This window comes from Nitrosopumilus sp. (assembly GCF_025699255.1).
GTDB lineage: Archaea > Thermoproteota > Nitrososphaeria > Nitrososphaerales > Nitrosopumilaceae > Nitrosopumilus.
On sequence record NZ_JAILWA010000001.1, the window covers coordinates 109,172 to 164,684 of the forward strand.

Below are 55,513 nucleotides of genomic sequence, written 5' to 3' on the forward strand. Positions count from 1 at the left end.
AAAATCAAGTCAAGACAAACGTAAAAGAAATTTTTGAATTAAATGAAAATTTTGTTAGTATGGGAGAAAAAGTAGAAAAAACGATTAACCTGCAAAATGAATATGTACAAAAATTAAAAGATATGGATAGAAAAAAACTAGAGTTTTCATCAATGGTATCTCATGAATTAAAAACACCAATAGTTCCAATTTTAGGATATGTCCAGATGTTACAAAAGAAAAATTTTTTGGGAGAGTTGAATGAAAAACAGACTGATGCAGTAAATGAAATTTATTCATCAACAGTAAAACTGCAAAGATTAGTAGGAGATATACTCACCACACAAAAATTAGATTTAGGTAAACTAGATTTTAATGAAGAAGAACTTGATATTTCAGAACTATTGAATGTAGTGATAAAAGAATTCAAACCAGTTGCAGATACGAAAAACATACAATTGATATCAGATTATAAAGGAAATGAGCATATTTTTACAGATAAAGACAGGATAAATCAAGTGTTTTCAAATTTAGTAAAAAATGCAATAGATTTTGTTTCTGAAAATTCGGGAAAAGTCATAATTGGTGCAAGAAACAACCCAACAAATACAGAATTTTTTGTGCAAGACAATGGACCAGGAATTTCTGCTGAGAATCAAAACGAAGTTTTCAAAAAATTTTATCAAATTGATACATCCACAAGTAGGAAAAGAAGTGGTAGCGGCTTAGGTTTAGCAATATGTAAAGGAATCATTGAAGCATTGGGAGGAAAAATTTGGGTAAACAGTGAAGAAAATATTGAAACTACTTTTTATTTCCAAGTTCCAAAAAACCATTAAAAGTTTCGACACAAAGCCAATCTGAAGCAGAAACCTAAAATTTGCATTTATCTTTTACGTATAAAAAATCTGAATGAATACTACGTGTATCTTAAATGAAAAAATACCCAAAAGATCTTGTTGAGCAGAAGAAGGTATGGGATCTATACTCTTGGTATGTTTGTACTGTTAGGAATGTTTACAAATAATGTATTTGCAGAAGTTGTGGACATTCAAGTAAATAATAAAATATTTGAAATGGGAGACAAAATCGAATTTTCAGGAAAAGTTGAAGAAAAATCTACAGGAATAGTAACAATTGTAATTAGAGATTTTAATGAACAATTTGTTTTACTTTCTCAAGCAACAATAAATTATGATAATACTTTTGAAAAAAGTATGGTTATAGGAAATGAGTTTATAGAATATGACACCTATACAGCTACTGGATTTATTTTAAATATGTCAAAAGGAGTTACGACAGAATTCAAAATTACAGAAGACAATTTACAAGATTATCATCATGAAGATTCAGTTATTATTGAAAACAATGTAGATTCAGAAAATCAAAAAATAATTAATAAGATTATACATGAACCAAAATCAGAAAAACTGGATTTTGTGGATCCTAGCAAAGACCCTATCCATTATATTGAAAGATATTATTCAGAGCCTACGTACAAAAGTTGGTTTAATAGAAATTATCCAGGATGGACTATTGAGGAAGCGGTAGGATACACAGACAATAATCTAGAGATAAAGGAAATCTCAAAAGAAATTACAGATAACAGCATAATTCCAAATGCACAAGCATCATCAATTCTTGAACCCAATCAAGAAATTACAGATAATTCAGACATTGCACAAATTTCATTAGCTGTTGCAGGATTAGGGATATTATTTGGGGCAGTATATGGGATAAAAAGACAAGTGGATGATAATTCAAGGCAAATTTCACTCAACAAAAACACCATCAGAAAAAAATTAATCCGTTCCATAATAGGTTCTAATCCAAAGGAAATTTTGGAAACAAGATTGGCAAAAGGAGAAATATCTTTAGATGAATTTGAGTTGTTGAAATCAAAATTAACTTGATGTAATCATAGAACTTTTTTTGCTATCAAAGTTAGATAAAGTATCTTTTTTTAATTTGTCAAAGAAATCTGCAATCATATCTATTCCTGCAACAACTTTAGGGGCATTCATTTTTACAAATTCTAATTTTTCAGCATTAGATTGAGGTTTGTTTTCAAGGTAATTTTTGTATGTACTAGCACCATCATAATCAACATATGCAATTCTTGCACTAAAATCAGTTCGTTCTAAAACCAAACTATCTCCACCAACAATGGCAGTATGATAAGGATGAACGATAAGGGATTCAGATAATTTTTGGGAAGTAGAAATTCTGGCTTTTTGTAGATCAGTTGCAAACGCGTTAAAATCTGCAAGGAGGTAAAATGTCGCATCAGGTTTTGTAGCCTTTACGCCATCTATTGCACTTAGTGCATGATAAGTATAATCGCCCATAATTTGATGAATATTTCTAGTCGTGACAAAATATTCGTCCATTTCTTTGCTGATTTCAAATCCAGCTACGGCAGCATGTTGAATTGGGGTAGATACTGCAGTATATTCAGTGGCAAGGATTTTTTTGAATTGTGTTTTGAGATCTGCTGCATGTTGAGGAAAAATTACATATCCTAATCTATATCCTCCAGCTGCATGAGATTTGGACAAACCATTTGTGACAAAAGTCCCTTCAGGGTAAATTTTTCCCATACTAGTAAATTTTGAAAAGTCATATGTAGTGAGTGCATAAATTTCATCAGAAATCACAGTGATGTTTTGTTCTCTGCAAACATCTGCAATTTCTTCTAATTCTAATTGATCATATAGTAATCCAGTAGGATTATTGGGATTATTCAAAATCAATATTTTTTGTCGGTCTTGCAATCTTAGTGCAAGACGTCGAAGATCACTAGGAGAAATTTTTTTGTTTGCACGAGTAGGCAACATGTGATAATTTTTTTTCAAAAATCTTATTTGTGGAAGATATCCCAACCATGCAGGAGTTGGCAATATTACAGTTCCATGTAGGATTTCTAAAAGATTGAAAATCAACTCTTTAGTTCCCGGACCTACATAGATTCGTTCAGGAGCTACATCCATCTTGAAATAATATTTGTTATATTTTGAAATTGCATTTCTTAATTCAGGAATTCCAGAAATTGGAGCGTAGGCTCCTTTCTCAACATTTTTGATTAAGGTATTTTGAATTAATTGTGGTACTGGAAATGGGGATTGTCCAAAAGCAAATCCATAGAAACCAAAACTGCATTCAGGATGAGGGCAATTAGAATGAAATTCTTGTAAAAATGTATTTAATTTGAGATTTTCAGGCATCTCAATGTCTTCTACTTGTTGATCAACTACAAATTTCAACTAGTATTGGTAACAAGATTGAAATTATAAGTTAAGCGTAAAATAGTAAATAACAAAAGGTTAGAATAATTCAACTCAATTTTTGAATTTCATCCAAAATAGAAGGATCCTCAAGAGAAGACAAATCTCCCAATTCATTCCCTAGTAATTTTGATTTTAACAATCTGCGCATTATCTTGCCAGTACGTGTTTTAGGAAGATCAGATATCTGAAAAATATATTTGGGTTTTGCCAATTTACCAATTTTTTCTGAAAGATAATTTGATATTTCAGATTTGTTGATTTTTTCAGATTTGTTTTCAGAAACAAAAAAAACTACAATTGCCTCACCTGTAAGATAATCAGGAATAGCAATTGATGCAGCATCAGATATTTTATCATGAGAAATAATAGTTTGTTCTATCTCAGCAGTGCTCATCCTATGACCAGATACATTGATGACATCATCTGTCCTTCCACGCATATACCAAAGATTATCTTTGTCAACGTAAACGTAATCACCATGAAACCAAATATTTTCAAATCTTGACCAGTATGTATCAAAATATTTTTGAGCATCATGTAGTAATCCTCGAGTCATTGCAGGCCAAGGGGATTTGATTACTAAAAACCCATTTTGTTCTCGTACAGAATTTTCATCATCATCAAATACATCTAAGTTCATTCCAGGAACAGGAATACCCACAGTGGATGGTTTTAATTTCATTCCAGGAAAAACAGAAAGCATTGCACCTCCAATCTCAGTTCCACCAGACAGATTCATGATAGGGATTTTTTTGTTTCCGACTTTTTCAAATAGCCACCACCATGAATCTTCATCAAGAGGTTCTCCAGTAGTGGGAATATTTTTGATATTGTTTAGTGAAAATGATTTTAAAGGTTCAATGTTATGTTTTTTAAATAAGCGAACAGCCGTTGGAGATATACCAAAGATGGTTGCCTTATAATCAGATAACATTTTCCAGATTCTATCAGATGTAGGAAAATCCAATCCACCATCATAAATCACTGCGCTTGCTCCCATCATCAATAATCCATAAACATTCCATACTAGTCCTGTAATCCATCCAATATCTGCAGGCCAAAACAAAGTATCCTGTGCCTGAATATCAACAAGATATGCTGCCTGATGACCGGCAAAAACAGAAAATCCACCATGTACATGCACTACGCCTTTAGGTTTTCCAGTAGTTCCAGAGGTATACAAAATAAACAAAGGATCCTCTGAATCCATCACCTCAGTTTTACAAATTTCATTGTGAGACGATACAAGATCATTATAAAAAAGGAATTGTTCAGATTTTTCATATTTGTCAATTCCTTTATAATTAACAACAATAATTTTTTCTACTTGTGTATTCTGTATTGCAGTTTCAACAGATTGTTTTTGTGATACAGGTTTTCCTTTTCTTTGAAACCCATCAGAAATTAAAAGAATTTTTGCATTACAATCTTTTAATCTAATATGTAATGACTCAGAACTATAGCCAGAAAAAATTACAGTTTGAATTGCACCAATTTTAGCAGCTGCTAAAATTGATATTATTGCTTCTTCAATCATCGGCAAATATATTGCAATAACATCGCCTTTTTTCACTCCAAGAGATTTCAAACCATTTGCAAGTTTAGAAACTTTGGAGTTTAATTCCATGTAAGAAATTTGTGATTTTACGCCATCTTCAGATTCAAAATAATAAGCAGTTTTATGAGGAGTCTTACTGGCAAATTTTTCAACAGAAGATTTGTAGATATTTGTTTTTCCATCAACAAACCATTTACTCCAAGGAATTCCTTTTGATATATCCATTATTTTTGAATAGGGGGCATCCCATTCAATACCTATATCTTCGTCTACAGATTTCCAAAACCATTCTAAATTATTTTTTGCTTTTTCAGATAATTCTTCTATTGTAGTTATGTTATGTTTATTCATAAATTTGTAAATATTAGAATCTAGAATTTGACTTCTAGTAGGAACAAATTCAAAAGGAGTCAACAGATGATTTTGTCAATTGGTCAACAGTAAAAAGATTTTTGTCATGAAATATCTAGCCCCAATCTTCTAGCACAGGCTATGGCGGATTTTCCTGTATCTTCATCTATTCCAACATCTAATAATTTTTGAGTCCAACCAGTCTGTAACCCCATTGTGTGTTCCCTGTAATATTCTCGTAAAATTGTGCCTATTTCATCATTTAATTTGCTTCTAGTAGCATCATTCATTCCCGCTTGTAAAATTGTTGCATCAGATGTGGCTAAAATTTTGATAAATTCGATATTTTCAAGAGATAGACGAGTCATCATAATCCAATTTGTTTTTTCAGTAATTCTAATGTTAAAACAGGATCTGCCTTTCCTTTTGTTTTTTGCATCACTTTTCCAACCAAATAATTAATTGTCTGGGGGTTAGATTTTGCTTGCTCTACAGCTTGTGATTCTTCTGTAATAATATTAGATATAATTTCTGATAATTCAGATTCATCAGAAACATTTCCAAGGTCTAGTTCAGAAATTACAGTAGATACAGATTTTCCTGTTTTTAAAATTTCATGTAATGCATTCTTTGATGAATTTCTTGAAACCTTTCCAGATTGTATCGAATCAGCTAATTCCTTTAAATGAGTTGCAGTGAATTTAGAGGATTCACGTTTTTCTCTAGTATCAACTAGCCCCATCAATTCGGTGGTAATGATATTTGCAACCTCTTTTGCATTTGATTCAATATGAGATTCTTCAAATAAATCCGAATAGTATTTGTCAGCAGATAATACTTCAGCAACTTGTGGAGGAATATTATATTTTGAAATATATCTTTCTTTTTTTGAACTAATACTTTCAGGCATTTCAGATTCAAGTTTTTTGTGAATTTCAGAATCCATCTTTATCCAAGGGATATCACCTTCAAGGAAATAACGATAGTCAAGTTCTTCTTCTTTTGAACGAGATGAAACTGTAATTTTTCTCCTATCATCCCAATGCCGAGTCTCCTGAATAATTTCTATTCCTCTTGAATGCAAACTTTCTTGTCTTGTAATTTCAAAATGAGTTGCTTTTTCTAGATCATGAAAAGAGCCAATATTTTTGATTTCAACTTTTTTGCCACCTTCAATTGAAACATTAGCGTCTGCTCTCATTGCCCCTTCTAAACTAGGATCCGCAACTCCAAGATTTGTGAGAATATCAGATAATATGTTGAGAAAATCACGAACTTCTTTAGGGGTTTCAAAGTCAGGCTCTGTAACAATTTCTACCAAAGGAGTGCCTGCACGGTTGTAATCTACAAGAGTAATTTGATTTTTTGATGAATTTCCTTCATAGATTAACCTTCCAGGATCCTCCTCTAATTGAATTCGGGTGATTCGAATTTTTTTATTCCCAATCATTACTGAGCCTTGTCCACCAACACTGGTGTCTCCATAGATATTCAATTGAGTGATTTGAAAATTTTTTGGAGAGTCAGGATAAAAATAATTTTTTCTAAAAAATGCAATTTTTTCCGGTGTTGAGCAATTTAGAGCCATAGCAATTATAGTTGCTTTTTTTACTGCCTCTTGATTTAATCTTGGCAAACTTCCAGGCAATCCCATGCAAATGGGACAAATGTTTTCATTAATTTCAAATTCTCTATAGTTTGCCTTGCATGAACAAAATAATTTGCTGTTTAGGTTAGTTAGCTGGCAGTGAATTTCTAATCCTATCATCGTCATAGCGGAACCTCTGGTAATTGAACAGTTTGTTCTAATGCATATGCTGTTTGCAATAGTAGTTTATCATTCATTGAGTCAGCCATCAATTGAATTCCAATTGGCAACCCATTTGAAATCGAGTATGGAATTGAAATGGCAGGTTTTCCAGTAAGATTTGCAGTAACGGTATTGATATCTACTAAGAACAAGGAGACAGGATCATTAATTTTTTCTCCTATCTTAAATGGAGGCAAAGGAACAGTAGGTGCAATAAGTAAATCAAATCTTTTGAATGCCTCATTGATTTCTTTGGTAAGTTTACTTTTTACTTTTAGTGCTTTTAAGAAATATTTTCCGGCATGGCCTGCTGAAGGAACAAAGCCTCCAATAATCATTCTACGTGTGACTTCAGGTCCAAAATTGCGTCTAGCTTTTGAAATATATGAATTAAACTCATATCCCTCTACTGGGAATTCATAACCATATCTAAGATTATCATATCTTGCAAGATTGCTTCCAGCTTCAGTGGCAGTAATTGTATAATATGCCGCAACAGAATATTTCACCATATCAAGGGAAATTTCCTCACATATAGCTCCCAAGTTTTCTAATTTTGAAATGGCATCTTTTGTTGTAGATAAGACCTCAGGAGATATTCCTTCTCCGATCATCTCCTTAATTATGCCTATTTTTTTACCTTCGATACCAGATTCTATTCCCAAAAGATAATCTTCATTTTTGTTATCAACTGTAGTATTATCATTAGGATCAATTCCTGAAATAATATTTAGTAAAAATGCAGTATCTTTTACAGTTCTGGTAAGAGGTCCAATTTGTTCAATACTGTTTGCATAAGAAATCAGACCATATCTACTAATCAATCCATAAGTTGGTTTGTATCCAACAGTAGAACAAAAGCTGGCAGGATTTCTTACTGAACCTCCAGTATCAGAACCAAGTGATGCAACACATTCAAATGCACTTACAGAAACTGCACTTCCGCCAGATGAACCGCCAGGAACACAATTAACATCCCATGGATTTTTGCTAGGACCATATGCACTAAATTCAGTGGTAAGCCCCATTGCAAATTCATCCATGTTAGCTTTACCAATAAAAACAGCATCTTCAGATTTTAATTTGGAAATTACTGTTGCATCATAAGGAGCAATAAAATTTTCAAGCATTTTAGATGCACAAGTAGTCTTTGAATCTTTGATGCATATGTTATCCTTGATTGAAATTGGCATTCCAAAACATTTGCCAACTTTTTCACCAGATTTAATTTTTTTATCAATTTGTCTGGCTTGAACAACTGCATTGTCATTAACGGACAAAAAAGCATGAAGTTTTGTATCAACTGTTTGGATTTGTTCAAGGGTTTTTGCTATAAAATCTTCTGCAGAAATATTTCCAGTTTGTACTTCTTGCACATACTCAAGGGCAGATATTTTTAGATTCATGAAGACATCTTTGGTGCGCGTACGTATGAACCTCTAAAATGATTTAATTTTTCAATTAGTTTTTCATTAAATGAGATATATTCGTCGGATCTAAGATCATTAATGGAAATTTCAGGCATAGATATTTCTTCAGATTCAACACCTGCAGAATCTAAAATATCAAAATAATCGATCATAGTATGAACTTTATCCACATACTCTTTATGATCATCAATATCTATTCTCATCAATTTTGAAACTTGTTCAATCTCTTCTTCAGTAACCATTCAATCCACCTAAGGTGTAAGTCTGTCAACATCTCTAGGATAAAATGTTGTATCACGAATATTTTCTGTGCCTGTCAATACCATTATCAGCCTCTCAAGACCAATACCACAACCTGCGTGAGGAGGAACGCCATAGTCAAAAGCTCCAAGGTGATATTCAAAAGCATCTGTTTTCATTCCTTTATTTTTCATTCTTTCTTCCAACTCATTTCTTTTTTCAATTCTTGTACTGCCAGAAGATAATTCTAAATCACCATACATCAAGTCAAAAGACTCTGAAACTTTAGGATTGGATTTACTGTCTTTCACATAGAAGGGTTTAGGAGCCAAAGGCCAATCGGTAATAAAATAAAATCCATCTAAACCAATTTTTTTCAAATTAGAAGGATACAGATCATCTCCCCATTCTGTTTTTGCACCTGCCTTTTGCATTTTATCAACTAATTCATCATAAGTATATCTTGGAATACGTTCAGGAATTTCTAGAATAGGAAATTCTGCAGAAGGATTTTCTTTTGAATATTCATTTACAGTTTGAATTGAAACTTTGACAATATCTTCAATTCGATTCATTACATCATTATAATCAACAAAAGCTTCTTCTAGATCGATAGATATTGCTTCGGCCAGATGTCTATTTGTTCTAGAAGGTTCTGCCCTAAAAATAGGAGCAATTTCAAATACTTTTTCAAAACTCATTGTTAGTTGTTCTTTGTACAATTGTGGACTTTGAGCTAAAAATGCTTCTTTGTTATAGTAAAATATTGGAAATAATGCAGCCCCACCTTCAGTAGCTGTTGCAATCATTTTAGGAGTGTTTATTTCTACAAAATTTTCATTTGCAAAATATTCTCTAATGGATTTTAAAACAGAGCTTCGGGTTTTGAAAATATGTTGAAGTACATCACGTCTAAGGTCAATCGGCCTCACCTCAAGTCTTGTGTCAATATTTTTCACAGTTTTTACAGTGGGTTCAAACGGAGGTATTTTTTCCACATCAGAGAAAACGCGCAATTCAGTTGGAACAATTTCATATCCTGCAGGTGCTTTTTCAGATGCTTTGACATTGCCAGTAACTGCAATTGAAGAGTGAGCTTTTAATGAAGAGATTTTTTCACGAATTTCATCAGGACAGTCTCCTTTTTTTGCAACAATTGAAATCTCACCATTTTTGTCTCGAATGGTTCCAAAGCTAATATTTCCATGACCCCGAATAGTTAAAACCCACCCCATGACTGTGACTTTTTGTCCATTCATAGAGGGAGTAATTTCATCAGAATAATGTGATCTACGTAAAGATCCTAGCTCAGTTTCAATCATAATTTACTTTATTCCTCATATCAAGGTGTAATTAATTTTTATACAAAATAGTGAACCTTTGCCTTAATTTTCATAATGCTTATAGCCAGTTAAAATTCCACACAAAAACAAGATGATGATACTGATGGCTCTAGTAATTGCAATGTTTGTGATTGTCGGAGTGTATGTCGGATATCATGCATCACAGCAAGTTGAAGATCAAGGAGAAGCTCACAGCATTAACTTTGAATTAGAATTACTAGAACAAAATACAGAAAACATGCAAATTCTTCATAACCAAGAAATTCGAAAAACAATGATATAAAATATTTAGATTAAATTATACTAGATTATCTAATATTTGTGGCACTAACAGACAAGGAAAAAATCATAGCAATTATTTCAAATGGAATTGCAGTTTTTTCATTGCTTCAGGAAAGAGAAGAATTGCCAAAAAATACAACAATGTACGATTTTGTGCTAAAAGTAATTCCGGCAGACATTAAATCAGAATTAAGTGTAGAATTGATTGATGAGATTTTTCAATATGTTACATCCGCACATAGTTCATAAAGTACAAGAATAAACTGTAATTATAATGACCTCGATTGCAACCTTAGGCTCACACTGTTCTTTACAAGTACTTAAAGGAGCAAAAGACGAAGGTCTCAAAACAATCTTAGTATGTGAAAAAAAACGAGAAAAACTATACAAAAGGTTTCCATTTATTGATGAACTTATCATCGTAGATTCTTTTAAAGAAGTTCTTGATCAAAAATGCCAATCAATTCTTGAAGAAAATAATGCAGTCTTAATTCCTCATGGTACACTAATTGCACAGATGAATTCTAAAGAAATTGAATCAATTAAAACACCAGTATTTGGCAACAAATGGATTCTTAGATGGGAATCAGATAGAGAAATGAAAGAAAAACTGATGAGAGAGGCAAAACTACCAATGCCAAAACCAGTCACAGATCCTAAAGAAATTGAAAAATTAGTAATTGTAAAAAGACAAGGAGCTGCAGGAGGCAAAGGCTACTTTATGGCAGCAAATGAACAAGATTACAATACAAAAAGAAACCAATTGATTTCAGAAGGAATAATTTCAGATGATGAAACACTATACATTCAAGAATATGCTGCAGGAGTTTTAGCTTACTTGACATTTTTTTATTCACCACTAAAAGAAGAGTTAGAATTTTTTGGAGTTGATCAGAGACATGAATCAGACATCGAAGGGTTAGGAAGAATTCCTGCTGAGCAACAATTAAAATCAAACAAAGTACCATCTTTTAACGTCATTGGAAACAGTCCACTTGTTTTACGAGAATCATTATTAGATGAAGTTTATACAATGGGAGAAAATTTTGTAGAGGCAGCTAAAAGAGTCGTATCCCCTGGAATGAATGGGCCATTTTGTATAGAAGGAGTATATGACGAAAATGCAAAATTTACATCCTTTGAATTTTCAGCAAGGATTGTAGCAGGATCAAACATATACATGGACGGTTCTCCATATTACTCATTATTGTTCAACGAGACTATGAGTATGGGAAAACGAATTGCTCGAGAAGTAAAAACGGCTACCAATTCAAATCAATTAGACAAAATTACGACATAAAAATAATCTGTTTTATTTTGCAGTAACTTCCATACCGTGTTGAGATTTTATGATGTATTTATCTCGAATTTTAACACTGGCCCAGTCAATAAACAACACAGTTACCAATACAACTAGCATGAATACAGCAGCTTTTCCATACTCAAAGAATTTGATGTAGTTTATGATATAGAATCCAATTCCCCCTGCACCCACTAATCCAAGAATACTGGTTTGACGTACGTTATAGTCAAACATGTAGAGAATTTGACTTAGTAAATGTGATGCAGATTCAGGAATTACCACATAGCGAATTAGTTGCCATTTTGAGACACCGATGGAACTTACAGCATCCATAGGATCAGAATCAATTGTTTCTATTGCTTCGTATTGAAGTTTCGCAATAAACCCAACGGTATACATTACAATTGCCAAGATGCCTGCAAAAGTACCTAAACCAACCATAATTACAAACAAAATTGCCCATAAAATAGAAGGGAATGTTCTGATGGCTGCAAGCAACGCACGGATTGGTGCATAAACATACTTGCTATTCAAATTTCTTGCTGCAAACATACTAAGAGGCAAAGCAAGGGCAGTACCAACTACAGTTCCAATAAATGCCATTTGAATAGTTTCAAACATCGCCCAAAGTGCAGTAGGAACATACTTTGGTTCTACTAATAGCATCTCTTCAACTACAATTGCAATATTTGGCAATCCTTCTACAAATTCAATAGGATTAGCATCGACATTGTATGATGCAACTACAACAAGTGCTACAATAATTCCAATTACAATATTATTTTTAGGAGTCATCTGAGTACATCTCCATTATTTCTTCAGTATTCAAATCGCCTGTTTGAAAATCAACAATAGTGTCACCTTCAACACCAATTTCTAAAATTTTGTGACCTTCTTTGATAACTGCTACACGATTTGCATATTCTAATGCCAGTTGCATATCATGATGAACCATGATTGCAGTGAGATTCATTCTCTTTTGAGCATCAGCAATCAAATTCATAATTTCTCTGGCAGTAACATGATCTAATTCAGAAACAATTTCATCTGCCAATAAGATAGTGGGTTTTTGCATTAAAGCTCTAGCAATTGCAACTCTACGTTTCTCACCACCACTTAACATGTAGGCCTTTCTTTCTTCTTTCCCAGATAATCCAACAAGAGACAATATTCTTTTTGCCTCTTCAATTTCATGATCAGGGAATTTTTTTAGTAAAGATTGCATAGTGTTTAATCGAGGTAATGCTCCAATCAAAATATTTTCAAGAACAGTACTATTTTTTACCAATCCCAAACTTTGGGGAATGTATCCAATACCATGCATCATTTTTTTGAATTTTTTATTATTCATATTGGGTGTTACATAATCAATTTTGATAGTACCCTTGCTGGGAATCATCATACCGTTCATCAGTTTCAATAAAGTAGATTTTCCTGAACCTGATTGTCCTACAATTGCATAATTTGTGCCTCTATCAATAGAGAGATGGATTCCTTCCAAAGCAAAATTTTTGGAATCATATGAGGTCCAGACATCATTCATTTGAATGATTTTATTTGTTGAAATTAATGAAAAAGAAGGGTTTTGGGTCATCTGAATTTGTTTCATTTTCAGAATCCCGGGTTTTATTTGCTCTTGTTGTAGGAGTCAAGAATTAATTGATCAAGTCCAGTTAAAGCATCGATAAAATCACCAAATTCACCAATATGCATACTAGTGGTTGTTGGAAGTAATGCTTCTGCACCATACAAATCAGTCAAAATATGATTATTGTCATCATAATTGAGTTCTGTTAGCGCATCAACTAGTGCATCTTTGGTAGATTCTGACATATCAGAATTTACCATAAACACATGTGATGGAACTGGTCCAATTGTAGCAACTGGACGTAATTTTGTTTGATCTTCTAATTCAAGATATTTTTGAGGAGCAATATCTGAACCAAATGCAACATCTACATTTCCATTAAGGAGTAATTGTAATGCGGCTTTGTAACCTCCTGCAAAAGTATAACTTTCAAAGTTATTTGCCAATGCTGATTCCAATGCAACAATATCATCACCTTCTATGGTTACATATCCCTCAGTAACCAAGGTTCCCATAGGCCTCACAAACCCAGAAGAACCTGTAATGCTAGTAAATGCTACTTTTTTCCCAACTGTGTCTTCTAATGAATGAATTGAATCATTTGAAGCCAATGTCCAAACAGTTGCTTGATAGTTTACCTTACCTTGGACAACTTCTGCCATTACAGCTTCTGCACCAGTTCGTTGGTGGGTAATCCATGCAGGACCAGTATCCATAAAGGCAGCATCAATGTGACCAAATCTCATTCCTTCGATTATAGTCTCATAGTTTGTTGGGACAACGATTTCTACATCTATACCAAGTTCAGATTCTAGGAATGTTTCCAAAGCTTGAGCTTTTGGAGTTAATTCATCAGCTTTTTCAACTGGAATAAATCCAATGGTAAGTGTATCAACATCTACAATGTCAGATTCAGATGAAACCTCAATGATGTCATTTTCTAGAAGGAATGTAATCCCATTTAGAAAAGTTTCATCATCTAATGCACCATCAGCCCACCATCCAGCATTTGTTTTAATCCAATCAGGGACTAAACTTTCAGCCTGGGCGGTTTGCGATAATGGCACAGACATAACACCAATTGCTGCAAATACAGCAATTAATGCAAACGTAATTTGTCGTTTCATGATTTATAAAAAATTAGGATAAGCTAAATTATTTAAATCAGGTTTTCATTCTAAATCATCATTCTAAGTCTATAGAATGAGAATAAACTACTCTATAGGCTCAATAGATACGATATCTTCAAGGTTGCCAAAATATCTTTTTTCATGACAATTCTCACAAACCAACCATTCAGGTTGATAATCACTACCTTTTACAGATTTGTAGATTATTTTGTAATTAGGAGTATGTACTTCACTGCAAATATTCATAAGACAATTTAACAAGATAGAAAAATTCTATATTAATCAATGACAAATATTCCAAAATAGAGATGTTCTAAAAATTGTAATTCTATTTTAATACAAAAAAATCATGCAGATGATTTCGGATTTACTGTGTTTGAATAAAGATTAAGGCTCGGTTCTAGATCATCTAAAGTGATCTCAACTTTTCCAATTCTGCTTCTATACAATTTGATTTTTTTTCCTTCAGATGAAATTACATATTTATCTACTTCAGCAAGAGCAAGATCTTCTAAAGTAGACAATGTTTTGTAAACAGTAGATAATGAAATTTTTAATTCATCTGCAATTTGAGTGGCATCTTTTGATTCATTTTTTACAGAGAATAATACTGATCTAGTACAAACGTTGCTCAGAGATTCAATTATTCTCTGGGTGATGTCAAACTCAGATAATTGGATTATTGTGGGTTTTTGCATAATATCACTTAATTTGGAATTAGTGTTAAACTAGGTTCTGGTTTTCTTATTGAAATATCTGCTTTACTAATTCTACTTCGATACACTTTGTATTTTCTGCCTTTGTCAGAAAGCATCCATTTTTCAACTTCTATCAGAGTTAATTCTTCAAGATCTGCCAATTTTTTGTATACAGAACTAAGAGGTATTTTGAGTTTGTCAGATAATTCAGCAGCAGTGTTGCCTTTTTTTATTATAGAAAAGAGAATAGCCCTAGATTCAGAATCTGCCAAAGCCTCAATAACTTTTTGAGTAATATCATATTTTTTTAATTGTGGGAGAGTTAATTTTCTAGACATGCAAATATCAAAAATATTCTACATCTATTTAAACGAGAGGGAATGATTCTCATTCTATGGATTCAGAACCATCATGAATATTGTTTTGTTTTTTCCTGTGATTCTATTTTGTTCCAAAAAATTCCCAGCATTATGCCAACTGACAACCAAAATGAAGAAACGCCTAGAACAGACATCAGCCTAAATTCATTGACAAAACTCATTGGAGCAGATACGTCATCGGGATTTTCAGGCATTATAAAAAATACCACAGAAATGAATATTCCATATCCAATCAATGACACAAGTTTGTTTCTATGTTGTATTTTCTTAGATAATTTGTAAAATGATAATGCTCCAATTCCAGAAATTGCAATAAATGACAAGTACAATACTGCTCTTAGAACAATAGTTTCAGAATCACCTACAGTAGGAGGATTTGCAGGGTATTTGATAAACGGAATCAAGTATAATGTAATCCACATAATTCCTGCCAACACAAGAGATTTTTTCAGAGGATTATTCCCAGGCAAAGAATTTTTCGATAATGCAAACACAATTCCAAAAAGAGCACCTATTGATGTGCCCAAGATGACACCTGACACAATTTGACCACTTTTTTGCCAAACTCTATACCCTTCATACTCTACCCAAAATTCCAAAGTGTCTTCTTCTTCACCAGTTGCAAAAAGATTTTGATTTTCAATTCCAATTGCTTGATCAAGATAGGGTTCCACCATAGCAAAATTTACAGTTCCATGAATCAATCCTGCAAATGCTCCAGAAAGCAATACAATAATTATAAAAACAGATGTTTTCAAGAGGGATTATTTCCTAATGACAAGGAAACCCTGCAGCGTGTCTCATATCATGAGTAAATTCATGTATTACTAAAGGGTCAATACCATCGGCAGAACCTATTTCGCCAAATACCAAATTTACAATATGACCATTATCAAATCCAACAACAAATAATCCAGCAGCAAATACAACTGCCAATGCAAGAATTGCAAGTTTTGACACTCCTGTTTTTGAGACAGTGATTTGTCTTGATTCAGACATGAAAATCATCATTCTATGAATATATTTAAGCTCTTGGATATCTATTTCATTTATAAAGAAATCATATTTTCTTTACGAAAACTGTTTGTATAAGATCTAACATACTGTTGCTTTTGATAGATTTTGCCAAGATAAAATAAGAAAATGAGTGCGTCAAATTCAGAATCAAAAGACAAAAAATATGAAAAACAACTATCGGAGATCATACAAGGTGAATTAATTGAACTGTATGGCGGTGCAGGATACAAATCAATTATACAAACAATGGTCGGAATATCTGGAAAAAAAGAATATGAAATTATTACAAATTATGAATTGTTCAAAGAGTTATCTGAAGATGTTTTTGGAAGATTAGCAGAATCAAAGATCCTAGGCCCAATCAAATTAAAAGTTGATAAAATTGGTGAAGAAAATATCAAACAAGAGAAAATCACCAAAAGAGAATCTTTAAGAATTTTAATTGCAGATGATGAAATTGAGATATTATCCCTGTATAAGACATATTTGGAAGCTAAAGGTAAAGAAATTACAGTTAGAACAGATGGAAGAAAATGTGTGGATACATTTAAGAAAAAATTTGAAGAAAACAACAATGAATCTTTTTTTGACGTAGTAATTCTTGATCAAAAAATGCCCATAATGACAGGGTTCCAAGCTGCAGTTGAAATTCTAAACATCAATCCACAACAAAAAATTATTTTTGCGTCAGGTTATCTTGAAAAAACATTATTAGAACTTTTAACAAAATTAAACAGGGCCATAGCAGTAATAGAGAAACCATTTTCATTAGAAGCATTAGATCATATGATAAACAATACCGAAGTTTTTGAAAAAATAAATAAAATAAACATCAATCAAGAAGAAAAAGACATTAGTAAAAAAGTATCAGAAGTAATAACAATATTAGAAAATCAGATTTAATCCACAAGGTATTTACTTGAAAAAAAAGTTGTCCACATATGACAAATTACTATCTGTTGGCAATTCCAATAATCATAGGAATTTCAACAGGAATATTTTTGACATTTAATTTTAATTCAGAATCCGAGTCAAACATACTTACAAGCAAAAATCTAATTGACGGAGGTTCTCCAATTCTTGGAAATCCAGATGCGTCAATTACAATATTAGAATGGGGAGATTACCAATGTACATATTGTTACAAATTTCATCAAAATACTTTAGAATCAATTGAGGACAATTTTATTAAAACAGGCAAAGTTAAACTAGTTTTCAAAGATTTTACATTAAATGGTCCTGATTCAATTCTTGCTGCAGAGGCATCATATTGTGCTCATGATCAAAAAAAATACTGGGAGTATCATAATGAGATTTACAAAAATTGGAAGGGAGAAAGAACAGGATGGGTTACTAGAGAGTCATTAAGTAAATTTGCAAACACTGTTGAATTAGATTTAGAGAAATTTAACAAATGTCTTGATTCAGAGAAATATCAAAACAAAGTTTTATCATTATATGAATTTGGAAAAGAAATCAATATTGATGCAACACCATCATTTTTAGTATTTAATGATGAAAAAATTATCAAAATCAGAGGAAACCAACCTCTAGAAGTATTTCTCAAAACATTTGATGAATTATAATTTAAAAATCAATTAATCAAAAAGATATATTCGCAAATTTAGGATGTAACATAATGCCAAAGATCGATATTGAAAAACAAGATTCAGTCAAAATATACAAAATCAGAAAAACACTTGAAGAATTATCCAAAAAATCAGGAAGAGGGACAGAATTGATCACAGTTTACATTCCAAAAGGAAAGCAACTTCACGAAATCATCAATTCACTTCAACAAGAACAAGGAACTGCAGACAACATAAAATCAGATTTGACAAGATCTCATGTAGTTGATTCTCTTGGCAAAGTTGTTCAAAGATTAAAGCTATACAAAAAAACCCCCGATAAAGGACTGGTAATGTTTTGTGGCGCGTTGCCTCCAGACGAAGGAGGACCACTAGGAAGTGAAGTAGTAAAAGTTTGGGAAATTGAACCGCCAAAAGATTTGAATCAGTATTTGTACAGATGTGATGATCATTTTCATGTAGATATTCTAAAAGATATGTTAAAAGACGACAATCTGATTGGTTTTTTGGCAATTGATGCAAAAGATGCTGGTTGGGGATTGTTGCATGGAGATAAAATTGAAGTGTTATCACAAACAGGTTCAGGAGTAGCAGGAAAACATAGACAAGGAGGACAATCTGCAAAAAGATTCCAAAAACTAAGAGAAATGGAATTAAGTTATTTTTACAACAGAGTAGCCCAAACCACCAGAGAGTATTTTATCGACATTTACCCAGTAAAAGGATTAATCATTTCAGGGCCAGGACCTACAAAAGAAGATTTCATCAATGGGAATTATCTAGAATACCGATTACAAAATAACATTATCAGTACAATTGATTCATCATACTCAGGAGCCGAAGGAATAAGAGAAGCATTTGCAAAATCAGCAGATATTTTAGGAAATTTTAGATTAGTAGAAGAAAAAAAACTAGTGGAAGATCTTTTTAGAGAAATCAACACCAATACAGGGAAAGGATCTTATGGATTACAGGAAGTAATTGAATTTCTGAAAAACAATGTAGTTCAAACTTTGTTAATTACAGATAATACAAATCTACACAGAGTAGAAGGGAAATGCAGACGATGCCAACACATGCAGGAGGAAATTGTAGAGAGGCCTTTGGTAATTCCAAAGAAAACAGAGTTTTCTTCAAAGCCATGTCCAGGATGTAATGCGATGGAAGTAGAAGTTAATGAACAAGATATTGTAGACTATTTACAAATTCTAGCATCTAAAACAGGCTCTCAGTTGGAAGTAATTTCAGGGAGTGCAGAGCATGGAAATATGCTTGCAAGTCTAGGAAAAATAGGAGCAATTTTGAGATATAATCCAGGTCATGCTAAATAAAACTACGAATTTTTTTAGCCAATTCTAACAATTCGTCGTCACTTGAAATTTGGCGTTTTGTCCACACTGTTCCTTTACTGTTGTATCTTGGAATAATGTGAATATGTACATGAGGGATGATTTGTTTGGCAGCCCTGCCATTATTCTGACCAAGACTAAAGGCATCAGCACCTGTAGCTTCCAAAATAGCTTTTGCTATTTTTGGCACTACTGAAAACACATTTCCTACATCTTCAGAATTCATATCAGTTATTTTTTCATGATGTTTTCTAGGAATTACCAAACTATGCCCAACATCAATAGGATATTTATCTAAAAATGCAACATGGGATTCATCCTCATAGAGAAAATGACCATCTCTTTTACCGTTTAAAATATCACAAAAGATACAATCCATAGAAAATAAGATTTTTCAATTTTATTTATTGTTTTGATTTGATAAAAAATTAAATTTTATCAGGCTGGAGGTTATCTATAAAATATAAAACCCAAAGTTTTACTTTTCTTCTTCTCCACAATGCATACATCTTTTTGCAGATAAAATCTCAAACCACACAAAATCATGTATAAACCCCTCTTTGCAATTCACAAAAAAGATTAAGAAAGTAACATTACAAAGAGGATGGTCAAAAACAGTATCGATCAGGATAAACTCTTTTTAGAATTTGAAACAAACAAAAGAAGTCTATGCCATTCTAGAAAGATAGTGACGAATGGTTAATTAGGGCAAATTTTAGAGTTGAAATATCTAATGGGCCGAAAAGAGAGACGAGAACGTGAAGTAAAACGTGAAAATTATGCTACAAAGCATTCTGCTGAAAAAAGAAAACAAACTCTAATTGCAGTAGGTGTATTAGCAGGAATTGCCTTAATTGTAGGATATGCAGGTTTTATGTTTATGAATATGACAGAGACTGCTCCAGGAGGTCCAGAAAATGCAGGGGCTTTAGGCAGTGAACACTCACATGCAGCACTTTTAGTGAAGATTTTCGGAGATACATTTGAATTTTCTAGTCCAGCATTTCAAATCAAATCAAGTTGGATTCATTTTGAAGGAAGAGATGGAACTACAATTCATAAACATGCAACAGGAGTAGATTTAGGATATCTCTTTGAAACATTAGGAATTGGTCTTGATGATCAATGTTACATTTTCCCAGATGGAAAACAATTCTGTTCAAATGAAGATTACAAATTAAGATTCTTCATCAATAGAGAAGAAGTATCAGACATTAGAAGCTATGAAATTCAAGAAGATGACAGGATACTAATTTTGTATGGTGCTGAAACACCCGAAGAAGTTGAAGCGTATTTGTTACAACTAGACAATCAAGAATTAATCAAATAGAAAAATCAAGATTTGTCTTTAGTGGTAAAAGATGATGCATTTTTGTCAAACATCATATAAAATCCACACATGGAACATCGTAGTACAGTTAATTCAGTAGTAAGAAATTCTTTATCTTCAAAACGACCACTAAGTTTTACATGATCTCCAGCAATCTCAGCTTTGTTGCTCTTACAGATTGGACATTCGAGGGCTTTTTGTTCCATAAAATGATTCAAAATATTTACAATTTAAACTAATGAAAGTTTCCCATAAGAAAATTTCAACAAAGTCTAAATTATACCAACACAGATTTTACATATTATGGAAATATCAAGTCAAAACGTAGTTGGTGGAACTGCTCGTTCTCCACATCGAGCAATGTACAAAGCTATGGGTTTAGACGATAACGATCTTAGTAAACCATTCATCGGAGTTTGTCATACAGGTAATGAAGCAACTCCTTGTAACATTTTATTGCCCACACTAGCCGAAGAGGCAAAAAGAGGAGTTGCAGAAAATGGAGCAACTCCAAGAATATTTTCAACCATAGCAGTAAGTGACGGAATTGCCATGGGACATGAAGGAATGAAATCATCATTGATTTCACGAGAAGTAATTGCAGATTCTATTGAATTAATGGTTAGAGCTCATCAATATGATGGCATTGTAGGAATTGCAGGATGCGATAAGAGTTTGCCAGGCACCATGATGGCAATGGCCAGACTCAACTTGCCATCGGTTTTTGTATATGGTGGGACTATTATGCCAGGAATTTTAGATGGAAAGGAACTCACGGTTGTGGATGTTTATGAAGCAGTAGGAGCGTATGATGCAGGGCAAATTTCTCTGGAAATGTTGAAAAATATTGAAAATACAGCGTGTCCAAATTCTGGTTCATGTGGAGGAATGTTTACCGCAAACACAATGGCATCAATTTCAGAAGCTATCGGATTAGCATTGCCAGGGAGTGCAAGTCCTCCTGCAGAAGATGAACGTAGAAACAAAATGGTTTATGACACAGGAGCTGCATGTGCAAAATTATTAGAATTAAACATCAAGCCACGTGACATAATGACTTTTGAAGCATTTGAAAATTCAATTGTAATGTTAAATGCAGTGGGTGGTTCAACAAATGGAATTTTACATTTGTTATCAATGGCAAATGAAGCCAGAATCAAATTAACTTATGATGATTTTGAAAGAATTAGAAAAAAGACCCCCCATATTGCAGATATGAAACCTGGAGGAAATTATGTCATGAATAGTCTTGATAAAATTGGAGGTATTCCATTTGTTCTAAAAAAATTATTAAGTAAAGGACTGTTAAACGGAGATTGTATCACAGTTACAGGAAAAACAATCAAAGAGAATCTTGATGCAATTACAATTCCGGAACCAGAACAATCAATCATCAGACCAATTGAAAATCCATTACATTCAGTAGGCACTGCAGTAGTACTCAAAGGAACTCTTGCACCAGAAGGAGCAGTGATTAAAACCGCAGGAGTTGAGATGACAAAATTTACTGGAAAAGCAAAAGTCTTCGATAGAGAAGAGTATGCATTTGATGCAGTATCCAAAGGGGAAGTAGACGAAGGAGACGTGGTAGTAATTAGATATGAAGGACCAAAAGGAGGCCCAGGTATGAGAGAAATGCTAGCAACAACTGCAGCTCTTGTTGGTCAAGGTCTAGGGAAAAAAGTGGCAATGGTAACAGATGGAAGATTCTCAGGAGGCACCAGAGGATTCATGGTAGGACATGTTGCACCTGAAGCATATGTAGGAGGGCCTATTGCATTAGTACGAAACGGAGATGAGATTACTATTGATACAGAAACCACCATTATTGATCTTCATGTGTCAGAAGAAGAATTAGCAAAAAGAAAACAGGAATGGAAAAAACCTGAACCAAACTATACTTCAGGAGCTCTTGCAAAATATGCAACACTTGTAGGTTCAGCTGCTCAAGGAGCAATAACTACTGCACATCCATAGAAAGAACAACTTATTCACAAGCTTTATAGATCGCGATCTAAATCATAAATCAGAGATAACAGGAAATAATATCAAATTATGCTTATCAGACTACTGTTGTCTACTACAGATTATTTTAATTTAGAACAAATTATCATTTTAGAATCAATTCAAATGAATCATTAAAAAGATTAGAAAAATGAATCTAAATCGATAATCTCAAAGATTAGAATATCATCAAGGAATGTACTCATGATTTAAATGAAATTTTTCTTTTGTTGATACAATGACTAAATCAAGAGTTTCTCTTATGCTAATTGCACTATCTGTAATACTTGTTGCATCTTTGTCTGTAGGATTGTTTCAAGAAAGTGAAGGTACCAAAGGCCAAGGAGTATCGCTAACAGAAACAGGATCTAAAAAAGTTTGTGGAGATAGATTGTGTTCAGAATCAATTGTTAGTTCTCCAGATAAAAAAATGCATATTCAAACTTCATCGCAAACTAGTGAATGTAAAAGTAATGAAGGTAAAATACGCACATATTACATTGCAGCAGACGAAATAGAATGGGATTATGCACCATCAGGATTAAACCAGATAAAAGCACATGAATTTAATGAAGATGAAAAAATATTTGTAGAAAATACATCAGATAGAATTGGAAGTAAATACATCAGGCATTATACCAAGAGTATACTGATAGTACATTCTCAAAACTTAAACCACGAACATCTGAATGGAAGCATCTTGGAACGTTAGGGCCAATAATTCATGCAGAAGTATGCGATACAATCAAAGTGATATTCAAAAACAATTCGGATAAATTAGATTATTCCATGCATCCACATGGAGTATTCTATGATAAAAATTCAGAAGGTTCTGAATATAATGATGGGACCGCTACAAGTAACAAATCAGATGGAATTGTATCTCCAGGGCAAACACATACTTACACATGGGCAGTTCCAGAACGGGCAGGTCCTGGACCAAATGATCCAAGTTCAATAATTTGGATGTATCACTCACATGTGAATTCTCCAATGGATACCAATTCAGGATTAGTGGGCCCAATGGTTGTAACAGCCAAAGGCATGGCAGATTCAAGTGGCAGACCAATTGATGTAGATAGAGAAATGGTAAGTTTGTTTACAGTATCTGATGAAAACTCTAGCCATTATCTATGTAAGAATCTAGAAACATTCACAGATGAAACTTGCAAGAATGAAGAATTAGTAGAAGATGACGATTTTGCTGAAAGCAATCTCATGCACGGTATTAACGGATATGTCTATGGGAATTTACCTGGACAAACACTTCAAAAAGGGGAACATGTACGTTGGTATCTGATTGGCATGGGAACTGAGGTAGATTTACACACGCCACATTGGCATGGAAATACAGTCTTGTGGAATGGTATGAGGGTAGATGTAATGGAATTAATGCCAGCCAGTCTAAAGACAGTTGATTTTGTTCCAGACAACATAGGAACTTGGATGTTTCATTGTCATGTAAATGATCATATCTCTGCAGGAATGATGTCACTATTCAAAGTGATCTAACTCTTTTTTATTTTTTAAAATTATTTTAAAAAAATGAATAGATCACAATATAAAATTAAAAAGAATTAAACAGTAAAAACAATTCAAAAGAAATTAATGGATATTTATTCAAGTAAATTTGCAATCATCATAATCATAGTACTTGTTACCATACTGGCACTTCAAATAATGACAAATAATACAAATTCAGTTCAACTAATTGATCCAGAAACATGTGAACTATACGTTATTGATTCACAAATTAATGCAAGGCAATACCATGGAGAATTTGATTCAAAATGTCTAGATTTTAAAAATTTAAACCCATGAGAAATATCTACTAAAAATATTATGGACACACCATCAGAAATCAACTCAGTGTTTTGGAATGAACAGACAAAATCTTGGGATTATAAAATCGTAAAAGTAGACGAATATTTTGGATTCAGTGAATGCCAGCAATGCAGAAAACCAATGTCTCACAATGTCAAAACAGATGGCAAATTCAAGGTAGTCTATGTCAAATGTGCCTGTGCAGATAGAAAATAAAGAAAACCAAAATCAATTCATTCCCAATACGTCATAGTAAGCTTTTGGAATCATTTGTTGACCCTTGAAAAATACATTGTTTACTGCAGTATCAAGAACATATGTTTTAGCCCAATCATCATTACTTCGAATCGAGCGTCCAAAACCTTGTAAAATCTTAGTAAGAGTTTGAGACGTATACCACAAAGGAAATTTATTCATTTTGGCCCTAGTACGTTTTTCAGTATAGTTTGGATATGGAACTTTTGCAATAATTTGAAATCTAGACAAATCATCTTTCAAATTAACTCCTTCCCAAAGAGAAGAAGAAAGCAAGACCCCAGTAGGATCAGCAGCATGTTCAGAAATCACTTCATCTTGGGTTTTATCATCTTTGTTTTTACTATGACAAAGTCTAATTCTCTTAGTATTTTTTGGAGAAAGATATCTAATTATTTTTTGACATCTAGGAATAGAAGAAGTTAAAATCAATCCTCGTTCTTGAGAATGCTCATCCATTATTCTGTCAATTGCTTTAATAACTTCAAGTTCATCCTCATCGGTAGAACCATAGCTTAGTCGTCTTATGTTAAGAAGATCTATAGTTCTATGTTCAAGAGGGAAAGGAGATTTTGGAGTGTCAACAAAAGCCACATCGTCTTGTTCCAAACCCATATTTTCACAAAAGCTTGACTTGTCAATTGTGGCAGACATAAAAATTTGATATTCAGTTTCAAAAAAAGAATTTGCAAATTTTGAAACGTCAATGGGTTTTACAGAGATAGTTCTAAAATTACCATTAAGATCCTTTACAGGATCATTTACAACAAAGTTTTCCTTATTAGACATTATGTCAATTTTAGCTTGTGCCGACCTATCATGACGGCGTTCTAAACCTGTGATTAATTCATAATCAGGGTTATTTTGAAATGCGGGACTTTCTTTGATATCTTTAATTTTTTTTGCATATGCATATGCCATATCGTCAGTTAATTTTATCATGGAATCTAAATCAGTAAAATCATATTTTTCAGAATTAAGATTACATTCATCTACCTGACCACTAAAAATATCAAACCCGACAAACTGAATTATTTGGTCTTCAATTTTATGAGCCTCATCAAAAATAGTTATTTTTCTATCCAAATAATCCTCAAAGAGTTTTCGGTTAAATTTCATTATTGTGAAAAAGGCATGGTAATTCCAAAGAGAATGTTTTGAGACTAGAGCATCATATTTTTGTAAGTAATAATGACAGGATTCAGAATCATATGAGTTGTCTTCAACTTGGTTTATGGTAGGCTTGAATTTACAAATTTCAAAAACTTCTTTACCGTTTTTAGAAACTCTTTCTTGACATTCTCCTTTGTCACAAGTCAGACCCCACCTCATGGCTCTTCTTTCATTATCCACTTTTTCTGAGGACATCAGTTTAAGACAAGGGAAATTTTGCTTACCTTTTACAGGTTTTAAAAACGGAATATCTTTGATATATTGATCCTGTAGATGTTTTGAGGCAGTAACAGTAAATGAGCTATCAAAATAATTTGATACTGTTGCTCCAACAAGAGATTTTCCCACACCCGTAGGTGCACATAAAATAATTTTTTTAAACCCAGAATTTAATTTCTCTTCAATTTGGGAAAGAATGTCTTTTTGTATTTCTCTAGGTATAAAATTTTCAGGGAATTTTTGTAATAATGACAGGATTACATCTTTTTTTATTCAATATTAAAAGGATAAGGGTTATTGGAATATCAAAATTTTTGTAAACTAGTTTAATATCTAGTAAAACCATCCAATATCATGCAATTATTAGATGACAAAATGAGAGTATGGACAGATAGTGCAAAATTTGTAAAACCAAATTCAGGAGTATTTGTATTGTATAATAGAAACAAAGATCCAATTTACATAGGAGAAACCAATAATTTAGAAGAAACGTTTTCGATATATGTAGACACAGAATTTGAAGGGGATGAATGCAAGCAAAAAACTTCATCATATCAGAGAATTTTTTCGGATAATCCCAAAGAGATGCAATTACAATTAATTGATGATTTTAAAAATGAAACAGGTAATGTGCCTGTATGTAATTCTAAAATTAAAATAGAAACTCATTAGATAGTTTCACTGCATTGCAATGTAGTCTTACTTGATTAATAGAAAAATTATCAAAACATATCATGTCAAACGCATTGATTTACATTGGAATTGCCGTTGGCGTTGCAGCTATGGCAGCAGCAATCGCTTATGGTACAGAAAACCAAAAGAACTACTTGCCAGAAGATGCAGTTTTAGCTCCGGCAGCTGAAGAGGGATTACTTCCTAAAACAGGAACTTTTGGAGCAGATTTAAACAAAGAACAATGGCATGAGGATCCTTTTGGCGAATTAGCTCAAAAAGTTAGAGAGAAGAATGGAGGATAATCTAAATTAGATTATCATTCATTTTATTTTAAAAATTTTTCAATATTAAACAAATTTAAGAAAAATCAATGAATTTCAGGTAAAGTAATTTATCTAAGAAAGGCGTAATTTAACAATGCATCAATGCTATTATTGTGAACAAATATTTGATTCCAAAGAACAGCTGTATGAACATGTAGAAGTTCATTCAGATATTGAGCGAAATAAAGAAATCATGGAAAGGAAGAAACAAGCAGAGAAAAAATAATTATTTATGCCTAGACTAAAAAAAATAGAGCTAAGGTCAGAATTTTTCAAATTCTGGAACGGATATAAGAATTCTAATCATAATCAACATGGATTGGGTTGAAAATTTGTTACAAAAATCATGTGAGAGAACATTAACAAAAAGTGAAGTATTACACAGTTTATTTCACATGATAGAAGTAAATGAAAATACTCTAAACCACATACAGGCTAGCAATTTAGATTTTGGTCCAGAATTAGAAGAACTAAAACAAACGGAAATAAGAGATTTAGATTTTCATTTAAAATACTATCGCAGCTTGGTAAATTACATTAACTCAGTTCCAGAAAATAAAATTATAGAAAACAACTCCTAAACATCCCAAGAAACAGTATAGGATACAAAAGATTTGGGAGCAGATTGTTTCTTTTTCGTACCCCATTCATTTTGGGTGTGTCCAGAATTTTGGTCAGACAATTCACCCCAATTGAATTTTGGTAGTTTTGCAGTTTCCATAAAGCAAAATATAACAAATAGTTATTAAAAAAGCAGTATGCAGTGCAGGCAAATTTCATTTAATTTGTTTGTAGAGCCTGTCATATTTTGATTGTTCGTCAGGATTTTGACCAAAATTTGTATCTGCATGATATTTTAGACATTTATCATCAAATAATTTTTGTAATTTTTCTACTTCTTCATTAATCATTTTTCCAGAATCTTCTTTTGCAAATTGTTTTCGTTGCTCTTCATTTTGCCCCCTAGTAGGAAAATACTGGTCATAGAATTTTTCATGAATTTTAAAAATATTTTCACATTTAATCAATTCAGCAAGGTCAAATTTTCCTTGTTCGTGATTCAATAATGTATCTGTAGATTCCGATAATCTCACCCAAGACAACAAAGGATGAAATTCAGCAAAAAGTTGTATATTTTCAATTAAAAAAACAACTTTACCATCTATTTTATCAGAATTCACTATCCATGTGAATCGATATTTGATTACACTGTGAGAATCTTCAAAGACTGCAGGGTTTGATTCGGCCTGAAAATCATTCCATTTTAGAGAAATACCAGGTTCCCATGAAATAGTGGTATTTTCCCCCATATTGGGGAATAACAAGATGGCAATAAAATTATTTTTAGAAAAAGAGTGTTTGACGGCAAATGAATTCTAAGGCATGGTCGACTAAGACAAATGTATGAGGTCGTCAAACAGATGACTCAATTTTACTATAACATATGAGACTAAAAGAAAACGTGTGTACAAAATGAACAAAACAATATGTTTTGAAAATTCATGTACATATAGGATCAAATTCAAAATGGATCGTTTTTTCAACCCTTTTTGATCAATATTCAAGACATGTTTTATTTTATCAATTTTTGAAAATATCAATCATTACAAATATTGGAAGCAAGGTGATTGCGGATTTGGCATCTACTGTAACCCCCAAAGGGCCGATGATGAAAGAGCCAAATTTGCTTGCTTTCACAATTCTAAACTATTAATTTCAGAGATTAAATTCAATATTTTATGATGACGAGATTTTATATAACAATGGGGATTTCAGTTGCAGCATTAGTTGTAGGATTGATTTTATTATTTAGTTAGTTGGGATTTAACTTCAAAATTAGGATCACATCCCAATTGATTTATGATGTCATTAATTTGTATGATTAAATCATTTTGCTGATCAATTAAGGCATTAACTTTTTCTATTTGAATATTAAGAGTATCTAACGCTCTTTGAGCTTTTTTGTAATCTGATTGAGAAAGCATCTTTCCTTCATAGAATTCGTATTGCTTAAGATATTCATCATATTGGGATTGCTCTAAATTTATTTTTCTGTTTAGAGATTCAATTTGGGATTGGAGTTCTTGTTCTTGAATTAATAATAATTTTTGCCCCACATAAAGTTCATCTAATCTTTCTGGTACATTATAGCCTTGAGAATTAAAATCAATTTCAGGTGATTGAGTAGAATACATTAGATGATTTTTTTCACTTGTATGACCCAATCCCAACGCATGGCCTATTTCATGCATTAAAATATTCACAACCATATTTTCGTCATTCTGTACAAAATTAGAATTACAATCTTCTGCTCCAATTGAAATATCTAAAACACAATGACTTAAAATTCCAAATAAAACGGAATTACATGTTGCAAGTCCAGTATGCGTTAATGGAGCATATTTTTGCCATTTAATTTCAATATTAGATTTTTCAGATTGAATAAATTCTAAATTAGGATTTGTATTTTCCCAGTTATCTATTGCTTTCATTAAGGCATTAATTGGAATCTGTTTATCTGGAACATCAGGTACATTTTCAAACGAGTAATAGATAATCTGATGATCATCAGTAATTGCATTAGAAATTTGTTGAATCTTTTCAACTGAAGGAGATAGTCCTACAGATGAAGAGTTAGGTGAAAAGGGCAATAAATCAGCATACCAGACATAGCCAACAAATAGAACTAGTGCAATTATTACATAAACTGCTTTCAACAAATAAAGAAAGAACTAGGATTACCTAAAACTTTCCATCCCACTAGAGAGATTTAGGCTGGATTGGTTTTTTAAATCAACTTTAGTATAGTTTTTTATTTTAAAAGAAATTAGTCATAACCAACATTGCCATATAATATCTGGATTTTGGTAATCGCTTAATGCAATTCGACAGGATTACCAAAGTTATCTGTGGCCAACAGATTATTTTGGATGAGAATTTTTAAAATAATCAATTTTTTCTTTTTCAGAATAAGGCAAATCATTATTTTTTGATAGATTAAAAATATTTCCAAATGCAGGACATTCACAGTCAACTGAAAATAATTCTTCACATTTAGGGCATTGTATAACAAAATGATTTCCCCAATCACATTCTATATCTTCAATAATTTCAAAAAAGACACTTTCATCACAAATACAATGTAATCTATTTTGAAATCTTTGATTAAAATCCATAATAATTACATTAAAAAATCAAATATAATTTATTAACAATAAGAATAATTTTCAACTGTTATACTTTGACAGAATGCCCCACATGTAAACTTGCAATGGAATCACATTCAACTGAAGAGTTGATGGAATGTTGTATGAAGCAAGTAGGTGATGAATTCAATGAAGAGAAATCAGGCATTTGTCCTAATTGTAAACATGCTATCAAAAAACACTCAAGTAATGAACTAGCTGAATGTACATTAGAGTTCCTCAAATCAGGGATTAATAATTAGTTCAAGATAAGATTAAACAGTAGAAAAAAATATCATAGGTATTGGATCAAGCAACTAGAAATATAATTTCAGAATATTCTCCCATGTGGACAAACAAAGAGATTTGGGAATTTGAACAGCTCAACGAAAATTTGACATTTGATGCAGTGTATGCTGAAAAAAATAAGTTTGAATCATGGAAATCAAAGTCATCTTTCCCAGACTCAGATATTCGAGACATGATAGTTAGAACTTTTGATAACTTTTTGAACGGGAATGAATTATGGATTGCAAATAAGGATGAAGGTAAATTAGATAAAAAATATGTGGCATATCTCATGTCAGTCATGGCAGATGTTATGATTGAGGAAGAAATTTGTCTAAATTTTAGAATTGAAAACGATTGTCTAGTATCAGTAATTGATGAAAAAGCAGATGTAATTGACTGTAAAGAATTTTTTGAAGAATTTTATCATTTAGCAACAGGATTTAATTTTGACGTAGATACGGGAATTCCAGATGATGAAACAGAAGCTGAGATATATCTCACCAGACTGCAAGAAGAATTTGATGAGAAAATGAAAAGAAAACTAGGTGACAAATACATGTCAGGCAATAATGATCCAGACACAATAAATGCAGAGACTTGAGAAAAATGTCAGACAAAAGACATCACAATAATTTCAAAAAAAGAGAACAAAATTTAACAACAGAACAAAAAGTGGAACAATTCATCATTAGAAATTCAAATAATGGGTTTTTTACCAAGGTATCTACCATATCATACAAATTCGATATTCCAAAAGACACAGCATGGAGTATTGTAGGAGAATTACTAGCAAGTGAATTATTTGACTCGATTCATGATGAGTATACAGGAGAGATGAAGCTTTGTGAAACAGGAAAAATATACACCATAAAAAATATGGAAATGAAAAGAAAACGAGAAAAATACAAATCTAAAAAAATCATAAATAAAGAATCAGAACAGAATGCAAACTCTTAATTTTAATTAGCAGGAATTTACAATGTGGAAGATGAAAATTTACCTGCACAATGTCATCCAATTATAAAATCAAAAAGAAAAAAGAAAGTTGAGATAAAAAATGATACAGTGTAAGTTATGTGGAACCCCATTAGGGAAAGAACCAACTACCAAAGAATTAGAAACGCATTGGAAAAAACATCATAATTGGCACTGGGAATCAAACAAAGATAAAACACCTGAAGACGCATTATTAAAAAAAAGATAATCAACGTCTTGGAATAGTGATCGTTTATAGCATGCCTAGACCACTAATCGAAGGCGTCAACAATACTTTAGATTTGAGACATAAAAGGTAGATTATGGAATTTCCAAACATATGTTTAGTATAGATAAAAAAATAGAACTAATTTTTAGAATTCTTGTCAAGTAGTTTATCAATTAAAAATGAGAATACACAATATGGGTGGCATACTAATTGAATGAGGATTTTGCAGAATATACAAAATGCATTTCATGCAATCAGGCACTGATTTACTGTGATTGTAATTGTCCATATTGCGGAAAACGAGAAGAGTGTGATTGTGAAATGACTGCATTGAAAATTACACAATGAATTTTTTACAAGCCTGAAAAATAATTTTAAAAAACTCTTATGCGTAATGTTTTGTTTATTTTCAGCTAATAGATTTGAAAAAACTCACTTTTGATATGTAATACAGATTTTGTCATTATGGCACATGTCAAAAATAGAGGCATACGATATCAAAGTAAGGAAAAAAGTACTCATGAAAAATCCACAACCATATAAGATGAAAAATGGATCATGGGCACTGAAAGGAACTAGCACCGAAACAGGAATTAATCTATTCAAAATTGTGGGCAGGCAAAAACCAACAATTAGCCAATCAAGATTTGAGGCAATCAAGGATTTGTTTACCAGCAGACAATGTGAATGTGATAAAATATGCTAGTTGTATTTTTATTTTATCTAGAGATTTTGCATATTATCAAATTCATGGCAACATCATAAATCAATGAATTAGAAAACATTAATTTGATATTTTTTTACAATTATTTATGTCCCTAGAGATCGATTGGAAGAACAATTTCTATGGAATTTCTTGGGCATATGAAAAAGACAGATTGGTAGTATCCACAGTGTTTGAAGATAAAAAAGAGGCAATAGCCATTGCCAGAGACATAGAAGATTGGAGTGATAAATTTACCAGATTGACAATTATTGAAAAAGATAATGATGAATTTGCAATTTGTGTTTACCAAGATCCGTTGGTTTCAAAAAATGACAGACATTTAGGATTATTCAGAACAGGTATGAGACAGAGTGGTGGATATGAACAAGCAAAACCAATGATGGAGGAAAAATCACCACTATTGCAAATTGCATATGCTGCAGATGTCAGAGATATGAATACATATGAACAAATTTCACGACTAGTTCCAATGCGTAAATGTAGAATTATTGCAGAAAAAGATTTGAAAAAGCAAGAATACTATTATGAAAAACTAGCAAATTCTCAGAATTAAGAAAAAGGTGAGATTCAAAAACAAATCTAGGATTTGAATCATCACCAGGTATGGTCGGGTATCAATCATATTCCAAATTCAATATAAAGAATCACTACTCATTGCTACTGAGAAATTATACTGACAAATCGTTCATTGATATTAAATAGAAATTTTACCAGGATATTTTATGCAAGATAACAATAATCAAACAAACTGGGAAGAAGCAATCGGTCTTTCTTGGCTGATATCAGATGATTAAAATGTCAAGTTTTAATTCAATTTGCAGCCCAAATTGTTGGTGTAAACTGAATAAAATAGCAGATACCACCGACCAGCCTTTGAAATATCTAAGGCTTTAATTTTTTAATTCACAATATTCATAAAGTAATATTTTTGTCTGGATGTATGAAATTAACAGTAAAATTTGTTCTAATTGTTTTAATCATATCATTATTTGGAAGTGTTTTAGAGATTTGGGGCGGGAGTTGGGATATTACTAGCCACGCAATTGGCGCCCCTGAATCATTTTTCACACCGCCACATGCTGTTTTGTATTCTGGAGTAGGCATTTCATTAATTGCGGCAATTGCATCCTTAGGCATCATTAGTAGAGATAAAGAATTACGCCAAAAATCATTTTCTTTAGGTTTAAAATTAGTTTTTGTTGGGAGTATAATTCAAGTTATTGCAGGTCCAGGAGATTATTTGTGGCACGAACTCTTTGGAACTGACGGATTACTTAGTCCAACTCACTTGACATTGATTACAGGAATTTTAATTCAATCAGTAGGGATCATTATGGGATTAACTAGATTAATTCCATATAATTTCAAAGCAGTGAAACCTGCATTAACTGTAGGATTTTCAGCACTGTGGTTTATTGTAATAGCGTTTACGTTTCAATTTGGGCTGCCAATATCAAACGGAGAAACAATAAACTGGAATCCAGATCCTTATGTAGGTGCAGCAATTCTGGGTATAACAATACCATTTTTTGGTACACTAATTTTCTGGGGAGCAGCAAAATCTATGAAAAAATTTGGGTGGGTCAGTGCATCAATTGCAGGATTGTTAATTCTAAATGTTACAGCAAATGTAATTCCAAATAATGCACTGTGGGGATTTTTACCATGGTTTGCAATACCAATGAGTGTATCGCTTGTGGCGGATGCAATAATGAATGATAAAATTAAACTTGGTAAATATGGAGAGGAGATAAGTGGAGGATTAGTAGGAACAGTTTTTCTAATATGTAGTATGCCACTGATAGGAATGGCCTATATCCAATTTTATGTATTCAGTGGAGTTTCAGGATATACTTTGTTACCAGAATTTTCAGAAACTCTAGCAATGATTTTAGGATTAATGGGTATTTCAGGAGCAGCCATTGGAATTATCGCTGTAAAAATGGCAAGAAAAAAAATATCCATACCTGTTGAATCTACAATCTAGAATTCAAAGATTAAATTCTATTTCATCATAATTTCATTATGCATTGTGATGATAAACGCACACTACATGTATTAAAAAAAGAGATTGAAAAATCTTGGAAATTGCTTGAGAATTCAGGATTTACTGATCAACAATTATTAGAAGATTTCAACAATACAATTACAGCATATTTTGATTGTAAATCATCATCAGAATAGAAATCAAATATGATTTTCTGGATAGAGCTTAAGTATCATTTTAACATAATTAAGTAGATGAACTATGAAAATCTCTTAAAGAGAATTATGGATTCGGATGTCAACATAAGACATAGTATTATCACAGACAATGAAGGAAATATCTTAGCTACAAGTCACAGAGAAGGGATTACAAATTATCTATCTCCAGAGGAAACAGCTGCATCCTTGAAAAGAGCATCAGTAGCATGGAAAGGAAGAAACGAATTGGCTCCAAAGATAGGTCATGGATTGTATGCAGTAGCAACATTTGAGAAAATTACCAGAATGACATTTCCATTAGGGGACAATAATTTGATATTTGTTAGCATGGGTTCTGATGCAGTGAGAACAGATTTACATGAAGGAGGTCAAAAACAGATTATTGAACACGTCCTGAACATTTTGAGTAAAGATCCTACAAAGCAATAATCTAAAAATTGATTTTAAGAATATTATAAATTTGAATCAAGAGGAGTCAAAATATCTAAATTGACAATGGTTGAACATACCAAAGAATGCAAGTATAGAATGGACAATGATATGCCACATACTAATTGCTATTGTCAATGCCATAAAATCATCATGGCAGAATCTTCAAAACTTGAATCAAGGACTTTTTGATTCAGGCTCAAAATTGTCAATAATCTCAGTAACACTAGCAAGAATGGTCTCTTTGATTTTCTCTTGACTCATTCCAGATTTATGCATTAATTTCATTTGATCCATTAAGGAGAAATGAACTCGACCTTGAAGATAATCAACTAGTCCAAATCCTTGTTTTGGAAATTCAGTGACAAAAATATCATGTTCTGAAAATTCATCGACATCATTCATAAAACGACTACAGGAAAACCAGTTATAAAATTTCCAAATATTCTTTAACCCAATTAAAAATTACAACTCATGACAGAATTTGTCCACAAACCATACGATAAAATCTATGTTAGAGATATGATAAAACTCAATTTAGATGATCTAATAGGCATGATGTCATCCCTAGAGGCAGCAAATGCCTATTGGGTTGACGGAGTTTTATTTGCCAGTTTTGCTATGACTGAATCTGAAGAATTAGCAAAAAAAGAGATGCAAAATGAAATGTTTCTAGACAAAATTATTTTTGCAGCATATGAAAAATATACAAAGACAGTGAAATCATCAACAAATTTAGAGATAGGGGTATTAAACATGCAAAAAAGTAAATTGTACAAGGATCTAATAGCGTGGTTAAAAACTCAATCAATATGGAATGAATAAAAAATTAAGATTGATTCCAAGAACCGTATCCGCCATCTAGAGTAACTGCATCGAAACCCTCCTTAATCAATTCATCAGCAGCAATATTTCCTCTATAGCCAGTACCACAATAGGTACAAATTTTCTTGTTTCTCAAATCTTCTATTTGTTTTTTCTTTGCATTTCTAATGGATAGTCCCAATGGCATATGGACAGAGTCAGATATAACTCCCCCAGATAACTCATCTGCCTCTCGGACATCAATAATGACAAAATTACTTTGTTGTATTTTTAAATCATTTGCAGTGATTTTGTTTGCCATGTATTTGAAAAGACAAGGTGTAATTTATTTCTGTTTTGATGAAAGAGCAACACATGGAAGAAATCTTGAATTCAATAGATAGCAAATTAGTTATCAGCAATTAGGCTTTCAAGAGACAATCCATAATACGAATTATCCACAGGTTTTAATTTTTCTATTAATTCAGATTTTAGTAATTTGATTTCTTTTTCAGTTTTCATAATATTAAAAGAATCAGTATTTTTGATAAACCGCTCTTTGTAAACACCATCAACCCATAGTTAATAACAAATTAATTTTTAAAATTTCAATTATGAAAAATAACCAAAAACTTAAGTTTTAAGATCATTGAGAAAATAATCAGTGGATGAGCCATTAGTAGAGATTTCTAAGAAGTTGATAGCGACAGATTATGAGATCGATGAAATATCAAAACAATGGACCATACTTAAACATGAATATCGAAGTAGTAAAGACCCTACACTTAGAGAAGAAATTAAAAAAAAATGGAATAGACTAGAAAATAAGAAGAAAAATCTGGAAATGAATCGTAGGAAAATTATTGAAAAAAAAGAAGAAATAGAATTTAAAAACAGATGGAAGGGATGGAAATGAAAATATCAATAAGCTTAAGTTCACAGAATATTCAAAAAATTATTGAGTTTTGAGCCTAATTACAGAGCAACACTAGTAATTTTGGATGATTTTGAAGTTAACGGATTAATCCAATTCAACAAAGAATATGCAGATGAAGGTTTTTTTAATAATTTTATAAAATTTAGAAGATCATTTTCTCATTCAATAAATGAATTAATTAGTAAATTAGACACTTTTGAAACAAAAAATAGTGAGATGATGAGTTTTATTATCTATTCAGAATTATCTTTTATCAATTCTCATCTAGAGGCCATAAAGAAATTTCTCAAAATCATCATTAATCCGACAAAAGTGGATGAAGGGCTTGAAAAAGACACAACTCTTCAACAAATGATTCAAAAAATTTGTAAAAAATTGAACTATAATCAAAAACTAGAAAATTCAATCAAAGGGTTATTTTTGCTTGATTTGAAAGATGCCATCATGCTAGAGATGTTCTTAATTGAGACAGACCATTTAATCATTTATCCAAATAACTTAAAAATGAAAAAACAGTTAGACATTAAAGATTTAGCTACTCATGTATCGCAAGCAACGGAAATTTTATCTGCAATGCTTGATTGGTCAAATGGAAAAACAAAAAAACAGAAGCCAGATGAATTAGATGGAATAGTCAGAGATTTGTCTAAGCAAGTAGAAGAACTAGATAAAAAACTTGAAAAACTTTCTTGAATTAGTCCAAGTTGTTCAAATAATATTTTTCTATACGTTCCATCATAGGTTGAACATAATCATCACATGTTTTGATAAATTCTTGTCTAGTATTTTTTTCACTGCTTACTAAAATAACTACTTGATTAATTTTTTGTCCTGTAACTTCGTGAAACATATGAGCATAGCATGTGGTCTGCAAGTAGTATTCATACATGTATTCATCAACTTGAGGTTTTCTTTTTGTTTTATAGTCTATGATAGAGAGTTCACCATTGTATTCAGCAATTAAATCACTTGTACCAGCAACTTTTAGTTTATCTGAATACATTCGTTGTTCAATACATGTGACATTTGAAATATTCTCAAGAAATGGTTTTAGATTGTGAAAATGGGCAATAGGCAATAAATCAAAGTCTTCCATGGACAAAGTATTACTCAAGTAATCTTCAATCATTTTGTGAGATTGTGTACCAATGTCTTGAGCTTGTTTTGTAATGTATTCATGAGCGGGTTCATTTTCTTTCCACATAGCTAAACCATTTTTTTTATGCTCAGGGGCAGTAGCAGATAGAATCGTGCTGATGGAAGGATAAATTTTATCAAATTTGGTTTGATACCAATGACCATCTTCTCTATCCAATAATACGGGCTCACGGATCTTTAGCATTTGTGTAAAATTTGCCACTAAAAATTGCAGTAAATTCTAGTTATTGAATGATTTGGATAATTATTATCACGTCATCATTTTTTTAAATTTATTATATTCTGATCTAGTTTTTACAAATTGATCTGTTACAATTTTTCTCAAGGAAAACAAATTTTCCATTTTTGGATTTATTATAGAAATAGATTCGTTAAAAATTACTGTATCAATGAACTCCTCATTAGGATATACAGTAAATTCTAAAAATTTTGAATCAATTTGAATTTGCAGTTTAAACCCCATCAACAATCCTAATTCATCATGTTTATTCAAAAATCCAGTCAGGTTAGCCTTCAAAGAAGGATTATTAGAAAAAGACAAATATTTTGAATCTTGTGAATTTTCATCAATTATGCATGCAACAGGTTTTCCTTGAGTATGCAATACCACAGAATTATGAGTGAGTGCAAAATCTTCAGAATCAGGCATTTTGTCTAAGGGCATAGTCAGAATTCCAATGTTTAATTAATAATTTTTTCAAGAAATATGAAAACTATTCTTCATCAGGCTCATTTGCCTTATCTCTAACCTTTTTCATGACACAGAATTTACTCAGAGTCTTTTTCCATCCCATAATATTCAAACAAACTACAGAGTCTTAAGTGTGTTTGATAAATCCAATCAACTCATTGGTAATAATACAGTCTCATATGTTCATTAATGGCAAATTTACCTCAAATCATATTAATGAAGTTCTGTTCTAACTGCGATACTAGACTCGTTCAAAGTTTTGAGGATGTAGGAGGACCTTGGATTTGCCCCAAATGTAATCCCGAAAAAATTCAAATCAAAGTTCCAACATACGGAGTAAATTATTCAGGAAGAACAAAGCAATGTTCCAAAGGATGTGGCGCAGAAATTTACTGGGATGAAGGATTCAAATCAGATAGCGGAAAATTCATTCCAATTGATTCAAGAACGGATGAACCACACAGATGTGAGGGGTCCAGGGAATCAAGAGAATACTTTCCAGATGAAATTAAAAAATATTCAAAACCAAAAATAAAAGATCCTACACCAAGCATCCCTATACCTCAAAATATCCTATATGATATTAATAAAATTCCAAAATCATTAATTGAAAATGACAGTATAATCAGAGAAATTGTTCAAGGACATAAAGAAGAATCATTTGCTTTAATTCATTATGAGCGGTTAATTGCACCAGAGGCAGATAAAATCCCAATTGAATCACTAAAAGATGTTTTATCAGAAAATATCCTAAAAGGATTAGTAAAATATGGATTTACAGGATTTTTGCCATTTCAAGAAGAATCAATCAGAGAAATTCTGAAGGAAAATAATACAATCATTTCAGCACCCACAGGATCTGGAAAAACAGAAGCTTTTGCAATTCCAATTTTACAAAAAATCTCAGAAGATACAACACCAGGAGTGCACACATTGCTGATATATCCACTTAATGCTTTGATTGATGACCAAGTTACAAAAATTAGGGATTTAATCCAAAAATGCAAACTCGGAGATAAAGTTGGAATATATTCAATTCACGGAGGTCAGAGCACAGAATACAAGGATATGATAATATCTGATGCAAACAATAAATCTCTAATCATAGCAACAAATTTTGATTTTATCAACTATCATCTAATTTTACAAGACAAAAAATGGAACGAATTATTCAAAAATGCAAAATTGATTGTTATGGATGAAGCCCACTCCTACACGAGTTTTCACGGTTCAAATGTATATCATGTTTTAAAGAGAATGAAAAGATACATGAATAAAGTTCAGTTCATAGGCGCTTCTGCAACTTTGGATAACTCCAAAGAATTTTTTTCAAACATGTTTGATTTACCCGAAGATTCTTTTTCATGTATCAAAAGTCAGTTCAGAAGAAAACAAAATATGTACATGTTTTTCATTATGCCCAGAAAATTTAGACAACGAACCACTATGGAGATGCTATCATCCATATGCTACAAAAATAAATCAATCCAGCTTGTGTTTAGTAATTCTCATAATGATGCAGAATTTCTTGCATCAAATGTAGAATCTGCAAATGAAGGCATTAGAATTCAAATTCATAGAGGAGGTCTTGATCAAAGAGATAGAAAAATGTATGAATCTCAAATGAAGGCAGGGGAACTAGATGTATTATCGTGTACACCCACGCTAGAACTTGGCATTGACATTGGACATGTAGATGTAGTGATATCGGCATTCAAAAATGAATTTGATTCATTTATTCAAAGAATTGGAAGAGCTGGAAGGATGGGTCAAAAATCATATGCAATTTGTGTATTTGATCCAGATGATGCAGCGTGTCATTATTTTGCACGGCATATTGATGAATATCTAAAACAAGATCACGTCATCCCAATAAACAAGAAAAATCCAATTATTTCAGAAAGACATGTAGAGTCTGTAGAAATTGAGAAACAAGCATCAAATGAATCAGATAAATCACAATTTTTTGATTTTGCAAACAGCATTAACCTAAGAGGAGCATCAGGAGAAATCTCCATTTACTATAATTCAAGGAAAATTGGTACCAGAGGAGTGCCAGTAGGATATTACCAATTACATCAAAAAGCAATCTATCATTTTAACAAACAAAACTACGAAGTAAATTCTCTCATAAAATCCCAAAATGGAGCCAGAGCATATCTAGTAAGATCAAATGAGAAAGGAAAAAGAACTATTCCAGTTGTCAAAACATCACTTATTCAAACATCAGAAGGTAAAGCAATTCATAGAGAGATCAAAGTAAAATCTAAAAAAATCTCATTACGATATGGAATAATTTCACTTGATAGAACCATTACAGGGTACATGAAAGGAAACTATAATGAATCAGCAGACAAATTCGCAAGATACAATGGCAGTAATATTCCAGGATGGAGAAATTTTCATTGGAAATCAAAACATTCTTCAGTAAGCATCACGATACCGACAGAGTTTATCACAAAGACAATTTCAGATTCTAAAAGTCCAATAGTCAATGACCCCAGAATTCACACCATTGCACATATCTTAGTCAATGCAAGTAAAATTCTAACAAAATCAGAATCAAGTGACATCGATGTGTATTATGAAAAAGGGACAATTTATCTTTATGATAATTCATCAGATGGATTTAATGGATGTAGTAAAATAATATACAAAGAATTTGAAAAAATAATAAACACAGGATTCACTCTTTTACAAGATTGTGATTGCCCAACAGACAAATATCAAAAAGATGAAAAAGATTGGGGAGGGTGTCCAAAGTGCACATTTTCAACCAACTATTGTCAAACAAAAAATAAAGAATTAACTAAAAAGGGAGCAAAAGAGTTTTTCTCATCTTTCCAATCATTGTAGATTTGAAATAAATTTTTCAGCTACATGGATTGTACGAATATGACGATTAAGAAAACCGTTACTCATTAATTGTATTTCGCAATGAGGGCATTGTACCATATCTATACAATTCACACAACATAGATAACAATGATGGAATTTTAATGATAAAAATTATTCCAAAGTGGTACAAAGGACCAAATGATTATTATAATGAATAATGAACATCACAAAATAATACTATTCCATTAGGTAATGTTTTAGCTGAAATAGAACATCCATCTTGCAACCCCTTCCCACAAACATAGCATTCCACTTTACTTACAGAAGTGGAACTATTTTGGGTTTTTAGGATCTGCATATCTTGTACAATTGTTTGATGTGTTCCCTGCATGATGTTTATTCTACGATCAACTAGACTATAAAGGTACCGTACTATACCGTAATAATTTTATGCCTAAGGGATCAATATTATCCGACAAAAAAAGAGTGAAGACAATCTAATCACTTTAAATAATAAACCACCGGAATTTTGTTTATGGGTGGACACCTTTGGAAAAAAACAAGCAAAAGTAATACCTCTAGATTTATCTGAAAACCAATTCCAAATTTACAATAAAATTTCAAGAAATTATTCTCACTCATTTCTCTTTGAATCACTGACAGGTCCTGAAGAATTAGCTGAAACATCAGTAATGGGATTTGATCCTAAAATTATTCTAAAAGGATATTTAGACAAGGTAGAAATTATTGAAAAAGAAAAGACTACAACAATTCAAACAAAAGACCCATTTGGAGAATTAAAAAAACTACTAGACAAATCAGATGATCAAAATTATAGATATCTTGGAGGAGCAGTAGGAGTAGTAAATTATGATTCAATTAGACTTGTCGAAAACATTTCAGATTATCACAATTCTCCACAACCACTAATGGAATTTGGGATTTATGATGACGGAATTCTATACGACAAAATACATGAGAAATTATTTTATTTTTATCATGATGAAAACAGATTTGATAGATTAAAAATTGAAAATAATTCATTTGGAGAATTTAACTCTAGTGAAGTCACGCCTAACATGAATGAAGAAGAATACTCAGAAATTGTAAACAAGGCAAAAAAATACATTCATGACGGAGATGTTTTCCAAGTAGTACTTTCAAGGAAATTTACATTTGATGTTACTGGAGACAATCTAACATTGTATAAAACACTAAGAAAATTAAATCCATCACCTTACATGTATCACTTGAAACAAGATAAAAAAACAATAATCGGCGCATCACCAGAAATGTTAGTTAGAATAACAGATGACAAAGTAGAAACATTTCCAATTGCAGGAACTAGAAAAATCACAGATGACGAAGAAAAGAACAAGGCATTATCTGAAGAACTAATCAACGATGAAAAAGAATTGGCAGAACATACAATGTTGGTGGATTTAGGCAGAAACGATATTGGCAAAGTCTGCAAATATGGAACAGTTCATCCAGAATCATTAATGAAGATTAAGAGATTCAGTCATGTTCAGCATATAGTAAGTCATGTTGTGGGGAATTTGGCGCCTGAAAATGACATGTTTGATGCATTTCAGGCAGTATTTCCAGCCGGAACAGTATCAGGAGCGCCCAAAGTCAGAGCAATGGAAATTATTGATGAATTAGAAATAGAAGCAAGGGGGCCATATGCCGGAGCAGTAGGATATTTCTCGTATAACGGATGCTGCGACTTTGCAATTGCAATTAGGAGTATTTTCATAGAAAATGACAAAGGATTTGTGCAATCAGGAGCAGGGATAGTTTCAGATTCTATTGCAAAAAATGAATTTAAAGAAACAGAACACAAAGCAGGAGCAATGCTTCAAGCATTAAAGGAGGCATCAAATTGAAATTTCTAATTATTGATAATTATGACTCGTTTGTATACAACATTGCACAGTATTTGGGAGAATTAGGAGTAGACTGTGATGTCATTAGAAATGACAAGATCACATTGCAGCAAATCAAAGAAAAAAACTATGATGGAATAATCATTTCTCCCGGTCCAGGAACGCCAGAAGATAAAAAATATTTTGGAGTGTGTTCTGAAGTGATTAAAGATATTGGGCCAAGCATCCCTATATTCGGAGTATGTTTAGGGCATCAAGGAATTATTGACGCATTTGGAGGCAAAGTAACTAATGCAGGATGTGTAAGACATGGAAAAACTAGTCCTGTTGAACATTTAGAATCAAAATTATTTGCAAATGTGAAAAATCCATTCAGGGCAACAAGATATCACAGTTTAGTAGGAGATAAAACAATAATTCCAGAGGTTCTCAAAGTTACTGCTACTGCATCTGATGATGGAGAAGTCATGGCAATAGAGCATAAGAAATATCTAATTCAAGGTGTTCAATTTCATCCAGAATCAATAATGACAGAAGATGGAAAAAAGATCTTAGGTAATTTCATCAATCAAGTCAAGGAGAAAAAAAAATGATATCAGAAATTATTTCAAAACTACAAGAAAAAACAGATCTCACATATGATGAAATGAACAAGGTGATGACAGACGTTCTATCAGGCAAAACAAATGATAAAGAAAATACAGATTTCCTATCATCACTTGCAGATAAGGGAGAAACTGACGATGAACTTTTAGGAATGTTGGATAAAATGCAGGAATTTTCCCTCAAAGTTGAGGCCAAAAATCAAGGCACTTTAATTGACATGTGTGGAACTGGAGGAGATAAACTGCAGACATTCAATATATCTACAACTGCATCATTTGTTGTAGCATCTGCTGGTGGAATAGTAGCAAAACATGGTAACAGGTCAAGTTCAGGAGTTTCAGGAAGTGCAGATATTTTTGAATATTTTGGATACGATTTAAATTCAGAACCTGCAAAGATTGCAGATATTTTGCAAAAACACAATATCTGCTTTATGTTTGCACAAAAATTTCATCCTGCAATGAGACATGTATCAGCAGCAAGAAAACAACTAGGTAAAAGAACAGCATTTAATCTTCTAGGGCCATTATCAAATCCAGCAAATGTAAAAAATCAGCTAGTAGGAGTATTCTCAATTGAATATTTGGACAGATTACCATTATTACTCAAAAGAAAAGGTGCAGAAAACATAATGACTGTCCGTTCTGATGATGGAATGGATGAATTCTCCACAAGTTCAGTTAATCGAGTATGTGTATTAAAAAAAGATAAAGTGTTAATGAATGCAATTGATCCCGAAGTATTAGGATTGCATAAATCAACATTGCAAGATATACAAATTACTACAAAAGAAGATGCAATAAGATCATTTGTCGGGGTGTTAAACAATACTGCAAATGAAGCAATGATAGAAACTACTGCACTCAATGCAGCTGGAGGATTAATTGTTGCAAATATTTCTAAAAATTTTGAGGAAGCATTAGAACTAGCACTAGATACAATAAAGAGCGGTAAAGCATTTTCATTATTAAAAGAATTTGTACAAGATACAGGAGACATTTCAAAATTAGAGGAGATTGTTAATGGCTGAAAATATTCTAAGAAAACTAGTAAACAATTCACAGATGGCAATTGACGATGGGGTGTATGATGTAGATGCAAATTTGGAAAAATCAGACAAAGACTTTCTGCAAATAATAAAAACAAATCCACATGCCACATTACTAACTGAAATAAAATTTTCATCTCCATCACTAGGAAAAATTAGAACCTTGACAGATCCAGTAAGCATTGCAAATCAAATGATTGCAGGAGGTTCAAAAGCACTCTCAGTTTTAACCCAGCCACACCTATTTCACGGCTCACCAGAGTATTTCATGAAGGTACGAGAGGCAGTAGATGTACCAATGCTGATGAAAGACATCATGATTGATAAAATTCAGATAGATGCTGCAAAGAAAATAGGAGCAGATTACATGTTAGTGATTCAATCATTATATGACCAAAAATTTCTATCAGATATTGACGAGTTTATAGATTATGGACATAAAAAAGGATTACAAATCTTACTTGAAGTACATACAAAACAGGAACTAGAAAATGCATTAAACACAAAAGCAGATCTTATTGGAATTAACAATAGAAATCTGGACACTCTAGAGATAGATCTTAAAACTACAGAAATTATTCTTGCAGGAATAAACAAATCAAGGCCAATTCTATCCGAAAGTGGAATAAACACGCCAGAAGATATTCAACGTCTAAAAAAGTGTGGAGCTGACGCATTTTTGATAGGATCAAGCATAATGCAAAGTGATAACATTGAAGAACAAGTAAGAAAACTGGTGAATGCGTATTGAAATATCCTAAAAATGGTAGATTTGGAGAATTTGGTGGAAAATATATTCCAGAAACTCTGGTTCCAGCAATTGAAGAATTAGAAGAAAATTATTTAAAATTTAAAAATGACAAAAAATTCAAAAAAGAACTTGATCATTACCTTAAGATCTATGCAGGAAGACCAACTCCATTATACTATGCAAAAAATTTATCAGAAAAAATAGGAGGAGCTAAAATTTATCTCAAAAGAGAAGATTTGCTTCACGGAGGAGCTCATAAAATTAACAACACGTTAGGTCAAGCACTTCTTGCAAAAAAAATGAACAAGAAGAGAATCATAGCAGAAACAGGGGCAGGGCAACATGGAGTTGCAACTGCTATGGCATGTGCAGCACTTGGAATGAAAGCCGAAGTATACATGGGATATAGAGATACAATAAGACAAAAACAAAACGTATTTCGAATGAACATGTTGGGATGCGAAGTTCATCCGGTTAAATCAGGCTCAAAAACGCTAAAAGATGCAATTAACGAGGCAATTCGTGATTGGATTACTAATGTTGAAAATACATATTATTTATTGGGATCAGCTGTTGGACCACATCCATATCCAGTTATGGTCAGAGATTTTCAAAGTGTCATTGGAAATGAAATTAAATCACAGATGAAAAAAATTAACAACAAATCACCAGACACTGTGATTGCATGTGTAGGTGGAGGATCTAATGCCATAGGGACATTCTATCCACTAGTTGATTCTAATTCAGAATTAATTGGAGTAGAAGCTGCAGGTCATGGTTTAAAATCAAAAAAACACTCAGCAACATTATCAGTTGGAAGTAAAGGAGTATTACACGGAATGATGACATATCTGTTACAAGATAAAGAAGGTCAAATTACTGAAACTCATAGTATTTCTGCAGGATTGGATTATCCAGGAGTAGGTCCAGAACATTCTTTCTATAAAGATACAAAACGTGTAAAGTATCATGCAGCTACAGATACAGAAGTCATTGATGCATTTCTAACACTGACAAAAACTGAAGGAATTATTCCAGCTTTAGAATCATCTCATGCAATTGCAGAAGCAATCAAGGTTGCAAGAAAAAGTAAAAAATCCGAATCAATTGTAGTAACACTCTCAGGACGTGGAGACAAAGACATAGAAGAAGTACAAAATTATTTGAAGAAACATGACAAGAATTAAAGAAAAATTTACAGAATTGGAATCAAAAAACCAAAAGGCCCTAATATCATACATCATGGTAGGATTTCCAAATGAAAAATCAACAATGGCAACGATAAGAGGATTGGTAAAGGGAGGAGTAGACATCATAGAGTTAGGATTTCCATTTTCAGATCCATTAGCAGATGGACCTGTAATTCAAAATGCAAGCACAATTTCACTTGAAAAAGGAACAAAAATAGTAAATTTCTTCAACATAGTGAAAAAGATCAGAAAAGAGACAGACATTCCATTGGTACTCATGACATATACAAATATTCTGTACCACAAAGGATATTCAAAATTTATCTCAGAGGCAAAAAAAGTGGGAATTGATGGATTTATCCTTCCAGATATGTCAATTGAAGAATCACAAGAATATCTAAAAGCAGCTAAAAATAATTCAGACACAATATTTCTAATCTCACCAAACACTAGTAAATCAAGAATTCAAAAAATATCAAATGCATCATCAGGATTTTTGTATCTGGTTGCAGTGTTTGGAACTACAGGAGTTAAAACAGGAATTAAAAAGTATACGTTAGATGCAATCAAACAAGTCAAAAAACAAATCAAAGGAAAAATTCCAATAGGAGTAGGGTTTGGAGTGTCAACTCCAGAAGATGTAAAAAAATACATCAAAGCAGGTGCAGATGCAGTAATTGTAGGTAGTGCATACTTAAAATTAATAGAAAAGACGCCTCAAAATCAACTGGAAGTAAAAATTGCTTCGTTTACAAAGAAGCTTAAAAAACAAACTATCATCTAAAACAAAATCGTCTAAGTTGGCGGTCAGATGTTCTAACTTTCACGGAGGGGAACTCAATTTCAGTTAATGGCCGCCAAACTAGAGGTTCTCACTAGATTATATCTAAAGAAAGATAAAAAATTAGTGTTCAAAAATTCTAAAATTCATTTGAAAATATACAAAATAATTTACATGTGTAAAGATACAAAATTAATTTAATTTTTAGAAATTTATTGATCGTTTTGATTATCATAAAGCATTCTTGCTTCTTGCCAAGAATACCAAACCAATTTCCAAGTTAGATCATCTATCTCTTGTTTTTGTTTTTCTGTAATTTGATTACCACGTAAATTAAAAATTATTTTTCCTCTCATTGTTCCCAATCTAACTCCCAACATCACACATTCACGATAATTTTTGGGTAATGAACATCCTCTAAAAATATCAGAAGAAGAATCAAAAACATCAAAATGTTCAGACCTCCATTGAAAATTGGATTTGTTAAACACTTCAAGAATTAATGAAACAGTATCGTAGTCGAGTTGTTTATTCTTTAATTTTTCTTTAATGATATCATCATAGATTGTTTTCAATTCTCTACCCAGTTTTTTCTCAAATTTTTTGTGAGGTTTAGATTCTAAATTTTTACTCAATAAATTACGAATTAATTACTCCTATTTATCAAAACAATGCTCAATCAGGCAAAGAATTTAGAAGAAAGAAACAGCATATCATTAATGGAAATAGAACAATTTTTAGTTCCAATAGCAATAATTTTAGCAGTAGGAATTTTTGTAGGGTCTAGATTATGGATTTTGTTTAAAAAATAGACAGTTTAGAACGAGTTAAAAAAAGGGCAGAAGAAAGTCCAATTCCCAATATGCCTAATGCCAAAAATCCGAATTCTGGGATTACCTTGGTGCCAATAATTTTAATTTCAGAAGAATCAACAGTTAAAGGAATTATCAGTTTAGTGCCAGAAGAAGTCATCTCACTTTCAAAATCAGTCATTGAACCATCAACTAAGACAGTATTTGGGTTTTCAATTAATTTTTCAGGAAGAACAAGAGTAATTTGCTCATTTTCAGTAGTTCCAGATATTCTAAAAGTTAAGCTTTGATTATCAGGACTAACGTGAACTGCCTTTTGTAAATTGGTATCCAGAATATATTTTACTTCAAACCCCAACCCGTTTTCACTAAAACCAGAACCTACATTGTGAATTGATTGAACAGTGCCGGGATTCTTTACCACATGAACTATTCCACTCATCCAAGGATGAAGACTACAAAAATAGTAAAAATCACCTAGATCAGAAAATTTTCTTTGGTAAGAACTTCCTGCATCAATAAATCCACTATCAAAAAGACCATCAAGTTCTCCAGAAGAGGTAACTGAGGTAATGGTATGAAATGCCATGTCAGCATTTTTCCAAATAACTACATCATCAGGAAATACTGTAATTTCGCCGGTTGTGATACCAGTAGATTTCTCAGACCAAAAGAAAGGAGCACCAGGATCAGATGCACCAGAAGGCATTGTGATTTCAAAAGATTCAGCAAAAGCAGGTACGCCAATGCTAGAAATCAATGAAATAGATAATAGAATTAGAAACAAGAAAATCCTCATATCATAATTAAATAATATCCAGTATTTCAATTGATCAAGATCGACAAAACATACAAAAACTAGACAAACATTAGTTGAATGTGCAGACAAAGTTTATTTTTGTCACAGGTGGTGTGATGTCTGGCCTTGGTAAAGGCGTAACAACTTCCTCGATTGCAAAACTCTTACAATTAGCAGATCAAAAAGTATCGTGTATCAAAATAGATCCATATCTAAATTATGATGCAGGAACTATGAATCCAGTAGCACATGGAGAGGTCTTTGTCACAGAAGATGGAGGAGAGTGCGATATGGACATAGGGAATTATGAAAGATTTCTAAATCAAAACATACCTAAAAGTCACAACATTACAACTGCACAAGTATACTCATCAGTAATAGAGGCAGAAAGGAAAGGGGAATATTTAGGAGCATGTGTTCAAATCATACCGCATATCACAGATGAGATCAAGAATAGAATAACAAGTATTGCAGATGATGAAAAATTAGATTTTTTGATAGTTGAATGTGGAGGAACTGTAGGAGATATTGAATCACTTCCATTTTTAGAGGCATTAAGACAAATGAGAGTAGAAGAAGGACCACAAAGCGTAATTTTTGTGCATGTAACACTAGCCCCATCTCTAGATGTAGTTGGAGAACAAAAAACAAAGCCAACTCAACACAGCGTTCAAGAATTAAGAAGAATTGGTATTCAGCCGGATTTTTTGGCAGTTCGATGCACCTTACCATTAGAAGAGAAAACAAAAAAGAAAATTGCAATGTTTACAAATGTCACTACAAATGATGTGTTATCATGTCATGATGCAAAATCAATTTTCGAAGTTCCTCAGATGTTATATGATCAAGGAATAATGGATTCTATATTTACAAAGTTTGGAAAAGTAGGGATGGTTAACGCATCATCTAATTGGGATAAATGGAATGAAATTGCAAAAAGCATGATCAATCATGAAAGCAACAAAATCAAAATAGCAATGGTTGGAAAGTATGTGACATTAACAGACAGTTATGTAAGTGTCAATCATGCATTAAGACATGCAGGAGCAAGTATTGATAAATCAATAGATATAGATTGGATAGATTCTGAATCGATTACAGATTATAGTATACTGTCAAATTATGATGGAATTTTAGTTCCAGGAGGATTTGGAACTAGAGGTTCCGAGGGAATTATTCAAACTGCAAATTATGCCAGAGAGAAGAACATTCCATATCTGGGCATATGTTTTGGATTCCAACTTGCAGCAATTGCGTTTGGAAGAAATGTTTTGAATTTAGAAGATGCAAATTCAACAGAAATTAAAAGAGATGCAAAAAATCCAATTGTAGATTTACTTCCTGAACAAAAAAATATTTCAGATATGGGGGGATCATTAAGATTAGGAGCTAATGAAGTATTCATAAAAGAAAATACAAATGCTCAAAAAATATACAACACAACTACCATTAGCAAACGCCACAGGCATAGATATGAAATCAACAAGGAATACATTCCAGAATTTGAGAAAAATGGATTAATATTCTCGGCAGATAGCGATAAAGGAAAAAGAATGGAGATGTTAGAAATTCCTTCTCATAAATTTTATCTCGGAGTGCAATTTCACCCAGAATTTAACAGTAGACCAGGATTCCCAGAAGAAGCATTTTCAGCTTTTGTCAAGGCATCTTCTGAAAAAAATTGAATCGATGTTGAAATTTTTACAATATTTGGTGTAAAATATTATGCCTAAAAACAAGTATAGTGTTTTTAGAAATAGAAATAGTATGAAGATATGTTTGTAATACTAATTACAAACTTATGAATAATATATGCTATGATTTTCATACTTTATGAGATACATCATATTGTTATGCTTAGCGGCAATAACAATCATCACACCATTAGATATTTTTTCTGAAGAGGATGATCAATGGAATGAGTTAAGAAAATGGAAAAAAATTCCTGATGATAAAATCCCAGTTTTAATAGTAAGAGATGCAAAAGTTAGTCAAAATCAAGTAGACATAGTTGAAAATGCTATTAATTCAAAAGAAGTAAAAAATTCAAGAACGTTATTTTTAGGATGGAATGAAGGAATTAAGGAAATTTCAAAATCTTTTGGAGTAAAAGTTCCAACATTAGAAATTCAATACAAACTAGAAAGTGTAGAAGCAATAACAATACATCTTAAAGACAAATCAAGTTCAAACAACTATAATGGATATACAAATCTATTTTATGATAAAAATGGAAATATTCAAAGAGCAATGATAACAATCTACAACACAGATGAACTTAATAAAATTGAAGTAGAATCAATAATTAGACACGAGCTAGGTCATGCATTAGGACTAGGACACACCAATAAAGAAAATGATTTGATGCAGCCAAAAATCAATATCAATTATAATTTAATTTCATTCTTAGATTTGAAAACTCTTGCAAATATTTACTGATTTAGCAGAAGAATGTTATTTTCAATTAAAATTCACACTCACTACCAAGAATAAATTCCAAAAATGGGAATTTCTAAGATTATGTAAATAACATACACAGTCAGAAAAATAGAGTAATGGGGGATTGTAAGAGATGTGGTAGAGGATATGAGGTTGGGATTAAAGAATTTTGTTCAGAAGAATGTTTTAAAAAAGATCTCCAAGAAAGAATCAATGAAGCTACTGCAAAAGAAAAGTCACATACCAATAATCTTACCAAAGAAGATTAATAATTATTCAATTTTAGAAATTTCATAAATTTTTTGTCTTGCGTCCCGGATAGAAACTTTCTTTTTGACATAACCTTTTTTTAATAAATGACTTAACGCCAACCTAACAGTTCGATCAGGAAGTAATGTTTTATTTGCTAAATCTTTTTGAGTAAGAGCCCCTTCATATTCTAGTGTTTTTAATAATAGTTTAGAGCTAGGAGGCATGCTTAACAATTCCTCAGCCAAATGAACTTTTTTTGCCAGTGCAGAAATTGCAGTAGAATCTTTTTTCAAACGAATGATTTTAGCTGGAGGGAAAAACTGAGTACATTCAACAGTTTTGTTTACTTTGTATCTATCTAGTCCATCAAGAACTACTTCACAATGTAATCGTGCAGAAATATCATCAATTTCAATAGAGCTGTCATTTGAAACAATAATTGGTCTACGAGTAACGTCAAGAGAATTTACAGAAATAATTTCAAAAACTGCAGAATCCTGAAAAAGTACGGGTCCACCAGCTGACATAGAATATGCAGAAGAGCCAATAGGCGTTGAAACAATAATACCATCACTGTTATCGTGCCAAACTTCATCACCATTAACACGCAATGTATGTTCCATCAACATTGCACTTTTTGATGAAAAAACAGCTACATCATTTAGAACAGGGTAAACATTTTTTCCATCAATTTTAACACCCAATCTAGGAACTTCTTCAACAGTGTAGTTTTGTTTTTTTAGAACATTCACATATGTAGAAAATTCTTTAAGTTCAATTTGTGCCAAAAATCCACTAGCCTCACCCTCACTAATACCCAAAACAGGTAAAGTAGAATCAAAAGTCCTATGAAAATAATTTCGAACGCCCTTATCACCACCTAATACAATTATGCAATCAGCAGGCTTGTTCTTTGATTTTGTCAGAGTAAAAGATTTGATTCCAGATTCATCAAGGATTTTTTTGATGGTCTTTGAAGCAGATTCAGTTGTGCCGGAACCATAAATGCCTATTTGCATAGAAGAAACAATCAATTTGCCATAATAAAAGAATAATGTATTACAAATCTCTAAATTTTACTAGATTGTAAAAATACGAGGCATTAGTTTCAACGATTCCTTTTTTAGGGATTTTTTGTAGTCCAACATTATTAGATTCTAATGCAGCCTGAGCAGCACCTCCAGCAAAACAAAGTGCCCACAAAAAGTCTTTTTCTTTAAGCATAGTACATGTAAAAGTAGAACAAAAAATATCACCAACACCTGTTGTGTCATGAATTTGTTTATTGGGCAAAGTGATCGAATAGATTTTATCTTTTACCAATAACGAAACATCGGTTTTATTTGTGAATAACACATAATCAATTCCTTTCTTCTGTAATGCAATCATCATTTCATCATTAGTTCCATTGACAATTTGTTTTGATTCCTCAGGATTTACTTTGATTGCATTAACATGAGATAAATCCAGATTAGTTTTTTCTAAGAATACATTATTTTGTGGATCTTTTTGTCTTAAAAATCCCTGAGGATCAAGAAAAAGAAAATTAGAATCATTTTTGATTTTTTTAAAGACATCGTCAGACACCTCATGAAAAATAGGACTAACTAAATGCCCATCAGCATTATTTTTAAAATAATCAAGTTGATCACACTCATTTTCAAGTTTCAGAGTTCTATCTGAGCCATTAATATTGATTGCAAATTTTGTTGTATTTTTTTCAGATTCTGAATTGTGGAAGTTGATTTTATGTTCAGTTAAATATTGCTTTGGGAAATCAGGTCCAAATTTCGTATACAAATCAACATCAAATTTGAATTGTCTAGCAGTAATCCCACAATAACATGCAGCCCCACCAATTTGTTCATAATTATTTTCACCTATAGTAATTGTATCAATTGCACAATGAGAGAACACAGATAATTTCATTTTTTAAATTTGTTTTAGTATAGATTTAGTTATTTGCATTGATTTCAGACATGCAGTCATGACAGATTATCTCTCCTTTCACTATCTCTATTTCAACTCCAGATTTGAGACAAGTATGGCACAAACCACGCATGATATATCAATAGAATTTAACCGATCTAGAATTAAAACATAGAGGATTTTTTGTCATAATTTAGGCACAAAAATGCTTTTTTTGTAAGATTCTACAAGAATATAAGTAGGCAAATTAGTTCATGTGCATGCCACTTAAACGTGCAAGTCGAGGTCGTACAAAAGGAGGAAAAGGATCCTCAGGAGTTGTTCAATGTACAAACTGTGGTCAGACAGTCCCAAAAGACAAAGCAAAAAAAGTTACATCAAAATTAAATTTGGTGGAACATACTTTGGCAAAAGAACTTCGGGCACAAGGAGCATATATTGCATCACCAACAGTATTGAAACATTACTGTATATCATGTGCAATACACTTTAAGATTCTTAAAATTAGATCTGCCGATAATAGAAGAAAACGAGGAAAGCTTCGTTAAGATTAATCTTTAATATTTTTTCCAGTGAAAACCATTCTTTGAATTAAAGTTATTCCGGCAATTATAACCACAATAAGGACAGCATATTCCATAAAACCAATTATTCCAATTATTGCAATTACCAAAAGTCTTTCGGCTCTTTCACCAATTCCTATACCTTGAAGCTTTATGTTGATGATATCAGATTTTGCTCTAGCATAACTTACTAACAAAGACAAAGTGATTGCAAGTAATACAAGATAAGGTTGAGCATATCCACCAATCAAAATTCCCAAAAAGATAGCAACTTCAGAAATTTTATCAAACATAGAGTCAAGATATTCTCCTTTCTTGGAGGTCTTTCCTGTGATTCTTGCAACTTGTCCATCTACCATATCAAAAAAACCAGAAACCAGTAACAAAATACCTCCAATAATCAATCCAAATTCAACCCCCATTCCATAGACTATTGCAGATGCAAGTGCAAATCCCAATCCTACAAAAGTCCAAAAATTTGCTGACAAACCAGTAGATGCAAATCCTTTTCCAATTTTTTCCAATGTGGGACGAAGAGAGTCTCTCAGATTATTTAACACGAAATACACCCAAAATACCATCTAATAAAGTGAACAGAAGCAAAAACAAAGCAAACAGGGTAAAAAATCATTGAAAAACCAAAATTCTAGAATGAAAATTAGTGAAATGCAATAATATTTTTGAATCAATAATCATGAAAAGATTGCATGTTTGATTATTTTTTTATGTTGTATGTCAAATAATGATGAATTGATGAAAAACTAGGAATTTTGAGAAAGATTGATTGCTATGAGGGTTGAAATAATTTTAGCAGCTAAAGATGCAGTAGAACCATTATCATGATAAGG

The 55,513-nt window shown here is 32.1% G+C and carries 75 protein-coding genes (2 of these 75 cut by a window edge); 42 read left to right on the plus strand and 33 right to left on the minus strand.

The features are described from left to right. Together K5781_RS00780 and K5781_RS00785 are read left to right on the plus strand one after the other, a co-directional pair. On the plus strand, positions 1 to 818 hold the 3' portion of the coding sequence (locus K5781_RS00780) for a HAMP domain-containing sensor histidine kinase (RefSeq protein WP_297439748.1). The gene continues 250 nt to the left of window position 1, outside the view; 818 of the gene's 1,068 nt are visible here — the last part of the coding sequence; its start codon lies off the left edge, out of view; the stop codon is at positions 816 to 818. A 120-nt stretch (positions 819 to 938) separates the two neighbouring features. Continuing rightward, positions 939 to 1,892, plus strand: a complete 954-nt coding sequence (locus tag K5781_RS00785; RefSeq protein WP_297439749.1) for an SHOCT domain-containing protein — start codon at positions 939 to 941, stop codon at positions 1,890 to 1,892. On the opposite strand, the gene K5781_RS00790 is transcribed toward K5781_RS00785, so the two are convergent. From K5781_RS00790 to aspS, 7 genes are all read right to left on the minus strand, one after another. Continuing rightward, on the minus strand, positions 1,884 to 3,242 hold the full coding sequence (locus tag K5781_RS00790; protein ID WP_297439750.1) for a pyridoxal phosphate-dependent aminotransferase: 1,359 nt from the start codon (positions 3,240 to 3,242) through the stop codon (positions 1,884 to 1,886). The genes K5781_RS00785 and K5781_RS00790 overlap by 9 nt on opposite strands. Before the next feature lie 70 nt (positions 3,243 to 3,312). Then, positions 3,313 to 5,238, minus strand: coding sequence for an AMP-binding protein (locus tag K5781_RS00795; protein WP_297439751.1), 1,926 nt, complete (start codon positions 5,236 to 5,238; stop codon positions 3,313 to 3,315). A 41-nt stretch (positions 5,239 to 5,279) separates the two neighbouring features. Further along, the gene (locus K5781_RS00800) at positions 5,280 to 5,543 is read right to left on the minus strand and encodes a hypothetical protein (protein ID WP_366847863.1); all 264 of its coding nucleotides are present in this window, start codon (positions 5,541 to 5,543) and stop codon (positions 5,280 to 5,282) included. Continuing rightward, complete coding sequence (gene gatB / locus K5781_RS00805; protein WP_297439754.1) at positions 5,543 to 6,949, minus strand: Asp-tRNA(Asn)/Glu-tRNA(Gln) amidotransferase subunit GatB; 1,407 nt, start codon at positions 6,947 to 6,949, stop codon at positions 5,543 to 5,545. Before gatB ends, K5781_RS00800 begins: the two co-directional genes overlap by 1 nt. Then, positions 6,946 to 8,391, minus strand: coding sequence for an Asp-tRNA(Asn)/Glu-tRNA(Gln) amidotransferase subunit GatA (gatA, locus tag K5781_RS00810; protein WP_297439755.1), 1,446 nt, complete (start codon positions 8,389 to 8,391; stop codon positions 6,946 to 6,948). The genes gatB and gatA overlap by 4 nt, the downstream gene beginning before the upstream one ends. Further along, positions 8,388 to 8,657, minus strand: coding sequence for a hypothetical protein (locus K5781_RS00815; protein ID WP_297439756.1), 270 nt, complete (start codon positions 8,655 to 8,657; stop codon positions 8,388 to 8,390). Before K5781_RS00815 ends, gatA begins: the two co-directional genes overlap by 4 nt. A gap of 9 nt (positions 8,658 to 8,666) precedes the next feature. After that, complete coding sequence (gene aspS / locus K5781_RS00820; protein ID WP_297439758.1) at positions 8,667 to 9,977, minus strand: aspartate--tRNA(Asn) ligase; 1,311 nt, start codon at positions 9,975 to 9,977, stop codon at positions 8,667 to 8,669. Positions 9,978 to 10,101: 124 nt separating this feature from the next. Here aspS and K5781_RS00825 point away from each other — a divergent pair, with 124 nt between their 5' ends. The 3 genes from K5781_RS00825 to K5781_RS00835 are packed head-to-tail and all read left to right on the plus strand — an operon-like array spanning position 10,102 to position 11,580. Next, positions 10,102 to 10,281 carry a hypothetical protein gene (locus K5781_RS00825; protein WP_297439759.1) on the plus strand — a complete coding sequence of 60 codons (180 nt, stop codon included), beginning with the start codon at positions 10,102 to 10,104 and terminating at the stop codon, positions 10,279 to 10,281. Between the two features lie 38 nt (positions 10,282 to 10,319). Next, positions 10,320 to 10,529, plus strand: a complete 210-nt coding sequence (locus tag K5781_RS00830) for a hypothetical protein (RefSeq protein WP_297439760.1) — start codon at positions 10,320 to 10,322, stop codon at positions 10,527 to 10,529. A 25-nt stretch (positions 10,530 to 10,554) separates the two neighbouring features. Beyond that, positions 10,555 to 11,580, plus strand: coding sequence for a formate--phosphoribosylaminoimidazolecarboxamide ligase (locus tag K5781_RS00835; protein ID WP_297439761.1), 1,026 nt, complete (start codon positions 10,555 to 10,557; stop codon positions 11,578 to 11,580). 12 nt (positions 11,581 to 11,592) lie between these two features. Here the strand turns inward: K5781_RS00835 and phnE are convergent, their stop codons facing one another. The 8 genes from phnE to K5781_RS00875 form a co-directional block, all read right to left on the minus strand. Further along, on the minus strand, positions 11,593 to 12,378 hold the full coding sequence (gene phnE, locus K5781_RS00840; RefSeq protein ID WP_297439762.1) for a phosphonate ABC transporter, permease protein PhnE: 786 nt from the start codon (positions 12,376 to 12,378) through the stop codon (positions 11,593 to 11,595). Then, positions 12,368 to 13,126, minus strand: a complete 759-nt coding sequence (locus tag K5781_RS00845; RefSeq protein ID WP_297439763.1) for an ATP-binding cassette domain-containing protein — start codon at positions 13,124 to 13,126, stop codon at positions 12,368 to 12,370. The genes phnE and K5781_RS00845 overlap by 11 nt, the downstream gene beginning before the upstream one ends. Positions 13,127 to 13,209: 83 nt before the next feature. Further along, positions 13,210 to 14,298 (minus strand): phosphate/phosphite/phosphonate ABC transporter substrate-binding protein, encoded by a 1,089-nt coding sequence (locus tag K5781_RS00850; RefSeq protein WP_297439765.1) that lies wholly within the window; start codon positions 14,296 to 14,298, stop codon positions 13,210 to 13,212. Positions 14,299 to 14,385: 87 nt separating this feature from the next. Further along, the gene (locus tag K5781_RS00855; protein WP_297439766.1) at positions 14,386 to 14,547 is read right to left on the minus strand and encodes a hypothetical protein; all 162 of its coding nucleotides are present in this window, start codon (positions 14,545 to 14,547) and stop codon (positions 14,386 to 14,388) included. A gap of 101 nt (positions 14,548 to 14,648) precedes the next feature. Next, positions 14,649 to 14,999, minus strand: a complete 351-nt coding sequence (locus K5781_RS00860; protein ID WP_297439767.1) for an HTH domain-containing protein — start codon at positions 14,997 to 14,999, stop codon at positions 14,649 to 14,651. An 8-nt stretch (positions 15,000 to 15,007) separates the two neighbouring features. Continuing rightward, entirely contained in the window at positions 15,008 to 15,337 is a 330-nt protein-coding gene (locus K5781_RS00865; RefSeq protein WP_297439769.1) for a helix-turn-helix domain-containing protein, read from the minus strand. Between the two features lie 71 nt (positions 15,338 to 15,408). Beyond that, on the minus strand, positions 15,409 to 16,137 hold the full coding sequence (locus tag K5781_RS00870) for a CbtA family protein (protein WP_297439770.1): 729 nt from the start codon (positions 16,135 to 16,137) through the stop codon (positions 15,409 to 15,411). Between the two features lie 13 nt (positions 16,138 to 16,150). Then, a complete protein-coding gene (locus K5781_RS00875; protein ID WP_297439771.1) occupies positions 16,151 to 16,378 on the minus strand; it encodes a CbtB-domain containing protein in 228 nt (75 codons plus the stop codon). Positions 16,379 to 16,522: 144 nt separating this feature from the next. Here K5781_RS00875 and K5781_RS00880 point away from each other — a divergent pair, with 144 nt between their 5' ends. Genes K5781_RS00880 through prf1 form a run of 3 tightly spaced genes read left to right on the plus strand, consistent with a single transcriptional unit; the run spans position 16,523 to position 19,316 of the window. Further along, positions 16,523 to 17,299, plus strand: coding sequence for a response regulator (locus K5781_RS00880; protein ID WP_297439772.1), 777 nt, complete (start codon positions 16,523 to 16,525; stop codon positions 17,297 to 17,299). 38 nt (positions 17,300 to 17,337) lie between these two features. Next, positions 17,338 to 17,982, plus strand: a complete 645-nt coding sequence (locus K5781_RS00885) for a thioredoxin domain-containing protein (protein WP_297439773.1) — start codon at positions 17,338 to 17,340, stop codon at positions 17,980 to 17,982. A 53-nt stretch (positions 17,983 to 18,035) separates the two neighbouring features. After that, the gene (gene prf1, locus K5781_RS00890; protein WP_297439774.1) at positions 18,036 to 19,316 is read left to right on the plus strand and encodes a peptide chain release factor aRF-1; all 1,281 of its coding nucleotides are present in this window, start codon (positions 18,036 to 18,038) and stop codon (positions 19,314 to 19,316) included. On the opposite strand, the gene K5781_RS00895 is transcribed toward prf1, so the two are convergent. Beyond that, complete coding sequence (locus K5781_RS00895; RefSeq protein ID WP_297439775.1) at positions 19,309 to 19,713, minus strand: HIT domain-containing protein; 405 nt, start codon at positions 19,711 to 19,713, stop codon at positions 19,309 to 19,311. The two genes, prf1 and K5781_RS00895, sit on opposite strands and share 8 nt — an antisense overlap. 354 nt (positions 19,714 to 20,067) lie before the next feature. Between K5781_RS00895 and K5781_RS00900 the strand changes: the two genes are divergently transcribed. Next, positions 20,068 to 20,664 carry a protein-disulfide isomerase gene (locus K5781_RS00900; protein WP_297439776.1) on the plus strand — a complete coding sequence of 199 codons (597 nt, stop codon included), beginning with the start codon at positions 20,068 to 20,070 and terminating at the stop codon, positions 20,662 to 20,664. Between the two features lie 5 nt (positions 20,665 to 20,669). Here the strand turns inward: K5781_RS00900 and K5781_RS00905 are convergent, their stop codons facing one another. Continuing rightward, entirely contained in the window at positions 20,670 to 20,870 is a 201-nt protein-coding gene (locus tag K5781_RS00905) for a hypothetical protein (protein WP_297439777.1), read from the minus strand. 97 nt (positions 20,871 to 20,967) lie between these two features. On the opposite strand from K5781_RS00905, the gene ilvD reads away from it, so the two are divergent. From ilvD to K5781_RS00930, 5 genes are all read left to right on the plus strand, one after another. Continuing rightward, on the plus strand, positions 20,968 to 22,641 hold the full coding sequence (gene ilvD / locus K5781_RS00910; protein ID WP_297439778.1) for a dihydroxy-acid dehydratase: 1,674 nt from the start codon (positions 20,968 to 20,970) through the stop codon (positions 22,639 to 22,641). Positions 22,642 to 22,906: 265 nt separating this feature from the next. Then, positions 22,907 to 23,380, plus strand: coding sequence for a hypothetical protein (locus K5781_RS00915; protein WP_297439779.1), 474 nt, complete (start codon positions 22,907 to 22,909; stop codon positions 23,378 to 23,380). A 38-nt stretch (positions 23,381 to 23,418) separates the two neighbouring features. Continuing rightward, complete coding sequence (locus K5781_RS00920; protein ID WP_297439780.1) at positions 23,419 to 24,180, plus strand: multicopper oxidase domain-containing protein; 762 nt, start codon at positions 23,419 to 23,421, stop codon at positions 24,178 to 24,180. A 96-nt stretch (positions 24,181 to 24,276) separates the two neighbouring features. Beyond that, complete coding sequence (locus tag K5781_RS00925) at positions 24,277 to 24,489, plus strand: hypothetical protein (RefSeq protein ID WP_297439781.1); 213 nt, start codon at positions 24,277 to 24,279, stop codon at positions 24,487 to 24,489. Between the two features lie 21 nt (positions 24,490 to 24,510). After that, positions 24,511 to 24,708: a hypothetical protein gene (locus tag K5781_RS00930; protein WP_297439782.1), complete on the plus strand. Its 198-nt coding sequence runs from the start codon at positions 24,511 to 24,513 to the stop codon at positions 24,706 to 24,708. A 12-nt stretch (positions 24,709 to 24,720) separates the two neighbouring features. Here K5781_RS00930 and K5781_RS00935 read toward each other — a convergent pair whose 3' ends face one another. After that, positions 24,721 to 26,412 carry a helicase C-terminal domain-containing protein gene (locus tag K5781_RS00935; RefSeq protein ID WP_297440192.1) on the minus strand — a complete coding sequence of 564 codons (1,692 nt, stop codon included), beginning with the start codon at positions 26,410 to 26,412 and terminating at the stop codon, positions 24,721 to 24,723. Positions 26,413 to 26,493: 81 nt separating this feature from the next. Here K5781_RS00935 and K5781_RS00940 point away from each other — a divergent pair, with 81 nt between their 5' ends. From K5781_RS00940 to K5781_RS00955, 4 genes are all read left to right on the plus strand, one after another. Beyond that, complete coding sequence (locus tag K5781_RS00940; protein ID WP_297439783.1) at positions 26,494 to 26,811, plus strand: hypothetical protein; 318 nt, start codon at positions 26,494 to 26,496, stop codon at positions 26,809 to 26,811. Between the two features lie 62 nt (positions 26,812 to 26,873). Next, a complete protein-coding gene (locus tag K5781_RS00945; RefSeq protein WP_297439785.1) occupies positions 26,874 to 27,116 on the plus strand; it encodes a hypothetical protein in 243 nt (80 codons plus the stop codon). Positions 27,117 to 27,231: 115 nt separating this feature from the next. Then, on the plus strand, positions 27,232 to 27,363 hold the full coding sequence (locus K5781_RS00950) for a hypothetical protein (RefSeq protein ID WP_297439786.1): 132 nt from the start codon (positions 27,232 to 27,234) through the stop codon (positions 27,361 to 27,363). 88 nt (positions 27,364 to 27,451) lie between these two features. After that, positions 27,452 to 27,718: a hypothetical protein gene (locus K5781_RS00955; RefSeq protein ID WP_297439787.1), complete on the plus strand. Its 267-nt coding sequence runs from the start codon at positions 27,452 to 27,454 to the stop codon at positions 27,716 to 27,718. On the opposite strand, the gene K5781_RS00960 is transcribed toward K5781_RS00955, so the two are convergent. Both K5781_RS00960 and K5781_RS00965 read right to left on the minus strand, forming a co-directional pair. Beyond that, a complete protein-coding gene (locus K5781_RS00960; protein WP_297439788.1) occupies positions 27,715 to 27,858 on the minus strand; it encodes a hypothetical protein in 144 nt (47 codons plus the stop codon). The two genes, K5781_RS00955 and K5781_RS00960, sit on opposite strands and share 4 nt — an antisense overlap. 55 nt (positions 27,859 to 27,913) lie before the next feature. Next, positions 27,914 to 28,447, minus strand: coding sequence for a hypothetical protein (locus tag K5781_RS00965; protein WP_297439789.1), 534 nt, complete (start codon positions 28,445 to 28,447; stop codon positions 27,914 to 27,916). Positions 28,448 to 28,725: 278 nt separating this feature from the next. Here K5781_RS00965 and K5781_RS00970 point away from each other — a divergent pair, with 278 nt between their 5' ends. After that, complete coding sequence (locus K5781_RS00970) at positions 28,726 to 28,851, plus strand: hypothetical protein (RefSeq protein ID WP_297439791.1); 126 nt, start codon at positions 28,726 to 28,728, stop codon at positions 28,849 to 28,851. Positions 28,852 to 28,942: 91 nt separating this feature from the next. On the opposite strand, the gene K5781_RS00975 is transcribed toward K5781_RS00970, so the two are convergent. Together K5781_RS00975 and K5781_RS00980 are read right to left on the minus strand one after the other, a co-directional pair. After that, positions 28,943 to 29,854, minus strand: a complete 912-nt coding sequence (locus K5781_RS00975; protein WP_297439792.1) for a matrixin family metalloprotease — start codon at positions 29,852 to 29,854, stop codon at positions 28,943 to 28,945. A gap of 204 nt (positions 29,855 to 30,058) precedes the next feature. Then, positions 30,059 to 30,313, minus strand: a complete 255-nt coding sequence (locus K5781_RS00980) for a hypothetical protein (protein ID WP_297439793.1) — start codon at positions 30,311 to 30,313, stop codon at positions 30,059 to 30,061. Between the two features lie 65 nt (positions 30,314 to 30,378). Here K5781_RS00980 and K5781_RS00985 point away from each other — a divergent pair, with 65 nt between their 5' ends. From K5781_RS00985 to K5781_RS01025, 9 genes are all read left to right on the plus strand, one after another. Beyond that, on the plus strand, positions 30,379 to 30,585 hold the full coding sequence (locus K5781_RS00985) for a hypothetical protein (RefSeq protein WP_297439794.1): 207 nt from the start codon (positions 30,379 to 30,381) through the stop codon (positions 30,583 to 30,585). Positions 30,586 to 30,626: 41 nt separating this feature from the next. After that, positions 30,627 to 31,214 (plus strand): hypothetical protein, encoded by a 588-nt coding sequence (locus K5781_RS00990; RefSeq protein WP_297439795.1) that lies wholly within the window; start codon positions 30,627 to 30,629, stop codon positions 31,212 to 31,214. A gap of 5 nt (positions 31,215 to 31,219) precedes the next feature. Next, complete coding sequence (locus tag K5781_RS00995; protein WP_297439797.1) at positions 31,220 to 31,570, plus strand: hypothetical protein; 351 nt, start codon at positions 31,220 to 31,222, stop codon at positions 31,568 to 31,570. 100 nt (positions 31,571 to 31,670) lie between these two features. Further along, a complete protein-coding gene (locus tag K5781_RS01000) occupies positions 31,671 to 31,817 on the plus strand; it encodes a hypothetical protein (RefSeq protein ID WP_297439798.1) in 147 nt (48 codons plus the stop codon). Positions 31,818 to 32,289: 472 nt separating this feature from the next. After that, a complete protein-coding gene (locus K5781_RS01005) occupies positions 32,290 to 32,523 on the plus strand; it encodes a hypothetical protein (RefSeq protein ID WP_297439799.1) in 234 nt (77 codons plus the stop codon). Between the two features lie 106 nt (positions 32,524 to 32,629). Beyond that, positions 32,630 to 33,097 (plus strand): hypothetical protein, encoded by a 468-nt coding sequence (locus K5781_RS01010; RefSeq protein WP_297439800.1) that lies wholly within the window; start codon positions 32,630 to 32,632, stop codon positions 33,095 to 33,097. Between the two features lie 387 nt (positions 33,098 to 33,484). Next, positions 33,485 to 34,531 (plus strand): hypothetical protein, encoded by a 1,047-nt coding sequence (locus tag K5781_RS01015; RefSeq protein WP_297439801.1) that lies wholly within the window; start codon positions 33,485 to 33,487, stop codon positions 34,529 to 34,531. Positions 34,532 to 34,569: 38 nt separating this feature from the next. Next, positions 34,570 to 34,728, plus strand: a complete 159-nt coding sequence (locus K5781_RS01020; RefSeq protein ID WP_297439802.1) for a hypothetical protein — start codon at positions 34,570 to 34,572, stop codon at positions 34,726 to 34,728. Between the two features lie 57 nt (positions 34,729 to 34,785). Beyond that, positions 34,786 to 35,178 carry a hypothetical protein gene (locus tag K5781_RS01025; RefSeq protein ID WP_297439803.1) on the plus strand — a complete coding sequence of 131 codons (393 nt, stop codon included), beginning with the start codon at positions 34,786 to 34,788 and terminating at the stop codon, positions 35,176 to 35,178. A gap of 177 nt (positions 35,179 to 35,355) precedes the next feature. On the opposite strand, the gene K5781_RS01030 is transcribed toward K5781_RS01025, so the two are convergent. Then, positions 35,356 to 35,583, minus strand: a complete 228-nt coding sequence (locus tag K5781_RS01030) for a hypothetical protein (RefSeq protein WP_297439805.1) — start codon at positions 35,581 to 35,583, stop codon at positions 35,356 to 35,358. A gap of 69 nt (positions 35,584 to 35,652) precedes the next feature. On the opposite strand from K5781_RS01030, the gene K5781_RS01035 reads away from it, so the two are divergent. Continuing rightward, complete coding sequence (locus K5781_RS01035) at positions 35,653 to 36,003, plus strand: hypothetical protein (RefSeq protein WP_297439806.1); 351 nt, start codon at positions 35,653 to 35,655, stop codon at positions 36,001 to 36,003. A gap of 4 nt (positions 36,004 to 36,007) precedes the next feature. Here the strand turns inward: K5781_RS01035 and K5781_RS01040 are convergent, their stop codons facing one another. After that, the gene (locus tag K5781_RS01040; RefSeq protein ID WP_297439807.1) at positions 36,008 to 36,304 is read right to left on the minus strand and encodes a rhodanese-like domain-containing protein; all 297 of its coding nucleotides are present in this window, start codon (positions 36,302 to 36,304) and stop codon (positions 36,008 to 36,010) included. 342 nt (positions 36,305 to 36,646) lie between these two features. Here K5781_RS01040 and K5781_RS01045 point away from each other — a divergent pair, with 342 nt between their 5' ends. Then, positions 36,647 to 36,898, plus strand: a complete 252-nt coding sequence (locus tag K5781_RS01045) for a hypothetical protein (protein ID WP_297439808.1) — start codon at positions 36,647 to 36,649, stop codon at positions 36,896 to 36,898. Between the two features lie 42 nt (positions 36,899 to 36,940). Beyond that, on the plus strand, positions 36,941 to 37,612 hold the full coding sequence (locus tag K5781_RS01050) for a hypothetical protein (RefSeq protein WP_297439809.1): 672 nt from the start codon (positions 36,941 to 36,943) through the stop codon (positions 37,610 to 37,612). Between the two features lies 1 nt (position 37,613). On the opposite strand, the gene K5781_RS01055 is transcribed toward K5781_RS01050, so the two are convergent. Together K5781_RS01055 and K5781_RS01060 are read right to left on the minus strand one after the other, a co-directional pair. Next, complete coding sequence (locus K5781_RS01055; protein WP_297439811.1) at positions 37,614 to 38,279, minus strand: PD-(D/E)XK nuclease family protein; 666 nt, start codon at positions 38,277 to 38,279, stop codon at positions 37,614 to 37,616. Between the two features lie 48 nt (positions 38,280 to 38,327). Then, positions 38,328 to 38,741, minus strand: a complete 414-nt coding sequence (locus K5781_RS01060; protein ID WP_297439812.1) for a hypothetical protein — start codon at positions 38,739 to 38,741, stop codon at positions 38,328 to 38,330. A gap of 243 nt (positions 38,742 to 38,984) precedes the next feature. On the opposite strand from K5781_RS01060, the gene K5781_RS01065 reads away from it, so the two are divergent. After that, entirely contained in the window at positions 38,985 to 41,624 is a 2,640-nt protein-coding gene (locus tag K5781_RS01065) for a DEAD/DEAH box helicase (RefSeq protein WP_297439813.1), read from the plus strand. A 187-nt stretch (positions 41,625 to 41,811) separates the two neighbouring features. Here K5781_RS01065 and K5781_RS01070 read toward each other — a convergent pair whose 3' ends face one another. Beyond that, entirely contained in the window at positions 41,812 to 41,997 is a 186-nt protein-coding gene (locus K5781_RS01070; protein ID WP_297439814.1) for a hypothetical protein, read from the minus strand. A gap of 148 nt (positions 41,998 to 42,145) precedes the next feature. Between K5781_RS01070 and K5781_RS01075 the strand changes: the two genes are divergently transcribed. Genes K5781_RS01075 through trpA form a run of 6 tightly spaced genes read left to right on the plus strand, consistent with a single transcriptional unit; the run spans position 42,146 to position 47,874 of the window. Next, positions 42,146 to 43,495, plus strand: coding sequence for an anthranilate synthase component I family protein (locus K5781_RS01075; RefSeq protein WP_297439815.1), 1,350 nt, complete (start codon positions 42,146 to 42,148; stop codon positions 43,493 to 43,495). Further along, positions 43,492 to 44,088: an aminodeoxychorismate/anthranilate synthase component II gene (locus tag K5781_RS01080; protein WP_297439817.1), complete on the plus strand. Its 597-nt coding sequence runs from the start codon at positions 43,492 to 43,494 to the stop codon at positions 44,086 to 44,088. The genes K5781_RS01075 and K5781_RS01080 overlap by 4 nt, the downstream gene beginning before the upstream one ends. Next, positions 44,085 to 45,131 carry an anthranilate phosphoribosyltransferase gene (gene trpD / locus K5781_RS01085; RefSeq protein WP_297439818.1) on the plus strand — a complete coding sequence of 349 codons (1,047 nt, stop codon included), beginning with the start codon at positions 44,085 to 44,087 and terminating at the stop codon, positions 45,129 to 45,131. The genes K5781_RS01080 and trpD overlap by 4 nt, the downstream gene beginning before the upstream one ends. After that, positions 45,124 to 45,900: an indole-3-glycerol-phosphate synthase gene (locus K5781_RS01090; RefSeq protein WP_297439819.1), complete on the plus strand. Its 777-nt coding sequence runs from the start codon at positions 45,124 to 45,126 to the stop codon at positions 45,898 to 45,900. Before trpD ends, K5781_RS01090 begins: the two co-directional genes overlap by 8 nt. Continuing rightward, positions 45,897 to 47,087, plus strand: coding sequence for a tryptophan synthase subunit beta (trpB, locus tag K5781_RS01095; protein ID WP_297439821.1), 1,191 nt, complete (start codon positions 45,897 to 45,899; stop codon positions 47,085 to 47,087). The genes K5781_RS01090 and trpB overlap by 4 nt, the downstream gene beginning before the upstream one ends. Next, entirely contained in the window at positions 47,074 to 47,874 is an 801-nt protein-coding gene (trpA, locus tag K5781_RS01100; RefSeq protein ID WP_297439823.1) for a tryptophan synthase subunit alpha, read from the plus strand. Before trpB ends, trpA begins: the two co-directional genes overlap by 14 nt. A gap of 209 nt (positions 47,875 to 48,083) precedes the next feature. On the opposite strand, the gene K5781_RS01105 is transcribed toward trpA, so the two are convergent. Next, positions 48,084 to 48,506 (minus strand): hypothetical protein, encoded by a 423-nt coding sequence (locus tag K5781_RS01105; RefSeq protein ID WP_297439825.1) that lies wholly within the window; start codon positions 48,504 to 48,506, stop codon positions 48,084 to 48,086. Between the two features lie 166 nt (positions 48,507 to 48,672). Then, positions 48,673 to 49,470: a PEFG-CTERM sorting domain-containing protein gene (locus K5781_RS01110; protein WP_297439827.1), complete on the minus strand. Its 798-nt coding sequence runs from the start codon at positions 49,468 to 49,470 to the stop codon at positions 48,673 to 48,675. Positions 49,471 to 49,562: 92 nt separating this feature from the next. Here K5781_RS01110 and pyrG point away from each other — a divergent pair, with 92 nt between their 5' ends. The 3 genes from pyrG (at position 49,563) to K5781_RS01125 (ending at position 52,190) form a co-directional block, all read left to right on the plus strand. Beyond that, on the plus strand, positions 49,563 to 51,167 hold the full coding sequence (gene pyrG / locus K5781_RS01115) for a glutamine hydrolyzing CTP synthase (RefSeq protein ID WP_297439829.1): 1,605 nt from the start codon (positions 49,563 to 49,565) through the stop codon (positions 51,165 to 51,167). Between the two features lie 163 nt (positions 51,168 to 51,330). Further along, the gene (locus K5781_RS01120) at positions 51,331 to 51,921 is read left to right on the plus strand and encodes a matrixin family metalloprotease (protein WP_297439831.1); all 591 of its coding nucleotides are present in this window, start codon (positions 51,331 to 51,333) and stop codon (positions 51,919 to 51,921) included. Between the two features lie 116 nt (positions 51,922 to 52,037). Continuing rightward, entirely contained in the window at positions 52,038 to 52,190 is a 153-nt protein-coding gene (locus K5781_RS01125) for a hypothetical protein (protein WP_297439833.1), read from the plus strand. Positions 52,191 to 52,193: 3 nt separating this feature from the next. Here K5781_RS01125 and K5781_RS01130 read toward each other — a convergent pair whose 3' ends face one another. After that, complete coding sequence (locus K5781_RS01130; protein ID WP_297439834.1) at positions 52,194 to 53,192, minus strand: NAD(+)/NADH kinase; 999 nt, start codon at positions 53,190 to 53,192, stop codon at positions 52,194 to 52,196. A gap of 40 nt (positions 53,193 to 53,232) precedes the next feature. Continuing rightward, the gene (locus tag K5781_RS01135; RefSeq protein ID WP_297439836.1) at positions 53,233 to 54,102 is read right to left on the minus strand and encodes a PfkB family carbohydrate kinase; all 870 of its coding nucleotides are present in this window, start codon (positions 54,100 to 54,102) and stop codon (positions 53,233 to 53,235) included. Positions 54,103 to 54,362: 260 nt separating this feature from the next. Here K5781_RS01135 and K5781_RS01140 point away from each other — a divergent pair, with 260 nt between their 5' ends. Further along, complete coding sequence (locus tag K5781_RS01140) at positions 54,363 to 54,650, plus strand: 30S ribosomal protein S26e (protein WP_297439838.1); 288 nt, start codon at positions 54,363 to 54,365, stop codon at positions 54,648 to 54,650. Between the two features lie 2 nt (positions 54,651 to 54,652). Here K5781_RS01140 and K5781_RS01145 read toward each other — a convergent pair whose 3' ends face one another. Beyond that, a complete protein-coding gene (locus K5781_RS01145; protein WP_297439840.1) occupies positions 54,653 to 55,225 on the minus strand; it encodes a CDP-alcohol phosphatidyltransferase family protein in 573 nt (190 codons plus the stop codon). Between the two features lie 201 nt (positions 55,226 to 55,426). Further along, positions 55,427 to 55,513 carry the final stretch of an agmatinase gene (gene speB, locus K5781_RS01150; RefSeq protein WP_297439842.1) on the minus strand. It continues 789 nt past the right edge of the window, so 87 of the gene's 876 nt are visible here — the last part of the coding sequence; the start codon falls outside the window, past its right edge; its stop codon occupies positions 55,427 to 55,429.

Excerpts from the sequence above, each read along its gene's own strand:
- K5781_RS00800 (WP_366847863.1), bottom strand. The coding sequence starts at position 5,543 with ATGACTCGTCTATCTCTTGAAAATATCGAATTTATCAAAATTTTAGCC.
- gatB (WP_297439754.1), bottom strand. The coding sequence starts at position 6,949 with ATGACGATGATAGGATTAGAAATTCACTGCCAGCTAACTAACCTAAAC.
- gatA (WP_297439755.1), bottom strand. The coding sequence starts at position 8,391 with ATGAATCTAAAAATATCTGCCCTTGAGTATGTGCAAGAAGTACAAACT.
- K5781_RS00815 (WP_297439756.1), bottom strand. The coding sequence starts at position 8,657 with ATGGTTACTGAAGAAGAGATTGAACAAGTTTCAAAATTGATGAGAATA.
- aspS (WP_297439758.1), bottom strand. The coding sequence starts at position 9,977 with ATGATTGAAACTGAGCTAGGATCTTTACGTAGATCACATTATTCTGAT.
- K5781_RS00825 (WP_297439759.1), top strand. The coding sequence starts at position 10,102 with ATGGCTCTAGTAATTGCAATGTTTGTGATTGTCGGAGTGTATGTCGGA.
- K5781_RS00835 (WP_297439761.1), top strand. The coding sequence starts at position 10,555 with ATGACCTCGATTGCAACCTTAGGCTCACACTGTTCTTTACAAGTACTT.
- phnE (WP_297439762.1), bottom strand. The coding sequence starts at position 12,378 with ATGACTCCTAAAAATAATATTGTAATTGGAATTATTGTAGCACTTGTT.
- K5781_RS00845 (WP_297439763.1), bottom strand. The coding sequence starts at position 13,126 with ATGAATGATGTCTGGACCTCATATGATTCCAAAAATTTTGCTTTGGAA.
- K5781_RS00850 (WP_297439765.1), bottom strand. The coding sequence starts at position 14,298 with ATGAAACGACAAATTACGTTTGCATTAATTGCTGTATTTGCAGCAATT.
- K5781_RS00855 (WP_297439766.1), bottom strand. The coding sequence starts at position 14,547 with ATGAATATTTGCAGTGAAGTACATACTCCTAATTACAAAATAATCTAC.
- K5781_RS00860 (WP_297439767.1), bottom strand. The coding sequence starts at position 14,999 with ATGCAAAAACCCACAATAATCCAATTATCTGAGTTTGACATCACCCAG.
- K5781_RS00865 (WP_297439769.1), bottom strand. The coding sequence starts at position 15,337 with ATGTCTAGAAAATTAACTCTCCCACAATTAAAAAAATATGATATTACT.
- K5781_RS00875 (WP_297439771.1), bottom strand. The coding sequence starts at position 16,378 with ATGTCTGAATCAAGACAAATCACTGTCTCAAAAACAGGAGTGTCAAAA.
- K5781_RS00880 (WP_297439772.1), top strand. The coding sequence starts at position 16,523 with ATGAGTGCGTCAAATTCAGAATCAAAAGACAAAAAATATGAAAAACAA.
- K5781_RS00885 (WP_297439773.1), top strand. The coding sequence starts at position 17,338 with ATGACAAATTACTATCTGTTGGCAATTCCAATAATCATAGGAATTTCA.
- prf1 (WP_297439774.1), top strand. The coding sequence starts at position 18,036 with ATGCCAAAGATCGATATTGAAAAACAAGATTCAGTCAAAATATACAAA.
- K5781_RS00895 (WP_297439775.1), bottom strand. The coding sequence starts at position 19,713 with ATGGATTGTATCTTTTGTGATATTTTAAACGGTAAAAGAGATGGTCAT.
- K5781_RS00900 (WP_297439776.1), top strand. The coding sequence starts at position 20,068 with ATGGGCCGAAAAGAGAGACGAGAACGTGAAGTAAAACGTGAAAATTAT.
- K5781_RS00905 (WP_297439777.1), bottom strand. The coding sequence starts at position 20,870 with ATGGAACAAAAAGCCCTCGAATGTCCAATCTGTAAGAGCAACAAAGCT.
- ilvD (WP_297439778.1), top strand. The coding sequence starts at position 20,968 with ATGGAAATATCAAGTCAAAACGTAGTTGGTGGAACTGCTCGTTCTCCA.
- K5781_RS00915 (WP_297439779.1), top strand. The coding sequence starts at position 22,907 with ATGACTAAATCAAGAGTTTCTCTTATGCTAATTGCACTATCTGTAATA.
- K5781_RS00925 (WP_297439781.1), top strand. The coding sequence starts at position 24,277 with ATGGATATTTATTCAAGTAAATTTGCAATCATCATAATCATAGTACTT.
- K5781_RS00930 (WP_297439782.1), top strand. The coding sequence starts at position 24,511 with ATGGACACACCATCAGAAATCAACTCAGTGTTTTGGAATGAACAGACA.
- K5781_RS00940 (WP_297439783.1), top strand. The coding sequence starts at position 26,494 with ATGCAATTATTAGATGACAAAATGAGAGTATGGACAGATAGTGCAAAA.
- K5781_RS00945 (WP_297439785.1), top strand. The coding sequence starts at position 26,874 with ATGTCAAACGCATTGATTTACATTGGAATTGCCGTTGGCGTTGCAGCT.
- K5781_RS00950 (WP_297439786.1), top strand. The coding sequence starts at position 27,232 with ATGCATCAATGCTATTATTGTGAACAAATATTTGATTCCAAAGAACAG.
- K5781_RS00955 (WP_297439787.1), top strand. The coding sequence starts at position 27,452 with ATGGATTGGGTTGAAAATTTGTTACAAAAATCATGTGAGAGAACATTA.
- K5781_RS00960 (WP_297439788.1), bottom strand. The coding sequence starts at position 27,858 with ATGGAAACTGCAAAACTACCAAAATTCAATTGGGGTGAATTGTCTGAC.
- K5781_RS00965 (WP_297439789.1), bottom strand. The coding sequence starts at position 28,447 with ATGGGGGAAAATACCACTATTTCATGGGAACCTGGTATTTCTCTAAAA.
- K5781_RS00980 (WP_297439793.1), bottom strand. The coding sequence starts at position 30,313 with ATGGATTTTAATCAAAGATTTCAAAATAGATTACATTGTATTTGTGAT.
- K5781_RS00995 (WP_297439797.1), top strand. The coding sequence starts at position 31,220 with ATGTCAGACAAAAGACATCACAATAATTTCAAAAAAAGAGAACAAAAT.
- K5781_RS01000 (WP_297439798.1), top strand. The coding sequence starts at position 31,671 with ATGATACAGTGTAAGTTATGTGGAACCCCATTAGGGAAAGAACCAACT.
- K5781_RS01005 (WP_297439799.1), top strand. The coding sequence starts at position 32,290 with ATGTCAAAAATAGAGGCATACGATATCAAAGTAAGGAAAAAAGTACTC.
- K5781_RS01010 (WP_297439800.1), top strand. The coding sequence starts at position 32,630 with ATGTCCCTAGAGATCGATTGGAAGAACAATTTCTATGGAATTTCTTGG.
- K5781_RS01015 (WP_297439801.1), top strand. The coding sequence starts at position 33,485 with ATGAAATTAACAGTAAAATTTGTTCTAATTGTTTTAATCATATCATTA.
- K5781_RS01020 (WP_297439802.1), top strand. The coding sequence starts at position 34,570 with ATGCATTGTGATGATAAACGCACACTACATGTATTAAAAAAAGAGATT.
- K5781_RS01025 (WP_297439803.1), top strand. The coding sequence starts at position 34,786 with ATGAACTATGAAAATCTCTTAAAGAGAATTATGGATTCGGATGTCAAC.
- K5781_RS01030 (WP_297439805.1), bottom strand. The coding sequence starts at position 35,583 with ATGAATGATGTCGATGAATTTTCAGAACATGATATTTTTGTCACTGAA.
- K5781_RS01035 (WP_297439806.1), top strand. The coding sequence starts at position 35,653 with ATGACAGAATTTGTCCACAAACCATACGATAAAATCTATGTTAGAGAT.
- K5781_RS01040 (WP_297439807.1), bottom strand. The coding sequence starts at position 36,304 with ATGGCAAACAAAATCACTGCAAATGATTTAAAAATACAACAAAGTAAT.
- K5781_RS01060 (WP_297439812.1), bottom strand. The coding sequence starts at position 38,741 with ATGCCCTTAGACAAAATGCCTGATTCTGAAGATTTTGCACTCACTCAT.
- K5781_RS01065 (WP_297439813.1), top strand. The coding sequence starts at position 38,985 with ATGAAGTTCTGTTCTAACTGCGATACTAGACTCGTTCAAAGTTTTGAG.
- K5781_RS01070 (WP_297439814.1), bottom strand. The coding sequence starts at position 41,997 with ATGCAGGGAACACATCAAACAATTGTACAAGATATGCAGATCCTAAAA.
- trpD (WP_297439818.1), top strand. The coding sequence starts at position 44,085 with ATGATATCAGAAATTATTTCAAAACTACAAGAAAAAACAGATCTCACA.
- K5781_RS01090 (WP_297439819.1), top strand. The coding sequence starts at position 45,124 with ATGGCTGAAAATATTCTAAGAAAACTAGTAAACAATTCACAGATGGCA.
- trpA (WP_297439823.1), top strand. The coding sequence starts at position 47,074 with ATGACAAGAATTAAAGAAAAATTTACAGAATTGGAATCAAAAAACCAA.
- K5781_RS01125 (WP_297439833.1), top strand. The coding sequence starts at position 52,038 with ATGGGGGATTGTAAGAGATGTGGTAGAGGATATGAGGTTGGGATTAAA.
- K5781_RS01130 (WP_297439834.1), bottom strand. The coding sequence starts at position 53,192 with ATGCAAATAGGCATTTATGGTTCCGGCACAACTGAATCTGCTTCAAAG.
- K5781_RS01135 (WP_297439836.1), bottom strand. The coding sequence starts at position 54,102 with ATGAAATTATCTGTGTTCTCTCATTGTGCAATTGATACAATTACTATA.
- K5781_RS01140 (WP_297439838.1), top strand. The coding sequence starts at position 54,363 with ATGCCACTTAAACGTGCAAGTCGAGGTCGTACAAAAGGAGGAAAAGGA.